Genomic DNA, 56,484 nt, shown 5'->3' on the forward strand with positions numbered 1-56,484 from the left:
TTGACCGGCTTTGCGGTGATGCGGATTGATCACAGAGAGTCACCGCGCTACCGGTTGTCGATCAAACCGCTTTCCTGGAGTTGTTCAGACCTTCCTTAACGCGGGAGAGCTGGGTGGATCTTAGGTCGCTGGACGACCTCGACCGGGATCATTTTGAAAGCCGACTCAAGCGGGGAAGCGCGAGGCGCGTCCTGTCTATGCCACCCGCACTGCTGCGCGAGCCATGGGCTGCGTGGCGGGAGCTGACGATACGCCGGGCCGCCAGGAAAAACACATTCGGGATGCGGCTGCACGGATGGATTGATGCCTGCAGCGGAAAGGCGCCTTCTCTGCTGGATGCAGACGCCTCAAGCCTCGGGAGCTCTCGACCGCACCATGGCAACCACCGCCATTCGCCCTCGTCGCGCACCTGGGAGTCGTGCAGCAGCGCGAACACGCGTACGACCTGCACCGCCGGCGGCGGCCGGCGATTTGGATGCCGTGGCCCGGCTCACGCCGGCTCGGCGCTCCAGTGGATCTCCTGCAGCAGCGGCCCCGGCGGCACGTCGGGCGCGACGATCACCTCGATGCGGTGCACGACCGCGATGCCGACGCGGTGCGCCGGATCGATCAGCGTCGGCGCCGGCGCCAGCGGAACGCCGTCGATGGCCACGCGCACGCCGGGCGGGGCCTCGGGCAGCCAGGCGCTGACCCGCGCGGCCGCCGGCGCGTCGACGTCGCCCTGCAGGCGCAGCAGCAGCCGGTGCCGGGCGCGCTCGGATTCCGCGCCGCCGGAATCGGCCGGCGATCCGACGAAATCGAAATGGAAGCGCAGGCAGCCGCGGGCCGCGGTCGGGCCGGCGCCCAGGCAACCGGCGAAGGCCAGCAGCAGGCCGCTGCGCGAGACGAAGCACGCGGCGCGCGAGCGCGCCCGGGTGGTGGATGCGGACATGGTCTCCTCCAGTCGTTCGGGTGGAAGCACGGAGGCGCGGCAACGTGCCCACCGTCCATCGCTGGAGGCGGATGCTTCGGCAACCCCGCTACCCTGGGCGACTCGCGCCTGTAGGCCGGAAGCTTTGCGTCCCCACCTTTCGATGGGTTTGCCGTTGTCGTGCGATTCGGATGTTAGTGGCGATCGCCGGATCGGGAAGGGAAGCGCGTCACGGCTTCGCGAATCCGTCGCGGTCGCCGCGGCTTCAGGCCGCGAGTTCGCTCCGGCGGCTCCGCCAGTCGGCCTCCCAGGCCACCAGCTCGGCGCCGGGCATCGGCCGGGCGACGAAGTAGCCCTGGGCGTAGGTGCAGCCCGCGGCGCGCAGGAAACGCCAGTCGTCGAGGTCCTCGACGCCTTCCGCGACGACGCGCAGGCCGAGCTCGCTGGCCAGGCGGATGTTCGACTGCACGATGGCGGCGAGCTGCGTGTCTCGGGCGGCCCCGTGCACGAAGCTGCGGTCGATCTTCAGCTCGTCGACGGGGAACTCGCGCAGCTGCGACAGGAACGAATAGCCGGTGCCGAAATCGTCGATCGACAGGCGCACGCGCTTGAGTCGCAGGCGGGTCAGGATGTCGAGCTGCAGCGTGCGGTCGGCGGCCATCTGGCTTTCGGTGATCTCCAGGATCAGGTGCTGCAGCGGCGCCCCGGCGCGCGCCGCTTCCTCGGCCAGGTGGTCGGGGAAACGCAGGTCCGAGAAATCCTTCGTCGACACGTTCACCGCGACGTCCCACTGCCGGCCTTCCGCGCGCCAGCGCCCGAGGTCGCGCAGCGCATTGGCGAGCACGGCGCGGCTGAGCTCGCTGATCACGCCGGCCTCCTCGGCCATCGGGATGAACTGGCCTGGCATCACCAGGCCGTCCTGCGGGTGCCGCCAGCGCACCAGCGATTCCATGCCGATCATCCGGATCATTCGAGAGGTTCCGGTAGGTGACCGCGCGCACCGCCGCTTCCCAGAAGGCCGTGTCGGTGGTTCCGCTGGGGGAGCTCAGCGTCAGCACCCGGCTGGACGGGTCGATGCTGGCGACGATGTCGCCGGTCCATGCGCCGGGAGCAAACAAAAGACGTCGTCGCCGGTGCCGTCCGGCAGGTGGATGCTGACCGCCATGATCGGCGCACCGCCGACTGCATACGTGGCGGTGGCGTCGAGCGGAACCGCCGCGCTGTCCTCGACGTAGATCAGCGGATCCAGGGAAACCGTCAGCACCGGCGGGGACTGCGCCTGCGCCGCGGCGCTCGCGACGAGCAGGACGAGGAAAAAAAGCCGGCCAACGACGTGGCCAGCGCGACGCAAGGCGCTCTGCGACATTCGGATTTCCCCCGATGCCGCGGCGCGCGGCGACGGACCGTGATCGCATTCCCCTGCGGTCGAGCGCAGGCTACGCGGGGGATTTTTCCGAAGTCATCCCCGAAACCGGGGGTTCGTCGACCTCGAGCAACGGGAAGTCGAGCTGCAGCAGGGTGCCGGCGGGGCCGGAGGCGACCTGCAGTTCGCCGCCGAGCCGGGCCGCGCGCAGGCGCATGCTCGCCATGCCGGTGCCGGTGACCGCCCTGCCGCTGTCGGCCAGGCCATGGCCATCGTCGCGCACCAGCACGTGCAGGCCGGCGTCGCCGCGCACGACACTCACCTGCAGGCTGCGGGCGCCGCTGTGGCGGCCGGCATTGGTCAGCGCCTCCTGCAGCAGGCGCAGCAGGTCGAGGCTGCGAGCGCCGCCGAGGTGCACGCCGTCGACGCCCTCGATGCGCCAGTCGACCGCGATGCCGATGCCCTCGAGCAGCATGTCGGCGCGGTGGCGCAGGTTCGCGAGCATCGCCGCGAGGTCGCCGTCGCCGGCGGTGGAATCGATGACCAGGCGCAGGTCCTCGCGCATCCGCCGCAGCACGTCGACGATCTCGGCGGTCGAGGTCGCCGCCGGCGCCTGGCGCAGGCGGTGGATGGCCGCGACCAGGGTGCCGCCGAAACCGTCGTGCAGGTCGCGCACCAGGCGCAGGCGTTCGTCGGCGCGTTCGTGCGCGAGTGCCGCGGCGTGCTCGCGGCGCAGCGTCTCGCCGAGGCGCGCGGTGGCGCTTTCCACTTCCTGCTGCAGTTCCGCATTGAATGCCTCGATGCGCCGGCGCGCGCGCGCGAAGCGGTGCGACAGCACGAAGGCGATGCCGATCAGGGTCATCACCGAGGTCCAGCTCAGCAGCCAGGGGCCACCCTGGTTCCAGCCCATGAACAGCGCATAGTCGTGTCCCGAGGCCAGCACCGGCAGCAACAGGCAGCCGGCCATCACCTTCTGCTCGGTCGCCGGCGAACGCAGCGCCTGCCACAGGAACCAGAAGATGCCGCCGAAGTAGATCGAGGTGCCGAGCAGCACCCAACCGTCGCGCTGCAGGCCCATCCACTGCGGCGCGACGGTCGCCGCGGTCAGCGCGAGCAGGCAGGCGTAACCGAGGATCCGCTCCAGCGCCGGCCGGCGCTGTTCGGCGAAGCGCAGCAGGAACATCGCCTGGGCGGCGGCCGACAGGATCCAGAAGACCGCGACCCACGCGAACCACACGCGGGTGTCGGCGAACGGCCACGGCGACACCGCGAGGAAGTAGTAGGGATAGATGCCGCCGGCGAGCTGGGACAGCGCGAACCAGCCGTAGACGGCGTCCTGCCGCCGGCTGAGCCAGATCGCCGCGAACAGCGCCGCCAGCACCAGGCGCATGCCGATGTCGGCGACGTGCAGGTGCACGCGGTCGACCAGCCGGAAGCGGTACAGCGGCTCGAGCGCCGCCGGATCGCCGACCCGCACCTCGGCCAGGCCCGGCCGGAACGCCGCATGCCCGGCGACCCGCACCAGCACCTCGTTCTCGCCCGCGCGCAGCACCGGCGCATCGAGCAGCAGGAAGCCCGGCTGCAGCCAGCCGCGTGAGAGCGGCTCGACCAGCGAGGCGTCGCTGGCGAGCCGCACGCCGTTGACGCTGACGGCGCCGGCGAAGGTGCCGTGATCGACCAGCAGCGCGGTCGGCCGGGTATCCGGCTGGGTCCAGCGCAGGCGGTACCAGACGCTGCCGTCGTGTCCGGGCCAGCGCTCGCCCCAGGCATCGGGCAGTTCGACCGCGGTCCAGCCTGCGCTCGGGACGGCATCACCGGCGCCGGCCGCCGGCGCCGCCTCGGCGTGCGTCAGCCGGCGCGTCTCGTCGGTGGGTGCCGGTGCCGGCGCGCAGGCCGGCAGCAGCACCAGCGCGAGCAGCAGGAGGGGCAGCCGGTACAGCGCCCGCAGCCGCAGCCGCGCCGGGGTCACTGCAACAGGCCCAGCTGCCTCGCTTCGTGCACCGCGGCGGTGCGGGAACCGACCGCGAGCTTGCGGTAGATCGACTTGCAATAGCCCTCGACGGTCAGCGGCGACAGCCCGACGAGGCCGGCGATCTCGCGGTTGCTGTAACCGCGGGCGACCAGGGTCAGCACTTCCATCTCGCGGGCCGACAGCGAGGGCGCGCCGGGCCGGTCCTCGCCGGACGGGCGGCTGCCCGAGGCCGGTGCGGTGACCAGCGCGAGGATGCCGCGGGCCAGGGCCGGGTCGATCGGGGCGCCGCCGCGGGCGACGCTGCGCAGCGACACCGCCAGCTCCACGTCGTCGCGCTCCTTCAGCAGGTAACCGGTGGCGCCGGCGCGCAGGGCGGCGAGCACGGTCTGGTCCTGGCCCCAGGCCGAGATCACGACCGAGGTGGTATGCGGACGCTCGGCATGCAGCCAGGCGATCAGCTCGCGGCCGTCGCCGTCGGGCAGGCCGATGTCGACCAGGGCCAGGGCGAAGTCGAGGTCGTCGAGCCGCGCCCGCGCTTCGGCGAGGCTGCCGGCGAACACGATGTCGATCGATGCGCCGGCGACCTCGGTCAGGAGCTCGGCCAGCCGGCGCTGGGTGGCCGGTTCGTCCTCGACGATGAGGGCCGGTGTGAGCGCCACGGGTAGTCCGTCCATGCCGTGCGAATGCCTTCGGAGAGTGAGGTCATTCTAGCTAACGCACATGGGTTGGCTGCGGATGACACGCTCCTGCGTTTTCGCCGGCTCCGGCCCGGGACCTCAACGGCAGCTGGCGCGGCGGCCCCGGGCGGCCTCGTAAACCGGGCCCAGTTCGCCGGCCCGGCGCTGCATCTGGGCGATGCGCGCGGTCGGGTCCGGATGGGTCGACAGGAACTGCGGCGGCCGCGATGGGCTGGCCGCCAGCATGTTCTGCCACAGGTTCACGGCGGCCCGCGGGTCGTAACCGGCATCGGCCATCAGGCGCTGGCCGACGATGTCGGCCTCGTCCTCCTGCACCCGCGAACCCGGCAGCAGGAAGCCGGTCTGGGCGAGGATCGAGCCGCCCTGGGTCGCGGCGCCGACGACGTTGTCGCCGTAGCGGGTGCCGAGCAGGGCACCGACCAGCTGCACCGCGCCCTGGGCGCCGGCCTGGCGGGTCAGGCGCTCGTCGTGGTGGCGGGCGACGACGTGCGCGATCTCGTGCGCGAGCACCGCCGCGAGCTGGTCGTCGTCGCGAGCCACCTGGAAGATGCCTTCGTAGACGCCGACCTTGCCGCCGGGCAGCGCGAACGCATTCGCCTCGGCATCGACGAACAGCGCGGTTTCCCAGCCCACCCGGCGCTGCTCCGCCGGCAGCCGCGCCACCAGTGCATCGACGATGCAGCGCACCCGCCGCGTCTGGACCGCATCGACGTTGTGCCGCTTCTGCTGCTTGAGCTGTTCGAAGGCCTGCGCCCCGAGCTGGTCGAGCTGCTGCTGCGACACCGCCCCGACGTACTGCGTGCGGCCGGTCGGTGAGGTGGTGGTCGCGCAGGCGGTGGCCAGCGTGGCGGCGAGGAGGACGGGAAGGAGGCGGGCTTTCATGGGCGGATCTTCGCGGCGGCTGGATCAAGGGCGCGTGTTGGGCGGCACAACGCAAGCAGGGGACAAGAACTAAAAACCAAGAAGTAAAAAGTAAGAATTAGAAAGTAGTCGTCGTGCTTCCCGCTCCCTACCCCTACCCCTACCCCTACTTCTTGTTTCTTATTTTTCATTTTTCATTTTTCATTTTTCATCTTTCATTTTTCATTTTTCATTTCCTGTTTCCGTCCCCCGCCCTCCCGCCCATCCACCCACCACGTCCACACCTGCCGCTCCATGCCGGTGGCGCCGAGGCGGGCGTAGAAGGCCTGGGCGCGGGTGTTGCCGGGCTGGACGGTCCAGCGGATGCTGCCGGCGCCCTCGCTGCGGGCGAGTTCGCGCACCGCCTGCATCAGTCGCTCGCCGACGCCCCGGCCGCGCGCGGCGTCGCTGACGTAGACGTCGTCGATCAGCAGGCGCGCATGCGCGGCCCAGATCGCGTAGGTGCGGGTGTAGCTGACGAAGCCGAGCGCCTCGCCGTCGGATTCGGCGATGAAGGCGCCGAACCGCTCCGCACCGCCCGGCCCGTCACGGCGCAGGGCCTCGCGGTCGATCAGCAGGTGGCGCACGTCGCCCTCGTATTCGGCCAGCGCGCGCATCAGGGCGTACAGCAGGTCGGCGTCGGCGGCGGTGGCGGCGCGGATGCTGATCTCTGGTTTCACGTCGAGGCCTGCTTCATGGGTGTGGCTTCCTGCAGTCGCGCGACCAGCCCACCCACCCGCCGCACCGGCCGCGCCAGCGCCGTCGCCAGCACCGCGTCGCCCGCCCACAGCGCGACCGACTCGCGGGCGCGGGAAACCCCGGTGTAGAGCAGTTGCCGCGACAGGATGCGGTGTTCGGGATCGGGCGGCAGCAGCAGGGCGACGTGGCGGTACTCGCTGCCCTGGCTCTTGTGGATCGTGATCGCGAAGGCCGCGTCGTGCGCCGGCAGCGCGCCTGGGGCGAGGGCGCGCAGGCCGCCGTCGGCCTCGAACCAGACCCGCAGGCTGCCGTCGGCATCGGCGAGGCAGAGGCCGATGTCGCCGTTGAACAGGCGCAGGCCGTAGTCGTTGCGGGTGACCATCACGACCCGGCCGGGATACCAGCCGGCGTCCACCGGCAAGGCCCAGTGCCGGCGCAGGCCCGCTTCGATCGCCGCGTTCGTGGCGACGGTGCCGAAGGGGCCGTCGCGCAGCGCGCACAGCAGCTGGCGGGCGGCGAGTGCGCGCAATCGCGTGCCCGCCGCGTGTGCCGCGGCCTCCGCTCCGGCCGGCAGCGGCGGTGGCGGGCCGTCGGCGGCGAGGCTCGCGATCCAGGCGCGCAGTTCGCGCTGCAGCGCCGGCGGATCGGCGACCGGGCGGCGCTGCGCCTGCCCGCCGGCGGCGGCGATCGCGGCCGCGAGCGCGGCGGGATCACCGTCGCGCACCGCTTCGTTGACGCCGACCAGGCGGGCGTCGGCGCGGAAGCTGTGGCGCAGGCGTACCAGATCCGGCGCGCCCGCGGCGGCGAGCACCGCCACCAGGTCGCCGAAGACCGCGCCGGCGCCGACCGAATCGAGCTGGTCGGCGTCGCCGACCAGCACCAGGGTCGCGGTCGGCTTCAGCGCCCGCAGCAGCGCGCGCAGCTGGCCGAGGTCGAGCATCGAGGCCTCGTCGATCACCACCACGCCGGCCTCGACCGGCGAGTCCGGCCCGCGCCCGTACAGCCCGCGGCGCGGCGACCACCCGAGCAGGCGATGCACGGTCGACGCCTCGGCGACCGGCAGCGCGTCGAGCAGGCGCGCCCAGTCCGCCGGCAGCTGGTCGCGCAGGCGCGCCGATTCCTGGCGCAGCGACTGCACGAGGCGCTGCGCCGCCTTGCCGGTCGGCGCCGCGACCGCGATGCCGTCGGCGGCGGCGATGTCGTCGCGCAACAGGCGCAGCAGCATGCGCAGCACCGTCGTCGTCTTGCCGGTGCCGGGGCCGCCGGTCAGCACGAACAGCCGGCGGCCGCCGACCGCGTCGACGGCGGCGCGCTGGGCGCCCTCGCGCGCGGGGTCGCCGCCGGGGAACAGCGACGCGAGCACCTCGGCGGCCAGCGGCAGCGGCGCCGCCGCGGCGCGGCGGGCGGCGACGAGACCGGCGATCTCGCGCTCGTGCGCGAAGTTGCGCCACAGCGCGAAACGGCCGCCGGCGTCGAGCACGAACGGCGTCGTCGTGGCGCCGTCGCCGACCAGCGGCTCGCCGGCGACCGCTGCGCGGGCCTCGTCGTCCAGCTGCAGCGCGGTATCGCCGTCCTGTTCGGCGAGCGCGGCGCGCGCGGCCAGTGTCGCCAGCCGCGGCGAGCCGCCGTGCGCCTCGACCCAGCGCGCCAGCGTGCGCGCCAGCGCCCACTGCTCGGGCCGCAGGCCGTCTTCGGGCAGCCGTCGCGGGGGGCGGGCGTCGTAGCGCAGGTGGCTCATGCCGGCTCCTCCACGCGAGCGGCGAACGCGGCGTCGACCGCGGCGACGAGGGCGTCCTCGAAACGTTCGGCGAAGACGCCGGCCCCCGGCGCCAGGCCGGCGGCGCGCACGAACAGGTAGACGTAGCCGCCGAGGTGGCGGGCCGGATCGAAACCCGGCAGCCGCTGCCGCAGCAGCCGGCGCAGCGCGACCGTGTAGACCAGCGCCTGCAGGCGGTAGTGCGCGTGGTCCATCGTCGCGCGCAGCGCCGCGCCCTGGTAATCCGACAGGCGTTCGCCGAGCCAGTTGCCCTTGTAGTCGAGCACGTACCAGCGGTCGGCGTGCTCGAACACGAGGTCGATCGCGCCGGTCATCAGCCCGCGCAGGCGCGACAGCGACAACGGCGGCAGCAGGTCCGGCTCGCCGTGCCGGGCGCAGGCCGCGCGCAGGGCGTCGACGCGGACGTCGTCGAGCGGGAAATGGAAGCTCATCTCGGCGCGCTGCGCCGTCGCCGGCACCTCGCCGAGGCGCAGCCCCGGCGCCAGTTCGGCGGCGAGCGCGCCGTCGAGACGCTCGCCCAGGCGCGCCGCCAGTTCCGGCAGCGGCATCGTCGCGGCGACGCCGGCCTTCGCCAGCGCGCCGGCGATCATGCCGGCCTGCTCGCGCAGCGGGCGATCGAAGGCGCGGTCCTCGAATACCGCGTGCAGCGCGTTGCCGAACGCGGTGCCGCGGCTGCCGGCGAGCGCGAGCAGGGCCGGATGCGGTTCTTCCGCGGCCGGCGCCAGCGGATCCGGCGCGATCGCATCCGGCGCCGGCATCGCCGTCGCGACGATCACCTCAGCGGCCAGCGCCTCGTCGTCGGCCGGCGCTTCCTCGACGCCGGCGCGGGCGGCACCGACCAGGGCCGAGAAGCTCAGGCGCATCCGCGGCGGCGGCGGTGGCGGCAGCACGCGGGCGCGGCGGGGCGCGGTCAGGCTCGGGTCGGCGGCCAGGCGGGCTTCGTCGCGCGGCCAGCCGTCGCGCCATTCGATGCAGGGCAGGCGCGCGCGCTCGACGGTCAGCAGCGTCTGCACCATCGCGTCGAGCGGCGAGCGGTCGGGATCGACCTTCGGGCTCTTCGCCCGCGCGTTCGCCGGGCGGTCCGGCGGCAGCGTGTAGACATGGCAGGCGTGCACCGCGCGGGTCAGCGCGACGTACAGCGTGCGGAAGCGCTCGTCCTGGCCGTCGCGGCAGGCGCGCGCATGGTCGTCCGGGGCATACGACAGCCGCCGGCCGGGTTCGTCGTCGTGAGCGACCAGCCACGGCGGCGAGGCCCGCTGCGCCTCGTGCGCCCACGACAGCGGCAGGAACACGATCGGGAACTCCAGGCCCTTGCTCTTGTGCAGGGTCAGCAGCTGCACCCGGCGGGCATCGGATTCGATGCGCAGCTGGCGTTCGTCGGCGGCATCGTCGTCGCCGCCGTCGCCGTCGCGCTGGGCGGCGAACCAGGCCAGCAGTTCGCGCGGCCCGGCGACTTCGGCGGCGTGCTGCTGCAGCAGTTCGCCGAGATGGCGCAGGTCGGTCAGGTCGCGTTCGCCGCTCGGGCCGGCGAGCAGGCGGCCCGCTGCCGCTTCGGCCAGCTGCATGACCACCGCGAGCACGCCGCGCCGCTGCCAGGTCGCGCGCAGTTCGCGCCGGCGTTCGGCGGCGGCCTGCCAGGCGGCGGCATCCTGGTCCAGCGCGGCGACCTCCGCGATGCCGGCGCCCCACAGCCCGGTCAGCATCGCCGCGCGCAGGGCGCCGTCGTCGTCGTCGGCCAGCAGGGCCTGCAGCACGACGTGCAGCTCGAAGGCCCAGTCGCCGGCGAACACGCTGTCGCGGGCGCCGCCGACGCAGGGCACGCCGCGGGCCTGCAGCAGGGCCCGCAGCGCGACGATGTCGCTGTTGCGCGGCAGCAGCACCGCGATGTCGCCCGGCGCCAGCGGGACGCCGCCGAGCGCGTGCCGGCCGTCGGCGAGCATCGTCGCGATCTGCCGCGCGCAGGCGGTCAGCGCCGCGCGCCGGCGGGCGGGCGCGCTGCCGGGGTCGTCGGTTTGATGGTGCAGCACCAGCGGACGGGTGACCGCGACGCCGTCGATCGTCAGCGGCGTCGCGTCGGCGCGGCCGCTGGCCAGCACCGGCTCGACGACGATGTCGCAGCCCGGACTGCGCCCGAGCGCCGGACCGGCGTGTTCGAAGAAGGCGTTCACCGCGTCGACGCAGGCGCGGCTGGAGCGGTGGTTGGTGGCGAGCGTCAGCGCGTGGTCGGCGTGGCTGCGGGCGCGCCGGTAGGCGAGCGGATCGCCGCCGCGGAAGCCGTAGATCGCCTGCTTCGGGTCGCCGATCATCACCAGCCGCCCGCGCTTGCTGCCGTCCGCCTCGCGATAGACGCGGTCGAGGATGCCGTACTGCAGCGCGTCGGTGTCCTGGAACTCGTCGACCAGCGCCACCGGCCAGTCCGCGAACAGCGCGTCGGCCAGCAGCGGCCGCGCGACGATCGCCGCATGCGCCTGCCGCACCATCTCGTCGAAGGTCGTCTGCCCGCGCGCCGCCAGGCGCTCGCCGCGCCAGCGTTCGGCCTGTTCCTGCTGCGCCTTCCAGAAGCGCAGGCGCGGGCGGCACAGCGCCGCCTCGTAGCGGGCGAAGCGGGCGCGGAGTTCGACGATCAACGGTTCGGCGATGAAGGCCTGCTGCCGCGCCGGCGCGATCTGGTCGGCGACGTCGAAGCGGCGCAGATGCTCGGGCGCACTGTCCTTCAGCGCCGCATCGTCGCCGCACAGGAAGTCGGCGAAACCGCGCAGCGCGTTGGCGAGCGCGGTCTTGCGCGACTGGAACAACGCCCGGTCGGCGAGCAGCGCGTGCACGCGCCCGGCGAAGTCCGCCGGCGTGTCCGCGCGCAGGTCGTCGAGCAACTCGCCGTCGGCGTCGATGCGCACGCCGGGACGCAGCACCTCGCGAAGCGTGCGGGTGAACTGATGCAGGCTCGGCCTGGCGATGCCGGCGGCCTCGAACGGATCGCCGTCGTCGCCGTCGCCCTGGTGCAGCACGCGCCACGCGTCACGCGCGAGCTCATCGAGCAACGCCTCGCCGGAGGTCGGTGCGCCCGGCTCGAAATCGCCGCCGCCCTCGAGCGGATGCTCGGCGAGGATCCGCCGGCAGACGCCGTGCAGGGTGCCGATCGGCGCGCGGTCGAAGTCGGCGAGGGCCAGGCGCAGCCGGCGCAGGTCCTCGCGGCGGGTGGGCTCGTCGGCCCAGCGCGCGTGCAGCCAGGCCACGTCGTCCGCCTTCTGCTCCCCCGTAGGAGCGGCTTCAGCCGCGATGCCTTTCGACATCGCGCCTGAAGGCGCTCCTACAGCGGGGGGCGCGGCGGCGGCGGCCGCCGCCGTCGTCGTCAACCGTGTCCGCAGCCGCTCGCGCAGCTCCTGCGCGGCGGCATCGGTGAAGGTGGTGACGACGATCTGCTCGACCCGCAGCGCCGGCGACGATTCCAGCAGCAGGCGCAGGTAGAGCACGCCGATCGTCCAGGTCTTGCCGGTGCCGGCACTGGCCTCGACCAGCGAACGACCGCCGGCATCCAGCGGCAGCTCCCGCCAGTGCCGCACGCGGATCGGCGGCGCGGGCGCGCTCATGCGCCCTCCTCTTCCGCCGTCAGCGGCCACAGGATCGCCTCGGCGAGCCGGCGCGCGCGCAGCCGCAGCGCAGCCTCCTCGCCGCTGCCTTCCGCGAATCCCAGCCCACGTCCGAGCAGGCGTGCGTAGCCCGGCGTGTACGCGCGCTCCTGCTGCCACGCCTCCTCCGCGTCGCGACCGGTGACGACGGCGGAGGCGGTGCGCGGGAACCACGTCGGCGGCGGCGCGACCGCGTGCTCGAGCAGCGTGGACACGTGCTGCTCGAGCGCGCCGGACAGGAGCTTGCGCAGGTCCGCGTCGGCGTGGACCCACGCCTCGTCCCATTCGGCGATCGCCCGCTGCCACGGGTAGCGCTCGCCACGCGCGCGCGCCGAATGCTTCAGCAGCAGGCACAGGCGCACCCGCCGCTCGGCGTTCTCCGGCGCCAGCCGCAGCAGCGCCCAGACCAGGAACAGCGGCAGGCGTTCGCCGAAGCCGAGATCGTGTTCGCGATCCACATGCGGGAAGGCCGCGAAGACCCACGCGATGCCGTCGCGTTCGTGCACGCCCGACGGCCGGCCGTCGATGCGGTAGCGACCGAAGTCGCGGCGCAGCGGCGCGTCCGCGAACTCGTCCGCGAGCACGGGGCTGAACAGGCTGGTGGTTTCCGGTCGCTCTTCGATCGCGGCGAGAAGGATCTGCGCCCTCTCGACCTCGCCGGCCCAAGCGCGTTCGCCGAGTCGGCCGGCCGGCAGCACGCCGCCGCGCACGAGATGCCGCGGCGGCGACGGGTCGATGCGGCGGGCCGGATCGCGCAGCGCCGCGAGCAGCAGGCCGCGGGCGGCGCGGTCGAGCGGCGCCAGCGTTTCCTCCAGCGGTTCGTCCTCGGCCAGCGCCTCCTCCTCGAGGCCGTCGAGGCGGGCGCGCAGGTCACGCGCCAGCCGCGCCTTCGCCGGGTCGCGGAAGCGCTGGCGCAGCTCGTCGAGCTGCAGGTGCACCGGCGCATCGCCGTCGTGCGCCGGCGGCGCCGCAACGTCGGCACCGGCACCGGCACCGGCACCCGCAGCTTCCGGCGCGGCACCGCCCTTGCCCACCCCGCTCCAGCCGGCCGCGAAGGTGTAGAGGCGCGGGTCGCCGCCCTCCGCGTAATAGCGCGCGTCGAAGGGCTGCAGCGGATGATCGACGCGCCAGTCCGGCGGCGGCGTGACGCCGCCCGCGGCAGGCTTCGGCGGCGGAGGCAGCGCCGCCATCAGTTCGACCAGTGGCGCCGCCGGATTGCGCAGGCTGTCGTCCTTCGCGTCGCGGCCGCGCCAGCTCAGATGCAGGCGGTCGCGCGCCGACATCACGGTTTCGAGGAAGAGGTAGCGGTCGTCGCTGCGGGTGTCGCGGTCGCCGAGGCGGCGCAGGCCAGGGCGACGGATCGGGTCGAGACCGGCGTCGACGTCGTTGCGCGGGAACTCGCCTTCGTCGAGGCCGAGCACGGCGACGATGCGGAAGGGAATCGCGCGCTGCGGCACCATGCCGCAGACCGTCATGCCGCCGGCGAGGAAACGCTGGCGCGCCGACAGCGCATCGAGCTTCTCCTCGATCCAGCGCCGCACCACCGCGTAGGACAGCGGCGGATTCTCGCCGGCGTCTTCCGGTTCGGCGGCGAGCGCGTGCAGGATGCCGCGCAGGGTTTCCATCGCCGTGCGCGAGCCGTCGTCGGCAGGATCCGGCGCGATCAGCGCATCGAGGCGCTCCTGCAGCCGCGCCGCCCAGTCCTTCGCGCGCAGCGCGGCGGCGGCATCGGCGCGCATCGCCGCGAGCTGCTGCAGCAGATGGTCGAGCGCGGCCAGGCCCGGCGCGCCACCGGCAGCGACCGCCGGCACGGATGCGATTTCGCTGCCGTCGGCGAGCGCGTGCACGGTGACCGCGTCCTCGTCGCCGTGCACGAAGGCCGACACCAGCCGGTCCATCGCCCAGGCCAGGGTGTGTTCCTCGCGCGCCGGCACGCCGAAGGCGGCGCGGAATCCGGGATCGAGCGCCCACGCGGCGCGGGCGTCGCCGAGCCGGCGCGCCAGCGTCGCGATCGCGTCCTCGTCCAGGCCGAGGCGGCGGGCGACATCGGGCTGCGCCAGCAGGTCGACGAGTTCCGGCGCCGTCGCCCGCGACACCGGCAGCGCCAGCACGCGGCGGAACGCGGCGAGCAGCGGCGAGGTGTCGGCGACGGCGACGTCGGCGAGATGCCAGGGCAGCGGCTGCGCCGGATCGCCGGCCGGGCCGAACACCACCGGCAGCAGCGGCACGTAGGCGCGGATGTCGGGCGCCATCACGACGATGTCGGCGGGTTCGATCGTCGGGTCGTCGACACGCGCCTGCAGCAGGGCGTCGCGCAGCACCTCGAGTTCGCGCAGGCGGGTATGGCAGCGGTGCACGCGCAGCGAGGGATCGGCGCGGCGCTCGGCCGGCGCGCGCGGATCGTCCGCGGCGAGCGCCGGCTCGAGGCGGCGGATGCTTTCCTGCAGCCGGTCCAGCAGATGCTTCGGCGCGTCGTCGCGCTGGTCGTGGTGGTTGCGCAGGTCGAGGTCGATCGGCAGCTCCTGCAGCTGCAGCAGGAAGTGCTGGCCGAGCCGGCCCCAGGCGGCGAGCAGCGGGTGGTCCTGTTCGAGCAGGAGCGCCTCGCTCTCCTCGCTGTAGGGCGCTTCGGCGAGCTGGCGCAGGCGTTCGCGTTCGCCACGCAGGCCCATCCAGTATTCGCGGCAGGGATCGGGCACGTGGAAGACCACCGGCCGCCAGCGCGCCAGCGCCGCGAACACCTCCAGCTCCGCCGGCGCCAGGTGGCTCAGGCCGAAGACGTGCAGCGGGTCGTCGGGCAGCGCCGGCGGTGCGCCCTGCTCCAGTTTCCTGCGCAGCGCCTCGAGCTGCTCGCCGCGGTGCGGGTGCGGGCGCAGGCGACGGTACAGGCGGCGCCACAGGCCCGGATGGAAACCTTCCTCGGCGAAGGCGCTGCGGCCCGCCGCCCAGGCGCGCAGCCAGTCCGGGCGGTAGGCCATGTACTGGCCGTGGATGCGCGCGAGGCGGTCGGCGAGCTGGAAGCGGCGCAGGCCGTCGTGGTCGTCGGCGAGCGCGGCTTCGAGCACCGGGTCCCCGGGCTCGGCGAGCAGGGCGTGCAGGTGCCAGCGCAGGGTCTCGCGACGCCAGGCCTGGTGCGAGGTCGCCTCGGTACCGAGCACCTCACGGGCCAGGCCGTCGAGGAAGGTCGACGGCAGCACGATATCCAGGTTGGCGACGATGTCTTCGCGACCGCGGTGCCTGGCCAGCGCCCCGGCCAGCCACTGGCGCATGCCCGGGTGCGCGGCCACCACCGTCTGCGGCTGCAGCGGCGAGGCCGGCGCCTGGCTGCGCAACAGCTCGTCGAGCGGCGCCAGCAAGGCCTCGAGGCGGCTGGCGCGCAGCACGATCAGGCGGCCAGGGACCGGGGGAGTCGTCATCGTGGCGGTAAGGGTGTCGGGCACGGTCGGATCCACTCAACGGTACCCGACACCGTCAAGCGGTGTCGTCGCCGGCCTGGCGGTCCTGGTCGTCGAAGACGACCGCGGCGGCACCACCGCGGCGCCGGCCGATCTTGTCCGAGGCCGCCGCCCAGGCGCGCTCGCTGCCGCGGGCCGACTTGCTGAAGGCCAGCCGCGATTCGTAGACGACGCCGAGGTCGCCGGCGTCGGCGAAAGCGCCGAGGTCGGCGCTCAGGAACACGAAGTCCCAGCCGAGCTTCTTCTTGGCCTCGATCAGCGCCATGACGCGGTCGCGGCGGAACTCCCGGCTGGCGTTCTCCATGCCGTCGGTGACGACGACGAAGATGACCTGCCGCGGGCGTTCCGCCTCCGGCAGCCGCGCCAGCCGCAGTTCGAGGTCGAGGATGCCGCGGCCCATCGCGTCGTAGAGCGGCGTCGAGGCGCGCGGTACGTACTGCTCGAGCGTCAGCGGCGCGACGGTGGCCAGCGGCGCGGCGGCGTGGATCACCTCGTAGGGATCCTGGGAGTCGAACTGGACCAGGGTGAGCGTCGCCTGGCCGGGCAAGGCCTGCTGGGCGGCGAGGAAGGCGTTGAAGCCGCCGACGACGTCGGCGCGGATGTCCTGCATCGAACCCGTGCGGTCGAGCAGGATCGTGATGTGGCTGCGGTCGGTCATGGCGGTTCCCCTCGGATGGCGGATCGACAGCCTCCCCCACCGCCGTCGCACCGCCTGAGACCGGGGACGTACCCCGTCAGCTTTTTCCTACGGGGTACGTCCCCGTTAGCATGGGGCTTCAGCGTTCGGGGGGACGCATGCCGAAAATCGCCGAGCTCAGGCTCCGCCACCGCCATCGCCGCGCCACGCAGCCCGAGTCGCTGCGGGTCCGGGTGCACCGCGCGATCAGCTGGCTCACCGCCGCCGAGCGCATCTCGGGCGACCCGGATGCCGAATTCCTGTTCCTGTGGATCGCCTTCAACGCCGCCTACGCCAGCGAGTTCGGTTTCGAGCACGGCGAACGCGAGCAGACCCGGGCCTTCGTCGAGCGCATCGTCGACCTCGACCGCGAGGGTCGGCTGCAGGACGCGCTCTTCCGCCAGTTCACCGGGCCGGTGCGCACACTCATCGAGAACCGCTTCGTCTTCGCACCCTACTGGCGCGCGCTGCGCGACCACGACGGCAGCGGCGCCTGGGAGGAGAAGTTCGCGAAGGCGCGCAAGTTGGCGCTGCAGGCGCTGCTGGAGAAGCGCACGGCGGTGCTGCTGTCGATCGTGCTCGACCGCCTGCACGTGCTGCGCAACCAGCTCGTGCACGGCGGCGCGACCTGCGGCAGCAGCGCCAACCGCGCCCAGCTCAACGACGGCGTGCAGATCCTGCGGGTGATCGTGCCGGTGGTCGTCGCGCTGCTGGTCGAGCTCGAGGACGACCCCTTCGGTGCCGTGGCCTATCCCTATGTGCATGACTGACGGCCGCGCGCGCGGCCGGCGCCGGCTCGACCGCTAGCCGCGCGCGTCCGCCACCGCGAACAGCGGGTTCCACAGCAGTTCCGGGACCGCATCCGGCCCGCAGTACACCACCGCGTTCTGCGCGAATGCCGCGCACAGGTTCGCCGCCGCGGCGCGGTCCGGGCCGGGCACGAGCAGGCTCTGCTCCGGCACGCGGCCGCTGCCGTCGGGAACGCCCGCGCCCTCTTCGAACCCGAGGCCCGACCCGCGCAGGTGGCGGCGCAGATGGTCCAGCGCCCGCGCGTTCCATTCCAGCGGCCGGTCGTCGCCGAACGGGTTCCAGGCGGTGATGAATACCGACGAATCGACGCCGCGCCGTGCATGCAGGTCCCGCAGCGCCTGGCTGTGCACGCCGATCCGCAGGTCGATCGTCGGCGTCGTGTTCACGCGATAGGTCGTGGCGCGATAACACGACTCGCATCCGCGCGCCTTCGCGCCCGCGTCCTTCGCCGGCCAGACCGGCGCCACCTCGCCGACCCACGCCGCCTGTGCCGGCGTCTCGACCGCGAAGCGGCTGCGCGCCGCCCGCACGCGCGCGATCGCCGCGCCGGCGGCGAGTGCGGGTTCGAGATGCCGCGCCAGCCACGCCGCCACCGTGCCGGCGCGGCCCAGCCCGCCCTTGCAATGCACGAACACGCGGCCGCCGTCGCGCAGGCCGGGCACGACCTCGCGCGCGACCGCCGGCCAGCGGGAGAGGAAGCGGTGGTCCGGGGTGGACTGGTCGGTGATCGGCAGCGGGAACCAGCGCATTCCGGCCGCGTCCACCTCCTCGCCCAGCCGCTGTACCCGCAGCGCGACGAACTCGTGGTCCTCGATCAGCGTCAGCACCTGCGCCGCGCCCCAGTCGCGGATCGCCGCGAAATCGGTCGCCAGGTCGCGCGCCCACGGCCCGCTGGCGCCGTCGGGCTGCACCTTGCCCGGGCAGAAGGACACGCCGACGAGGCCGGCACCGGCCTTCACTTCGGCGATGCGCAGCGGGTGCGAGTCGCTGGTTCGGCTCATGGCGCCAGCGGCCGACAGACCGGCAGGGTCGCGGCATCGAGCACGGCAGCCGGCAGGCGGCCCTGCAGGGCGGCGACGCGCTCGTTCATCTGCTGCGCGATCGCGGTCAGCAGCAGATTGGCGTTGCGGGCGCCCGCCACCGCCTCGCGCAGGCGCCAGAGGCGTTCGGCGGCGTCCGGCTCCGGCGCCCAGGCGAGCGTACGCAGCAGCGTCCACAGTTCCTGCTCGCGCTGCGACAGCGCGTTGTATTCGGCGATGCCCTGGTAGACCTCGCCATAGGTGCGCGCGAGTTCGGGGCCGTGGTGGCGCGACAGCAGTTCCGGCGCGGCGCCGCTCCAGGCGCCGCGGCTGGAGAACAGGTAGGGCGGGCGGCCGACGTCGCCGAGCCGCGGCGGCGACGCGGCGGCGAGCGCGGACTCGATCTCGTCGAGCCGCTTCTCGATGCAGGGCGACACCTGCGCGCGGACCAGGAACAGCGAGGCCGCGTCGGCGATCTCGCTGTCGAGCGTGGCACGCGTCGCCGCGAGCCGTGAGCGTTCCTGCCAGTCGAGCACGCCCTGTTCGAGGATCAGCGCGGCCAGCACGCCGAGCATCACGACGAGGAATTCGCCGAGGACGTGCCGGCGGCGCCGGCGTGGTTGTCTGGCTTCGTGCATGTCCCCTCCGGGCCGGCGAGCCCTATGCCGGTTCGGGGAATTTACGCCGGGTGTGGGTTGTTCGCGGCTGAAGCCGCTCCTACAGGGGGGAGGGCGGTGGGATGCGGATGTGGCCTTCCATGAGGACGCGGGCGCTGCGGCTCATCACCGCCTTGCGCACCTGCCACTGGCCGTCGATCTGGGCGACGTCGGCGCCGACGCGCAGGGTCCCGCTCGGATGGCCGAAACGCACGACCTCGCGGGCGCCGCCGCCGGCCGCGCGGTTGACGACGGTGCCGGGCACCGCCGCCGCGGTCGCGATCGCCACCGCGCAGGTGCCCATCATCGCGTGGTGCAGCTTGCCCATCGACAGCGCGCGCACGTTGAGGTCGATGTCGCCGGCGGCGATCGCCTTGCCGCTGCTGCTGAGGTAGTCGCGCGGTGGCGACACGAAGGCGAGCTTCGGCGTGTGCTGGCGCTTCGCGGCCTCGGCGACGTCGGCGATCAGGCCCATGCGCACGGCGGCGTGGGCGCGGATCGTCTCGAGCTTCTGCAGCGCCGCGCGATCCTCGTTGATCGCCGGCTGCAGCTCGTCGCCGCGGTAGCCGAGCGCCTCGGCATCGAGGAATACGGTCGGGATGCCGGCGCTGATCATCGTCACTTCGAACGCGCCGATACCGGGCACCTCGAGGGTGTCGACGAGGCTTCCGGTCGGGAACATCGCCCCACCCTCGCCTTCCCCGTCGTCGGACGGATCGATGAACTCGAGCACGATCTCCGCCGCCGGGAAGGTGACGCCGTCGAGCTCGAAATCGCCGGTTTCCTGTACCTGGCCGTCGCGGATCGGCACGTGGCAGACGATGGTCTTGCCGATGTTCGCCTGCCAGATGCGCACCGGAAACACGCCGTCACGCGGCAGCCGCGACGGATCGATGAAGCCGTTGGCGATCGCGAACGGCCCGACCGCGGTGCTGAGGTTGCCGCAGTTGCCCGACCAGTCGACGAAGGCGCTGTCGATCGCGACCTGGCCGTAGAGGTAGTCGACGTCGTGATCGGGCACCGACGGCGGCGAGATGATCACGCACTTGCTCGTGCTCGAGGTCGCCCCGCCCATGCCGTCGGTGTGCTTGCCGTAGGGGTCCGGCGAGCCGATCACCCGCATCAGCAGCGCGTCACGCGCCGGGCCCGGCACGCGCGCCCCTTCCGGCAGGTCCTGCAGGCGGAAGAACACGCCCTTCGAGGTGCCGCCGCGCAGGTAGGTGGCGGGGATGCGGAGCTGGGGTCGGTGCGTGGTCGTCATGGGTTCACGGTCGGGGTGGGAAGGGCGGGCGTGCCGCGCTCAGTGGTAGTCGTCTTCGCGCTGGTGGCGCACGGCGAGCACGGTCACGGTGCCGGCGTCGGTGATCTCGAACAGCAGCACATAGCCCGCGCCGCCGAAGGGAATCACCAGTTCGCGCAGCAGGGGATCGGCCGGGTCCGCCTTGCGGCAGGCGAAGGGCATGTCGGCGAGCAGGCCGTAGCCCCGCTCGATCGCTGCGCGAGCGCGACATGCCGCGCGTTGATCGACGCGGGCGAGGAAGTCCAGCAGGCGTTCCAGGTCCTCCTGCGCGGCCCTGGCGATGCGGACCTGGAAACTCACCGCCCGGCGGGAGCGTGCGCGGTGAGGATCGCGTCGAGACGCGCCAGCGATTCGTCCACGGTGAAGTACGCGCCGGTCTGCCGGGAGTCCTCACGCGCTGCCAGCCCGCGGGCGATGAACTCGGCCTGGTTGCGGCGCCGGTTCACTTCGTCGCGCAGGGATTTCTCCATCAGGCCGGACAGGCTCTCGCCCTGCTGGAGCACGGATTCCGCCGCCTGGCGAAGTTCGGGCTCCACGCGAAGGGACGGCAGGGTGGCGGTTTTCATCGGAGCCTCCGGTTGCGTCGCAATTGCGACGCAACTCTAGCACGGGTCCCGGTCGGCCGGCTCGCGACGCGCCCACCGCACCAACCCCAGCGCGATCAGCGTCTGCCCGCTGAAGTACAGCGTGACGATGACCAGCACCGCGTGCGGGAACGGCGCCGCGAACTTGTTTACGCCGATCAGCGAGTCGGCGAGCAGGAACAGCATCGCGCCGAGCCACAGCAGGCGCGGCGCGGGTTCGACGCGGCAGGCCATCACGACCATCGCCAGCAGACACGCGAGATAGATCGCGACAGGCGGCATCAGCGGGCCGGCCTTCGGCACCAGCCAGACGGCGAGCAGCAGGCTGTACGCGACCGCCGGCAGCGCGCGCGCGAGCCGCCACGGCCGTCCCGATCCGAGCGTCGCGAAGGCGACGAGGAACGCGATCTGGTTGACGAGGAAGGCCGCCAGCGCCTGCCGGAACAGGCCGTCGCGGGCGCCGTAGTCGAGGAAGACATCGCCGGCCGCGGCGGCGCCGTAGCCGAGCGCCAGCCAGCGTCCGGTCGCGCCTTCGAACGTCCGCCACATCAGCGCGGCGTAGAGCAGCATCGGCAGCGGCTTCAGCAGCCAGCTGCCGGGCCACGGCTGCAGCGGGATCGCGGCGATGTAGGCGACGCCGAGGATCACGGCGGCCGCGAACAACGCGCGCGACGCGCCGGACAGTACCGGCGCGGACCGCGCCGGCAGCGCGCCCTCGCCGATGCTCATGCGCCCCGCGCCGCCTCGAGGAAATCCTGCGCGAAGCGCTGCAGCACGCCGCCGGCCTCGTAGATCGACACTTCCTCGTCGCTGTCGAGGCGGCAGCGCACCGGCACGTGCACCGTGCTGCCGTCGCGGCGGTTCACGACCAGGGTGAGCTGGGCGCCGGGCGCGCGCTCGCCGATGACGTCGTAGGTCTCGCTGCCGTCGAGGCCGAGCGTCAGCCGGGTGGTGCCGGGCAGGAACTCCAGCGGCAGCACGCCCATGCCGATCAGGTTGGTGCGGTGGATGCGCTCGAAGCCTTCGGCGACGATGACCTCGACGCCGGCCAGGCGCACGCCCTTCGCCGCCCAGTCGCGCGAACTGCCCTGGCCGTAGTCGCCGCCGGCGACGATGATCAGCGGCTGGCCGCGCTCCATATAGGTCTCGATCGCTTCCCACATGCGCGTCACCCGGCCTTCCGGCTCGATGCGCGCCAGCGAGCCCTGGCGCACGCTGCCGTCGTCGTTGCGCACCATCTCGTTGAACAGCTTCGGGTTGGCGAAGGTCGCGCGCTGCGCGGTCAGGTGGTCGCCGCGATGGGTGGCGTAGGAATTGAAGTCCTCTTCCGGCAGGCCCATGCGCGCGAGGTATTCACCGGCCGCGCTGCTGGCGAGGATCGCGTTCGACGGCGAGAGGTGGTCGGTGGTGATGTTGTCGCCGAGGATCGCCAGCGGGCGCATGCCGCGCAGCCTGCGCTCGCCGGCGAGCGCTCCCTCCCAGTACGGCGGGCGGCGGATGTAGGTGCTCTGCGGGCGCCAGTCGTACAGCGGCTGCACCGCCTCGCCGCTGCCGGCGCGCTTCGCGAACATCGGCTTGTAGACGGCCGTGAAATGCTCGGGCTTCACCGCGGCGGCGACGATCGCATCGATCTCGGCATCGCTGGGCCACACGTCCTTCAGCAGGATCGGGCTGCCGTCGGCGCGGTGGCCGAGGGCATCGCGCTCGATGTCGAAGCGGATGGTGCCGGCGATCGCGTAGGCGACGACCAGCGGCGGCGAGGCCAGGAAGGCCTGCTTCGCATACGGATGGATGCGGCCGTCGAAGTTGCGGTTGCCGCTGAGCACGGCTGTCGCGTACAGGTCGCGATCGACGATTTCCTGCTGGATCTTCGGGTCGAGCGCGCCGCTCATGCCGTTGCAGGTGGTGCAGGCGAAGGCGACGATGCCGAAGCCGAGCTGCTCGAGCTCCGACTTCAGCCCCGCTTCCTCGAGGTACAGCGCCACCGCCTTCGAACCCGGCGCCAGCGAGGACTTCACCCAGGGCTTGCGCAGCAGGCCTTCGCGGTTGGCATTGCGCGCCAGCAGACCGGCGGCGATCACGTTGCGCGGGTTGCTGGTATTCGTGCAGCTGGTGATCGCGGCGATGATCACCGCGCCGTCGGGCATCAGCCCTTCCGCTTCCGGCGCGCGCGCGGCGGCGAGGTCGCCGGCGATGCCCTTCGCGGCGAGTTCGCTGGTGGCGACGCGCGCGTGCGGATTCGACGGCCCGGCCATCGTGCGCACGACGCTCGAGAGGTCGAAGTGCAGCGTGCGCTCGTACTGCGCGTTCGCCAGCTGGTCGGCCCAGAGGCCGGCGGTCTTCGCATAGGTCTCGACCAGCGCGACCTGGGTGTCGTCGCGGCCGGTCAGGCGCAGGTAGTCGAGCGTGCGGTCGTCGATCGCGAACATCGCCGCGGTGGCGCCGTATTCGGGCGCCATGTTGCTGATCGTCGCGCGGTCGCCCAGCGTCAGCGCCGCCGCGCCTTCGCCGCGGAACTCGAGCCAGGCGCCGACGACCTTCTGCGCGCGCAGGAACTGGGTCAGCGTCAGCACGATGTCGGTGGCGGTGATGCCCGGCTGCGGGCGGCCGGTGAGCTCCACCGCGACGATGTCGGGCAGGCGCATCCACGAAGCGCGGCCGAGCATCACGTTCTCGGCCTCGAGGCCGCCGACGCCGATCGCGATCACGCCCAGCGCGTCGACATGCGGCGTGTGGCTGTCGGTGCCGACGCAGGTGTCCGGATACGCGACGCCGTCCGCATCCACGCCGATCACCGGCGACATCCGCTCCAGGTTGATCTGGTGCATGATCCCGTTGCCCGGCGGGATCACGTCGACGTTCTCGAACGCGTGCCGGGTCCACTCGATGAAGTGGAAGCGGTCGTCGTTGCGGCGATCCTCGATCGCGCGGTTCTTCGCGAGCGCGTCCTGCTCGAAACCGGCATGCTCGACCGCCAGCGAGTGGTCGACGATCAGCTGCACCGGCACCACCGGATTGACCTGCGCCGGGTCGCCGCCCTGGTCGGCGATCGCGTCGCGCAGGCCGGCGAGGTCGACCAGCGCGGTCTGGCCGAGGATGTCGTGGCAGACCACGCGCGCCGGGAACCAGGGGAAATCGAGGTCGCGGCGGCGCTCCACGAGCTGCAGCAGCGACGCGTCGAGCGTCGCCGGATCGCAGCGCCGCACCAGGTTCTCCGCGAGCACGCGCGAGACATAGGGCAGCGTCTCCCACGCCCCCGGCCGCAGCGCCTCGACCGCCGCGCGGGCGTCGAAGAAGTCGAGGTCGGTACCGGGCAGCGGCTTGCGGTGCAGCGTGTTCATGGCGGGCGTCGGCTCGTCGTTCGAAGCCGGCGATTATCGCGGAAAAGGCGAGTAACGAGCGAAGAGTAACGAGTCAAGAGTAACGAGCGGGAGCGACCGGCTCGTCGCGCGAAGCGCGGGCCTTCACTCGTTGCTCGTTACTCTTCGCTCGTTACTCGCTCCCAACCAGCAGCGCATCGAGCAGCGGCGCGAGGATCGACGCGCCGCGCAGGTGCTCGCGCCAGCGCTCCGGGATGCCGGTGGCGCCGTAGCGGATACCGGCGATGCCGCCGGCGACCGCGGCGGTGGTGTCGGTGTCGTGGCCGAAGGCGATCGCGCGGCGGACGCAGGCTTCGTAGTCCTTGCTGTCGTCGACGGCGCGGCGGGCGGACCACAGGCAGTCGACGACGTAGCCGCTGCCGGCGGCGCGGGCGGCGTTGTCGGGGTCGAGGACGCGCTCGAGTTCGTCGCCGCGCAGGTCGAGGTCCGGAGCGAAGGCGCGCAGGCGGACTTCGGCGGCTTCCCAGGCGTCGGTCTCGCCGGCGAGCTCGGCGCGCGCCCACAGGCAGTACATCGCGCAGGCCAGCTGCGCGCGGGGATGCCCATGGGTCGGCAGCGACTGCCGCGCCGCCGACCGCGCCAGGTCGGCATCGTCGCCGCGGTGCCACAACGCCAGCGGCAGCACCCGCATCAGCGAACCGTTGCCGTTGTCGCGCTCACCGGCGGGGCCGGACTGCGCCGCCGGCACCCCGCGCGCGACCGCATCGAGCGCCGCCGCGGTCTGGATACCGATGTCGAACACGTGGCCGCCGACCGCGCAGAAGCCGCCGTGTCGCCAGCGGCACAGGCCGGAGGCGAGGTCGTCGATGTCGAGGCCGTCGTTCTCGAGCAGGCTGTCGAGCAGGACCAGGGCCTGGGCACCGTCGTCGCTCCAGGTGCCCGGCGGCACGCTGGGGTGGGCACGGCGGAACCCCGCCGGCGGCCGCATCTCGAGCTGCTCCGGCGGCGGCAATCCGCCCGGCGGGTGGAATTCGTAGGGGACGCCGAGGGCGTCGCCGACCAGCAGGCCGAGCAGGCCGCCGGCGATCCGGTCCTGGTGTGACAGCGGAATCATCTGAAGTCCCCCGTACGCTCCGCGAAGCCTGCCCGACCCCGGCGGCGACAGCGATGCTGTCACCGTTCGTCAGGGCATCGGCGCCATTGCACCCGAAACCGGCGAGAAATGTGAAGCGCGTCACGGTTTCCGGCGTCCCCAGGGCCGCTAATGCCCATCCGAAGGCCGCCATCGGGCGGTCGTCGCGAGTACCGGAGAAATGATCGCCATCTACACCGCCGACAGCCTGCTCGACGCCCAGCTCGTGCAGGACCTGCTGACCAGCGCCGGCATCGCCGCGCACGTGCTCGGCCGCGAGGCCGCCCTGCCCGGCGAGACCGCGGATGGCCGCATCCGTGTCGCCGTCGAGGACGGCGAGGCGGACCTGGCGCACGTGATGCTGCAGGAGTGGCAGACGGCGCCGGAGGACGAGTCCTTCGACCTCGACGAAAGCCTGAAGCTCTGACCCCCCCACCCCGCAGGAGCGCCTTCAGGCGCGATCGGGGTGAGAACGCTGCCGGGAATCGCGGCAGAAGCCGCTCCTACAGGGCGATCCTACAGAAGGGGGCTCAGGCGGCCTGCGGGACCTGCGCCCGCACCCGGCTCGGCCAGGCGTGGCGGACGATGCGCCAGATCACCTGCCCGAACTGCCGCGGCAGCGAGCCGGTGTCGTAGTGCTGGCCGTACTTCTCGCAGATCCTGCGCACTTCCACCGCCATCTCGGCGTAGCGGTTGGCCGGCACGTCCGGGTAGAAGTGGTGCTCGATCTGGTGGCTGAGGTTGCCGGTCATGAAGTTCATGACCCTGCCGCCGCCGATGTTCGCCGAGCCGCGCAGCTGGCGCAGGTACCAGTGGCCGCGGGTCTCGTTGCGCACCGATTCCTTCGGGAAGGTCTCGGCGTCGGCGGTGAAGTGGCCGCAGAAGATCACCACGTAGGTCCAGATGTTGCGGATGACGTTGGCGGCGACGTTGCCGAGCAGCACGGTCAGGAAGAACGGTCCGGCCAACGCCGGGAACAGCACGTAGTCCTTGAGCATCTGCCGCGCCGCCTTGCGCGCGACCGGCGCGGCCTTCGCGACGAACTGCTTCTTGCGCATGCGGCCGGCGAAGACGCGGCCCAGGCGCACGTCCTGCAGCGCCACGCCCCACTCGAACAGGATCGCGAACACGATCGCGACCAGCGGCTGCGCCAGATGGAACGGCTTCCACTTCTGCTCCGGGAAGATGCGCAGCAGGCCGTAGCCGATGTCGTCGTCCATGCCGCGCACGTTGGTCCAGGTGTGGTGCTGGAAGTTGTGCGTGCGGCGCCAGTGCTGGCTGGTGGCGACGATGTCCCACTCGTAGGTCTTGCCGTCGAGGTGCGGGTCGCGCATCCAGTCGTACTGGCCGTGGATGACGTTGTGGCCGACTTCCATGTTCTCGACGATCTTCGACCACGCCAGCGCGATGACGCCGAGGATCGCCGCCGGCCACAGCAGCCACGGCACGAAAGCGCCGCCGATCGCCGCGACCATCAGCAGCGCGCGGCCGGCGAATCCGGTGTAGCGCACGGCACGCACCACCTTGCGGATGTAGTCGGCGTCGCGCTGGCCGAGGCTGGCGACCGTGCGCGTGCGCAGGTCGTCGAGTTCGCGGCCGAAGGCCTCGAGTTCGGTGGCGCCGAGAACGCGGTTGGGTTTCTTCGCAGCCATCACAGGTCCAGTTCGATGTCGGTGAGCGCGGCGCTGACGCAGATGCGCAGCGCGCTGGCGGCTTCGCTGTCGACGAGGCCGTCGATCAGGTGGCGGGTGGTGCCGGCGCGCTTGCCGCAGGCGCAGGTATTGCACAGGCCCATGCGGCAGGCGTTCGGATGCTTGATGCCCTGCGCTTCCAGCGCGGCCAGCAGCGGTACGCCGCGTTCGACCTGGACGCTGCGGCCGGAACGCGCGAGGCGGACCTCGACCTTGCCGCCGGTGGCCGGCGCCACGTCGGGCAGGGTGAAGGCCTCGGCCTGGAACGCGGCCGCGTCGGCGGCGGCGACGGCGCGAGCGCGGTCGACGAAACCACCGGGGCCGCAGGCGTACACGTGCCGCAGGGCGAGGTCGGGCACATGCGTGGCGAGCAGCTCGGTGTCGAGCCGGCCTTCGCCCTCGTCGGCGGCGGTCGCGGCCTCGCCGGTCAGCAGGAAGCGCACGCGCAGGCCGGGAACGCTGGCGGCGAGCGCGCGCAGTTCGTCGACGTAGCAGAGCTGGTCGCGGCGCCGGCTCCAGTACAGCAGCGTCGCCAGCGTCGGCACCTCGCGGCGGGCCAGGGTGCGCAGCATCGCCATCAGCGGGGTGATGCCGGAGCCGGCGGCGAGCAGCAGCACCGGCAGGCTCGGATCCTCCGGCAGCGTCATCGCGCCGTAGGCCTGGCCGATCTCGAGGACGTCGCCGCGCTTCGCCCGGGTCGCCAGGTGGCCGCTGAGCAGGCCGCCGTCGATCGTCTTCACGGTGATCGCCAGCAGGCGGCGGCGCGGGTCGATGACGCTCGGGGAATAGCTGCGGTGCACGCGGCGACCGTCGACTTCGGCGCCGATGCTCACGTGCTGGCCCGGGGCGCAGCCCTGCCAGTGGCGGTTCGCGCGCAGCACCAGGGTCACGGCGTCGGCGGACGCGCGCTCGACCGCGACGATGCGCGCGAGCGGGCGTTCGAAACTGAGGGTCTTGCTGACGTGGCCGGCCCAGAAGTCGAAGAAGCCCGGCGGCACCAGCGCGCCGAGCAGGCGTCGACGGCGCGACGGGGCGGGACGGTTCGGCGCCGGCGGGCGCGACTGCGGGACGGGGGGCATGGCTGGCGACTATACAGATGGAAATACAGATGTGTATACAGGTGTATATCGACAGGGGGTATGATGCCGGCCTCCCGTTCAGGAAACCGACGTGCCCATCGTCGTTCCCCCGTCCGCCCATGTACCCGATGGCCCGCCGGACGCGCCGCCCACCCGCGTGCGCGGCATCTCCCGCGACGACCTGCTGGCGGCGGCGCTGCGCCTGCTCGGCCCGCATCGCAGCGTCTCCAGCCTGAGCCTGCGCGAGGTCGCACGCGAGGCCGGTATCGCCCCGAACAGCTTCTACCGCCACTTCCGCGACATCGACGAGCTGGCGGTGGCGCTGATCGACCTCGCCGGGCAGTCGCTGCGGCGGATCGTCGGTGCGGCGCGGCGGCGGGCGACGTCGGGCGAGGGCATCGTCCGCGGCTCGGTCGAGGCCTTCTTCGAGCAGGTGCGCGCCGACGACAAGCTGCTGCACGTGCTGCTGCGCGAGGGCACGGTCGGTTCGGACGCCTTCAAGCAGGCGGTCGACCGCGAGCTGAGCTTTTTCGAGGACGAACTGCGCGCCGACCTGATCCGGCTCGCCGCCCGCAAGCGCGGGGTCGTCCACGAGCCGGCCCTGGCCTCGAAGGCGATCACCCGCCTGGCCTTCGCGATGGGCGCTTCGGCGATGGACAGCCCGGCCGACCGCGACCCCGAGCTGATCGAGCAGCTGATCGAGATGGTGCGGATGATCCTGATCGGCGCCCGCGTGCCCGTGTGACTTACAACCGGGCTTAACAACTGGGGTCAGATTCCTTCGTTAAGACCGAAGCCGCAGGTCTTAACGAAGGAATCTGACCCCAGTTGTTAACCCGGGGTGTCAAAGACTTACGGCAGGGTTGCCCGGGCGGCGGCGGAACGTAATCTGGGGCCCGATTTCGCCACCGGGGAACCCATGATGCGTCGTCTCGTCCTGGCGGCCGCGCTCGCCGCGCTGCTGCCCAATGCCGTTTCCACCGCCACCGCCGCGAATTCGCCGCGCTCCGGTTCCGCCGTCGCCGCGGTCGCGCCGATCGACATCGAATCGCTGCGCATCGCGCACGAGACCTTCGTGCTGCCGAACGGCCTGACCGTGATCGTGCACAGCGACCACAGCGTGCCGCTGGTCGGCGTCAACGTCTGGTACCACGTCGGCTCGCGCAACGAGCAGCGCGGCCGCACCGGCTTCGCGCACCTGTTCGAGCACTTCTTCTTCAACGGCAGCGAGAACTACCCGCACGGTTTCCGCGAGGCGATGGACGACCTCGGCGCCAACAACCGCAACGGCACCACCAACGGCGACCGCACCAACTTCTTCGAGGACGTGCCGGTGTCGGCACTGGAGCGCACGCTGTACCTGGAAGCCGACCGCATGGGCTTCCTCGCCGGCAACCTCAGCGACGACATGCTCGAACGCGAGCGCGGCGTCGTGCAGAACGAGAAGCGCCAGGGCGAGAACGCGCCCTACGGCCGCGTCTTCGGCCGCCTGGTCGAAACCATGTATCCGTACTCGCATCCCTACAGCTGGTCGACGATCGGCAGCATGGAAGACCTGCAGGCGGCGACGATGGACGACATCCGCCGCTGGTACGCCGACTGGTACGGCCCGAACAATGCGGTGCTGGTGCTCGCCGGCGACATCACCGTCGAGCGCGCGAAGGAACTGGTGACGAGGTATTTCGGCGGCATCGCCCCCGGCGTGCCGGTGGCGCGCCAGGAACGCTGGGTGCCCGAGCTCGACGCCGACATCCGCGACCGCATGCAGGACCGCGTCCCGCAGACGCGCATCTACCGCACCTGGCACGTGCCGCCGTTCGGCGACCGCGAGGCCCACGATCTCGAACTGTTCGCGGAAGTGCTGTCGGGCAGCGAAAGCTCGCCGCTCGACCGCGCCCTCGTCTACGGCAGCGGCAATGCGACCCGGGTGTCCGCGTCGATCATGGCCAGTGAGCTTTCCGGTCTGTTCATGGTCACGGCCGACGTGAAGCCGGGCGTCGACCCGGCGGTCGTCGAGGCGGAACTCGACGCGGTGCTCGAGGCGGCACTGACCCGGGCGCCGACGCGCGCCGAACTCGACCGCGCCCGTGCCCGCGAGGTGTCGGGTTTCGTCCGCGGCACCGAACGCCTCGGCGGCTTCGGCGGCCGCTCCGACGTGCTCGCCCAGAGCATGACCTACCTCGGCAGCGCCGACGGCTACCTGCAGCGCTTCCGCAACTTCAGTGCGGCGACGCCGGAAAGCGTGCGCGCGACCGCCGCCGCGTGGCTGCGCAAGCCGAGCTACACGCTGCAGGTCGATCCGTTCCCGCCGCTGCGCGCGGTCGCCGGTGACGTCGACCGCAGCGTGCTGCCGGCGCTCGCCGACGCGCCCGCCGTCGACTTCCCCGACGTGCAGCGCGCGACCCTCGGCAACGGCATCGACGTGGTGCTGCTCGAGCGGCATTCGACGCCGCTGCTGAACATCGCCCTCGTCACCGACGCCGGCACCGCCGCCGACCCGGCGGCCGCCCCGGGCACCGCGACGATGGCGCTGAACCTGCTGCTGAAGGGCACCACCCGCCGCGACGCGTTCCGCATCGCCGACGACCGCGACGCCCTCGGCGCCACCCTCGGCGTCGGCAACAGCCTCGACCAGTCCTTCGTGCGCATGACCGCACTGCCGGCCAACCTGCGCGCCTCGCTGGACCTGCTCGCCGATGTCGCCCGCAATCCCGCCTTCCCCGACGACATGGTCGACCTGCAGCGCGAACAGCAGCTGGCGATGATCGGCCAGAGCCGGGCCAACCCGGGCGCCGCCGCGAACCGCCTGCTGCCGACCCTGCTCTACGCCGAAGGCAGCCCGTATGCGCAGCCGGGTGGCGGCCTCGGCACCGAGACCGCGGTCGCCGGGCTGGACCGCGCCGCGCTCGCGGCCTGGCACCAGCAGTGGTTCGTGCCGGCGAACACGACGCTGATCATCGCCGGCGACATCACGATGGACGCGCTGCTGCCGGCGCTCGAGGCGAGCTTCGGCGACTGGCGCGGCGGCGCCGCACCGTCCAAGCCGGCCGCGGCCGGCAATCCCGCCGCCGGCGGCCGGATCTACCTGGTCGACAAGCCGGGCGCGCCGCAGTCGGTGATCGCCGCCGCGCACGTGACCTCGGCCCCGGGCGCGCCGGAGGACCTCGCGCTGGAGACGGTGATCCGCAATTTCGGCGGCATGGCCACCTCGCGCCTCAACCGCAACCTGCGTCTCGAGAAGCACTGGTCCTACGGCGCTTCCGGCTTCGTCAGCGGCAGCCGCGGGCAGCGCACGTTCGCGGTGTTCGCCCCGGTGCAGACCGACCGCACTGTCGACTCGATGCGCGAGGTGCTGCGCGAGATCGAGGGCGTGGCCGGTGCGCGGCCGATCGCCGGCGAAGAGTTCGAGAGCATCCTGCGCAGCCAGGTCGCGCGCCTGCCCGGCCGCTTCGAAACGCTGGATTCCCTCGTCGCCGCGGCGACCGACATCGTCAACACCGGCCGCGACCCGGCCTATTACGACGACTACGCCGCCAACATCGCCACGCTGACACCGGAAGCCTTGAACGCCGCCGCCGCGGCGACGGTGAAGCCGGACGGGCTGACCTGGGTCGTCATCGGCGACCTGAAGCAGATCGAAGCCGGTATCCGCGCGCTGGGCTGGGGCGAGGTGGTCGTGCTGCCCGCGGTGCCCTGACGCCCCTATCTGCGGCATCGGAAGACGGCACTGATCCGCGGCCCCGCCGCGGATCGTGTCTTCGGGATCCCGTGTTCGTGCGTGCGCTGCGAGAAGTGGCTCATCACCAGCAGGCTTCCGGGCTGCAGGTCGATCGCGATGGCGCGGCTGCCCGGCCGTTTCGACTTCACCAGCATCCTGCGCGCGGCGCCGAGCGACAGCAGCGCGATCGGCTGGCCGTCGACGATCGTGTGCAGCTTGTCGCCGTGCATCGCCACGCTGTCGCGGCCGTCGCGGTACAGGTTGAGCCCGAGCGACGTGTAGGGCGCCGGCGCGCGCGATCGCACCACCGCCGCCATTTCCGCGACCACCGTCGCCAGCGGCGCCGGCAGCCGGTCGAGGTCGTGGCGCGCGAGCAGGCGCGGCACGTCGACGATCCGCTCGTACATCGGCCGCTGCACCGATTCCCAGGCGACGCCGTCGTGCAGCACCGCGAACCACCGGGCGGCGACATCGGCCGCGACCACATCCGGGAAATAGCGGATACCGCCTTCGTCGTCGGCGACGATGGTTTGCGGCTGGCCGGCGAACAGATCCATGCGCCCATCCTGCAGGCCGGCCCGTCCCGATCCCGAGAATGGCATTGCCGCGCCCGCTTCTCGCCTTCTTGACACCCGCCGCGCGACCTTCACGCCATGCATGCGGGCCTGCACAAGCCGGAAACCGCACGCCGTTCGGCCCGGGTCGACGGGCGGTTCCGCGCGCTGCTCGCCGAGGCCGGCATCACCGTGAACGGCCGGCGCCCCCACGACCTTCGCCTGCACGATCCGGCCGTGCCGGCGCGCGTGCTCGCCCAGGGCTCGCTCGGCCTCGGCGAGAGCTACATGGACGGCGGCTGGGATTGCGACGACCTCGACGGCATGCTCGCCCGCCTGCTCGAGGCGCGCCTGCATGAACGCGTGCGCGGCTGGGCCGACCTCGTGGCCGGCGTGCAGGCGGCGCTGCTGAACCTGCAGTCGCGGCGGCGGGCGTGGGAGGTCGGCCGCCGCCACTACGACCTCGGCAACGACCTGTACGCGGCGATGCTCGGCCGGCGCATGGTCTACAGCTGCGGCTACTGGCGCGACGCCCACGGGCTCGACGCGGCCCAGGAAGCCAAGCTCGACCTGGTCTGCCGCAAGCTGCAGCTGCGCCCGGGCCTGCGTCTGCTCGACGTCGGATGCGGCTGGGGCGAGATGCTCCGTTACGCCGCCGAGCGCCACGGCGTCGCCGGGGTCGGGATCACCATCTCGGAGGAACAGGCGGCCTACGCCCGCGAACTCTGCCGCGGCCTGCCGGTGGAGATCCGCCTGCAGGACTACCGCGACCTGCGCGAGCGTTTCGACCGCATCTGCTCGATCGGCATGTTCGAGCACGTCGGCGTGCGCAACTACGGCGCCTATTTCGCGATGCTCGACCGCTGCCTCGCCGCCGACGGCCTGAGCCTGCTGCACACGATCGGCCGCAACGCCGCCGCGAACCGCACCGACCCGTGGATCGCCCGCTACATCTTCCCCAACTCGATGCTGCCTTCGGCGAGCCAGATCGCGGCCGCCGCGGAAAGCCCGGGCGAAGGCCGGCTCGTGCTCGAGGACTGGCACGGCTTCGGCCCCGACTACGAGCGCACGCTGCTGGCCTGGCGCGCCAACATCGAGGCCGCCTGGCCGCGGCTGCCGGCGCGCTACGACGAGCGCTTCCGGCGCATGTGGCGGTTCTATCTCGCCGCGAGCATCGCCGGGTTCCGCGTGCGCCACCTGCAGCTCTGGCAGCTGGTGTTCTCGCGCGGGCTGCGCGGCGGCTACGTCGCGCCGCGCTGAGGCCGGCTCGATGCAGGGCCGGAGTACAATTCCGCCCCGTTCACTCCGACGCCGCCCCCATGGACATCTTCAAGGTCTTCCGCATCGAGGCGGCGCACCGCCTGCCGAACGTGCCGCCGGGGCACAAGTGCGCGCGCCTGCACGGGCATTCGTTCGCGGTCGAGCTGCACGTGGCCGGCGAACCGGATCCGCACAGCGGCTGGATCATGGATTTCGGCGACATCAAGGCGGTGTTCGCGCCGCTGTACGAGCAGCTCGACCACCACTACCTCAACGAGGTCGAAGGCCTCGACAACCCGACCAGCGAAAACCTCGCGCGCTGGATCTGGGATCGGCTGAAACCGGACTTGCCGGCGCTGTCGGAGGTCGTCGTGCACGAGACCTGCACCTCCGGCTGCCGCTACCGCGGCCCGCGCTAGAGGCCCAGCGCGACGAGCCCGTCCTGCAGTGCCGCGCGCAGTTCGGCGCGGTCGGCGGCGGGATCGCGGATCGCATAGACCACCACGCCGTCGATCAGGCAGCGCAGCAGCATCGTCCGCTGCTGCAGCGCGCGCGGGTCGAGGGTCCTGCCCTTCGCCGCCGCGGTCCGCGCGACGAGCGCCGCGAAGTCCGCCTGCATGTCCTGTTCCTGGCTCGACACCATCGCCGCGATGTCGGGGTCGCGGGTGGCCTCGGCGCTGACCTCGAGGAACAGCGCCGGGTCGAACTCCACCGGCGCGCCGCTGCCGCGGCGGCGGGCGTCGATCGCTTCGAGCAGCAGGTCCACCAGTTCCCCGCAGTCGGCTAGCCGGCCGAGGACCTCGTTGCGGCCCTCGCGCTGCGAGTCGGTGATCTCGCGGATGATCTCCGCCTTGCTGGCGAAGTAGCGGTAGATCAGCCCCTGGCTGACGCCGGCGGTCTCGGCGATCGCCGCCATGCCGGCGCCGTGGAAGCCGCGCTCCGAGAAGCAGCGGCGCGCCGCCTCGAGGATGCGCGCGCGCTGCGCCTCGGCGCGCGAGCCGCTGCGCGCCGGCACCGGCGCCGACAACCGCTGCGGCCCGCGTGGCCCGCTCACGCCGCGTGCTCCCGACGGGCCACCAGCCGGCGCACCGTCACGAAGAACAGCGGGATGAAGAAGATGCCGAGGAAGGTGCCGAACAGCATGCCGCCGATCACGCCGGTGCCGATCGCCTTCTGCGCACCCGAACCGGCGCCGGTGGCGATCGCCAGCGGCAGCACGCCGAAGCCGAACGCGATCGAGGTCATCAGGATCGGCCGCAGGCGGTCGCCGATCGCGGCGAGCGTCGCCTCGACCAGGCCCATGCCCTTCTCGACGTTCGCCTTCGCGAACTCGATGATCAGCACCGCGTTCTTGCTCGACAGGCCGACGGTGGTGAGCAGGCCGACCTGGAAGTAGACGTCGCGCTCGAGCCCGCGCAGCCAGGTGAACAGCACCGCGCCGAGGATGCCCAGCGGCACCACCAGCAGCACCGACGTCGGGATCGACCAGCTTTCGTACAGCGCCGCCAGGCACAGGAACACGATCAGCAGCGACAGCGCGTACAGGATCGGCGTCTGCGCGTCGGCCACGCGTTCCTGGTACGACGCGCCGCTCCACTGCAGCGAGAAGCCCTGCGGCAGCTCGGCGGCCAGCCGCTCCATCTCCGCCATCGCCGCACCGGAACTCACGCCGGGCGCCGGCTCGCCGGTGAGGTTGACCGCCGGCACGCCGTTGTAGCGCTCCAGGCGCGGCGAACCGTATTCCCAGTGCGTGGTCGCGAACGCGGTGAACGGCACCATCTCGCCGGCGCGGCTGCGCACGTACCACTGCGAGAAGTCCTCCGGCACCATGCGGAACGGCGCGTCGGCCTGCACGTACACGCGCTTGACGCGGCCGCGGTCGATGAAGTCGTCGACGTAGCGTCCGCCCCAGGCGACCGACAGCGTCGCGTTGATCTCGGCGATCGACACGCCCAGCGCTTCCGCGCGCTCGGTGTCGACGTCGATGCGGAACTGCGGCGTGTCCTCCTGGCCGTTAGGGCGCACGCCCTGCAGTACCAGCGGGCGCTGCGCGGCGGCGCCGAGCAGCTGGTTGCGCGCCGCCATCAGCGCCTCGTGGCCCTGGCCGGTGACGTCCTGCAGGTAGAGGTTGAAGCCGCCGGAGGTGCCGAGCTCCATCACCGGCGGCGGCGCCACCGGGAACACCATCGCGTCGCGGATCGGCGCGAACGCGCCCCAGGCGCGGCCGAGGATCGCCTCGACGCTGGACTCCGGCGTCGTGCGCTCGTCCCACTCCTTCAGCTTCACGAACACCATCGCGTTGTTCTGGCCGCTGCCGGCGAAGCTGAAGCCCTGCACCGCGAACACCGACTCGATGTGCTCGGCCTCGTTCTTCATGTAGTGGTCCTCGACCAGCTGCATGACGTTGGCGGTGCGCTCCTGGGTGGCGCCGACCGGGGTCTGGATGATCGTGAACAGCACGCCCTGGTCCTCGTCCGGCAGGAACGACGACGGCACCGACTTGTAGATCCAGCCCATCGCGATCGCCAGCGCGACGAACAGCACGAGGAAGCGGCCGCTGCGCTTGAGGATGCCGCCGACCGCGCCCTGGTAACGGCGCTTGCCGGTGTCGAACGTGCGGTTGAACCAGCCGAAGAAGCCGGTCTCGCCGTGGTGTTCGCCCTTCTTCAGCGGCTTGAGCATCGTCGCGCACAGCGCCGGCGTCAGCACGATCGCGACCAGCACCGACAGCGCCATCGCCGAGACGATGGTCGCGGTGAACTGGCGGTAGATGACGCCGGTGGAGCCTTCGAGGAAGCCCATCGGCACGAACACCGCCGCCAGCACCAGGCCGATGCCGACGAGGGCGCCGGTGATCTGGTCCATCGACTTGCGCGTGGCCTCGACGGGGCTCAGGCCCTCCTCGCTCATCACGCGCTCGACGTTCTCGACGACGACGATCGCGTCGTCGACCAGCAGGCCGATCGCGAGCACCATCGCGAACATCGTCAGCATGTTGATCGAGAACCCGAACGCCAGCAGCACGCCGAGCGTGCCCAGCAGCACCACCGGCACCGCGATCGTCGGGATCAGCGTCGCGCGGAAGTTCTGCAGGAACAGGAAGATCACGCAGAACACCAGCACCACCGCCTCGAGCAGGGTCTTCACGACCTCGTGGATCGAGACGCGCACGAACGGGGTGGTGTCGAACGGGGTGACGACCTTCAGGCCCGCCGGGAAGGTCGGGCGCAGCTGCTCCATCAGCGCCTGCACGCCGTCGGCGGTCTGCAGCGCATTGGCGCCGGTGGCCATCATCACGGCGACGCCGGACGCCGGCTTGCCGTTGTAACGGCTGACCACGCCGTAGGCTTCCGAGCCGAGTTCGACGCGGGCGATGTCGCCGAGCCGCAGCACGGAGCCGTCGCTGTTGCTGCGGATCACGATGTCGCGGAACTGCTCCGGCGTCTGCAGGCGGTCGTTGCCGGTGATCGTGGCGTTGATCTGCTGGCCGTCGATCGCCGGGGTGCCGCCGAGCTGGCCGATCGCGACCTGGGCGTTCTGCGCCTGGATCGCCGCGATCACCTCGCTCGGGGTCAGCCGGTAGGTGTTGAGCTTGCCCGGGTCGAGCCAGATGCGCATCGCGTACTTGCCGCCGAACACCTGCACGCCGCCGACCCCAGGTACACGGCTCAGCGGATCGACGATCGTCGACGACACGTAGTCGCTGATGTCGTTGCGGTCCATCGAGCCGTCTTCGCTGACGAAGCCGAGCACGAGCAGGAAGCCGGCGCTGGCCTTGTTCACGCCGATGCCCTGCTGCTGCACGATCTGTGGCAGCAGTGCGGTCGCCAGCTGCAGCTTGTTCTGCACCTGCACCTGGGCGATGTCCGGATCGGTGCCGGACTTGAAGGTCAGCGTCACCGAAACGGAACCGTTCGAATCGCTGGTCGACGACATGTAGTCGAGGCCGTCGAGGCCGGTCATCGCCTGCTCGATGATCTGCGTCACCGAGTTCTCGACCGCCTGCGCGGACGCGCCGGGGTAGGAGGCGTTGATCGTCACCGACGGCGGCGCGATCGTCGGGTAGCGCGAGATCGGCAGCCGGGTCAGCGCCAGCGCGCCGGCCAGCATCACGATGATCGCGATCACCCACGCGAAGATCGGGCGATCGATGAAGAAGCGGGCGAGCATCGGTCAGCCCTCCGTCGGCGCGGGCGTGCCGGCCTCGACCGCCGGCGCCGCCTCGCTGCCGCGCTCGACTGCGGTGGCCGGGGCGCCCGGCTGCACCTTCTGCAGGCCCTCGACGATCACCCGGTCGCCGGCCTGCAGGCCGGATTCGATCAGCCACTGGTCGCCGACCGTGCGGCTGGCGACGACGGTGCGCGCCTCGACGATGCCTTCGGCGTTCACGACCAGCGCGGTGGCATTGCCCTTCGGATCGCGGCTGATGCCCTGCTGCGGCGCGAGGATGCCGTCCTGGCGCTGGCCCATCGCCACCGCCGCGCGCACGTACATGCCGGGCAGCAGCAGGTTGTCCGGGTTCGGCACGCGCACGCGCAGCGCGTAGCTGCCGGTGCCCGGGTCGACGGTGACGTCGGCGAACTCGAGCTGGCCGGCGTGCGCGTATTCGCTGCCGTCCTCGAGCAGGATGCGCACCGGCACGGCGCCGTCCTGCGACAGCCGGCCGGCCTCGATCTCGCGGCGCAGCTGCAGCCATTCGCTGCTGGACTGGGTCAGGTCGACGTAGACGGTGTCGAGCTGCTGGATCGTCGCCAGCGGCGCTTCCTGGTTGGCGGTCACGAGGGCGCCCGGGGTGACGCTGGACTTGCCGATGCGGCCGCCGATCGGGGCGACGATGCGGGTGTAGCCGAGGTTGACCTCGGCGGCGCGCAGCGAGGCGCGCGCGGCGGCGACTTCGGCGGCGGCGGCAGCGGCGGCGGCCTGCACCGTCTCGTTGTCCTGGGCGCTGACGAGGTTGCTGCCGACCAGGCGGGTCGAACGCACGGCGGCCAGGCGGGCCGATTCCGCGGTCGCCTCGGCGCGCGCCAGGTTGGCGCGGGCGGTGTCGGCGGCGGCGCGGTAGCTGGCGTCGTCGAGCTGGTACAGCGGCTGCCCGGCGGCCACGACGCTGCCTTCCTCGAACAGGCGGCGCTCGACGATGCCGGTCGCCTGCGGGCGGACCTCGGCCACCAGCACTGGTACGGTGCGGCCGGCGAGTTCGCGGGTCAGCGACACCGGCTGCGCCTTCAGGGTGACGACGGTGACGGCCGGCGGCGGCGGCGACGGCGGCGCTTCGGGTTCACCACCACAGGCGGAAACGAGCAGGCAGCCGGCCAGCGCCGGAGCAAGGAGTCGGAGACGGGCCATCGGAGATCTCGAATGGGGCGAGCCGGGCAGCGGGCCGGGCACGGCGGTGAATGAACGGTCACTCATTTTCTTCACGACGCTGCGCAAGTCAAGGCCCGGAAGGGCGATGACCGGCCTGGAGGCCACGCCCGGATGCCGCGATGAAGCTGCCGTTCAGGTTCCGGGAAAGCCCGTCGGGAGCCTGTCGAGCTTCGGCGCGGCCTCCGGTGACCACGGCAGCACGCCCAGGCACGGGGCCGGCAGCGCCGCCGTCAGCAGCTGCAGATAGTCGGCATGGAATCGCCCCGGCGGCTCCACCGCATTGCCGATCCAGCCGGCGAGGCGGCAGCCGTCGGCCAGGACCGCGGCCGCGGTGAGGCGGGCATGGCTGAGGCAGCCCAGACGCAGGCCGACGACCAGCACCACCGGCAGCTGCAGCGCGCGCACGAGTTCCGACTGCTCGAAGGGGCGGCCGTCCGGGTGGTCGCCGAGCGGCGCCAGCCAGCCGCCGACGCCCTCGACGACGACGTGGTCGGCGCCGGCGGCGAGCTCGTGGAAGGCGGCGACCAGCGGCAGCAGCTTCGGCACCACGCCGGCGAGGCGGGCGGCGATCTGCGGCGCCGTGGCTTCGGGCAGCGCATAGGGGTTGACCAGCGCGTAGTCCGGGCGTGGATCACTGGCCGCCTGCAGCGCCAGCGCATCTTCGTTGCGCAGGCCGTCGGCGGTCGCGATGCAGCCGCTGGCCACCGGCTTCATGCCGACCGCGCGCGCGCCCTCGCGGCGCAGCGCATGCAGCAGCGCGACACTGGCGACGGACTTGCCGGCGCCGGTGTCGGTGCCGGTGACGTAGACCGCGCTCACCCCGCCTCCCCTTCCGCCTGCCGCCGGCGCAGGCGCCGCTCGGCGCCCACCACGTAGGCCGGAATGGCGACGCCCAGCAGCATGTAGACGAACATCGGCAGGCCCGCCGTCACCGGCGCGGCCTGCGGCGACGGATAGCGCAGCAGCCAGCCGGCGATCAGCACGCTGATCAGGCCGGTACCGGCGAGGATGCCCTGGATCGTCATCTCGACCCGGGTGCCGTGCCGCTCGAGCGCGTCGAGCTGCAGCGCGTCCGCGCGCGCCAGCGCATGCCGGTTCAGCAGCCACAGCAGGCCGGCGAGTGCACTGAAGCCGAGCCCGTAGACGATGAAAGCCGTCTGCAGGTCGACCATCATGTCCTGCGACGAGAAACTCATGTCCGCCGGCACCCAGCCGCCGGTCAGCAGATGCAGGCCGCTCGCGATCACGATGCGCAGCGGATACACGTAGATCATCACCACCAGCACGAAGGCCATGCTGAGCACGGTCGCCCGCGCATCCTCGAGCCCGAAGCGCCGGCTCCAGCGGTTGTGCGCCGCCCAGAACATCGCGATCAGCACGAAGCAGGCGACGAACACCGGCGTACGTTTCAGCGCCTCGCGCAGTTCGGCGAAACTCCCCGGCAGCTCGTCGCCGGCGATCACCAGCAGGGTCAGCGCGAACGCGAACGCGGCGTCGACGAAGGTCTCGAGCCGCGTCACCGACTGCCCGCGCAGCCGGAACCCGTCCTCGCGCGGTAGCTCATCCAGCTTCATCGAACCCCCAGACTCCGTAGGATCGCCTCCAGGCGCGATGCCCTTCCCGCACCACCCCCACCACACCGACGAGTCTACCGACCCCCGCTGCTACACTGCCCCTCCCCCGCAATCCGCCGACGCCGATGTTCCATGCCGAAGCCCTGAGCGGCGACAAGCCCGCCCGATACGCGCAACTGCTCGAACAGGCCCGCGGCCTGATGCACGGCGAGCCGGACCGCATCGCCAACGCCGCGAACCTGTCGTCGCTGGTGTTCCACGCGCTGCCGGACCTGAACTGGGTCGGCTTCTATTTCTTCGACGGCCGCGAACTCGTCGTCGGGCCTTTCCAGGGCCGCCCGGCCTGCGTGCGCATCGCCCTCGGCCGCGGCGTCTGCGGCAAGGCCGCGACGACCCGCGAAACGCAGCGGGTCGCCGACGTGCATGCCTTCCCGGGCCACATCGCCTGCGACGCCGCCTCGCGCTCGGAACTGGTGGTACCGCTGTACCTCGACGAGACCCTGGTCGGCGTGTTCGACCTCGACAGCCCGATCCCGGACCGCTTCGACGCCGATGACCAGCACGGTCTCGAGGCGATCGCCGCGGCCTTCCTCGAATCGATGCAGGCGGCGTCCGCGCCGCAGGGAGAGTGACGATGGATTCCGGCACCAAGCTGCGCAACATCGGACCGAAGTCGGCGGCGTGGCTGCGCCAGACCGGCATCCGCACCCACGAGGACCTGGTCGCCGCCGGTTCGCTGGCCGCGTACGTGCGCGTCAAGCGCGCCGGCTTCAAGCCGAGCCTGAACCTGCTGTACGCGCTCGAGGGCGCGATCATGGGCTGCCACTGGCAGGAGATCCCGGAAGAACGCCGCAATGCCCTGGTCGCCGCGGCCACCGAGGAAGTGGCGAAACTGCCGTTGCCGAAGAACAAGCGCAAGCCGGTGCCGGGCGCGGTGACCACGGTCGAATACGCCCGCGAGGTGCGCGACGACGATGCCGGCGACGACGACGCCGATCGTGGTGGCGACGGCTTCGATGACGGCGACGCCGAAGACGGCCTCGACGCCCCCGGCGAAGGCCGCGGCGAGGCGGACTGAACCCGCCTGAACACACCTCCCGGGCGAGGTTGACCCGGCCGCCGGCAAGCGCGACGATGCGGACAAATCGATATCACCTGCGAGGCGCGGCCCCCCGCGCCTCGCTGCTTTTCCGGAGACCCGAGATGTCCACGCTGCCGCCGATCATCCTGTCCACCCGCGACCTGCCGCGCCTGGAGTCGATGCTGGAAAACGCCACCGGGCCGGTCGCCGAGGCGCTGGAGGCGGAGCTGGTGCGCGCCGACGTGCGCACGCCGGACGCGCTGCCGGCCGACGTGGTCACGATGAACTCGCAGGTCGTCTGCGTCGACGACGCCGGCAATTCGCAGACCGTTCGCCTGGTCTTCCCGAACGAGGCCGATGCCGCGACCGGCAAGGTCTCGGTGCTGGCGCCGGTCGGTGCCGCCCTGCTCGGCCTCACCGCCGGCCAGGCGATCGAATGGCCGCTGCCCGGCGGCCGCACGACGCGGATGCGCGTCGAGAAGGTGCTGTACCAGCCGGAAGCCGCCGGCGAGCCGGGCTGAGTCCTAGCGCACGACCGCGTAGTTGCGGGCGTCCTCGCGCCACTTCGGGGTCGCGCGGATCGTCGGCAGCACGTCCTCGACGCGGTCGACCAGCGCCCACATCGCCGCGTGCTCCGGATTCATGAAGCGCTCGGCGATCACCTGTTCCATGAAGCCCTGCAGCGGCGCGTAGAACCCGCGCACGTTCAGCAGCACGATCGGGTTGAAGTAGATGCCCAGGCGCTTGAGGGTGATCGCCTCGAACAGTTCCTCGAGCGTGCCGCAACCGCCCGGAAGCGCGATCACCGCGTCGGAATCGGTCAGCAGCCTGTGCTTGCGCTCGCGCATGTCCTCGACGAGTTCGAGGTGGGTCAGGCCCGGGTGGCCCCATTCGAGGTCGGCCATGAAGCGCGGCAGGATGCCGATCACCTCGCCGCCGGCCGCCAGGGCGCCGTCGGCAAGTGAGCCCATCAGCCCCTGCGAACCGCCGCCGTAGACGACGCTGCAATGGGCGAGCGCGAGCGCCTCGCCGAGTTCGCGGGCGGCCTGGTGGAATTCCGGCGCGACGCGGGCGCTGGAGGCGGCGTAGACACAGATGCGCATGGGCGGGCCTCGAAGCAGGGGCGCCATTGTGCCACCCGCGGCCGTCGCCGCGGCCGGCGCGGCGCCGCTCACTCGACGGTGACGGACTTCGCCAGATTGCGCGGCTGGTCGACGTCGGTGCCGCGCAGCACGGCGACGTGGTAGGCCAGCAGCTGCAGCGGAATCGTCGACACCACCGGCGCGGCGATCTCGCCGGCCGCCGGCAGCACGACCACGCGCGCGGCGTCGAGCCCGTGCGCGACCGTCTCGTCGACGAAGGCGTAGAGCTTGCCGCCGCGGGCGCGCACTTCCTCGAGGTTGGACTTCAGCTTGTCGATCAGGCGGTCGTTCGGCATCACCGCGATCACCGGCATGCTGTCGTCGACCAGCGCCAGCGGTCCGTGCTTGAGTTCGCCGGCGGCGTAGGCCTCGGCGTGGATGTAGCTGATCTCCTTGAGCTTGAGCGCGCCTTCCATCGCCACCGGCCAGTGCGTGCCGCGGCCGAGGAACAGCGCGTCCTGCTTGCTGGCGAAGGCCTCGGCGAGCTCGCGGATCTCGTCGTCGAGCTTCAGCGTCTCGACGATCAGCGCCGGCAGGTGTTCGAGCTGGCGCACGCCGTCGGCGTAACGCTCGCCATCGAGACCCTTGGCGCGGCCGAGCTCGAGCGCGAACAGCGCCAGCGCGACCAGCTGCGTGGTGAAGGCCTTCGTCGACGCGACGCCGATCTCCGGGCCGGCGCGGGTCATCAGCACCAGCTTCGACTCGCGCACGATCGACGATTCCGGCACGTTGCAGACGGCGAACTGCGCGTGATAGCCCTTTTCCTTCGCGAGCTTCAGCGCCGCCAGCGTGTCGGCGGTCTCGCCGGACTGCGAAATCGTCAGGAACAGGGTGCCGTCCTGGACCACCGGATCGCGGTAGCGGTATTCGCTGGCGATCTCGGTCGTGCACGGCACGCCGGCCAGCTGCTCGATCCAGTAACGCGCGACCAGGCCGGCGTGATAGCTCGTGCCGCAGGCGATGATGTGCACCGCGCGCGTCTGCGCCAGCAGCTGCTCGGCGTCGACGCCGAAGATCTGCGTCAGCACCTTGCCGCCGGCGATGCGGCCCTCGAGGGTGTCGGCGACCGCCTGCGGCTGCTCGTGGATCTCCTTGAGCATGTAATGGGCGAACTCGCCGCGCTCGACGGCATCGGCGTTGAAGTGCGATTCCTTGACCTCGCGCTGCACCTCGGCGCCGCCGACGTCGAACACGCGCAGGCTGTCGCGGCGGACCTCGACGACGTCGCCTTCCTCGAGATAGATGAAGCGGCGGGTCAGCGGCAGCAGCGCGTGCACGTCCGAGGCCAGGTACTGCTCGCCCTCGCCGAGGCCGGCGATCAGCGGGGCGCCGTAGCGCGCGCCGATCACCACGTCGGGTTCGCGCGAGGAGACGACCGCGATCGCGTAGGCGCCGTGCAGGCGCTTCACGGTGTCCTGCACCGCCTGCAGCAGGGACAGGCCGCCGCGCTGGGCGCGTTCGACCAGATGCGCGATCACCTCGGTGTCGGTCTGCGACACGAACTCGTAGCCCTCGGCGCGCAGCTCCTCGCGCAGCGGCGCGTGGTTCTCGATGATGCCGTTGTGGACGACGCTGACGTGCCCGGACACGTGCGGGTGGGCATTGATCTCGCTGGGCACGCCGTGGGTCGCCCAGCGGGTGTGGGCGATGCCGCAGTGGCCGTCGAGGCCGGTCTCGACCTGCAGCGCCTGCAGGTCGCGCACCTTGCCCTTCGCGCGGATGCGGGCGATGCCGTCGGCGGCGACCATCGCCACGCCGGCCGAGTCGTAGCCGCGGTACTCGAGCGAGGCGAGGCCCTGGATCAGGTGGTGGACGATGTTGCGCTGGGCGCTGATTCCGACGATTCCGCACATAGGTCTGGGCTTTCCCCTGTAACGATCGGACGGAGTTTACGGGAATCCGGACCGACGCCCTGCTCCAGTGCGCCGCGGACGTCCGCCGGACGCCGGCGGACGCCCATCCCCAGCCGAGTTGCCCTTTCATTTCAATGCCTTGCGGTTGGCACGGGTCCTGCATCGTAGGCCCCGGACGCCTCCACCCGCAGGGAAGACCATGATTCGCGACACCTCCGCCCAGGACCGCAGCATCCAGCCGGCCGCCGCGCCGCGCAGCCGCCGCCCCGTCGTGTTCGCCTCCGCCGGCATCGTCGGCGTGCTGCTGCTCGGCTGGGCGATGTCGGGCTGGCTGGACAGCGCGCGCTCGGTGTCCGGCGAGCGCCTGCGCTTCGCCGAGGTGACCCGCGGTACCCTCGTGCGCGACGCCGCGGTCAACGGCCGCGTCGTCGCCGCCGTCAGCCCGACCCTGTACGCCCCGGCCGGCGGCACCGTCGCCCTGAAGATCCAGGCCGGCGACACCGTGAAGCGCGGCGACGTGATGGCGGTGATCGATTCGCCGGACCTGCAGAACGAACTCGAGCGCGAGCGCGCCACCCTCGTGCAGATGGAGGCCGAGGTCGCCCGCCAGCGCATCCTCGCGCAGAAGGCCAGCCTGCTCGCCCGCCGCGAGGCCGACGACGCCGAGGTCGTGCGCCTGGCCGCCAGCCGCGACCTGCAGCGCGCCGAGCGTGGCTACGAACTCGGCGCGATCCCCGAGGTCGACCTGCTGCGCGCCCGCGACGCGATGGCCAGCGCCGAGATCCGCGCGAAGCACGCGGCGACCGCTTCCGGCCTGGAATCGCGCGACGTCGAACTGGCGCTGCGCACGCAGGAGCAGCTGCTGGCGCGCCAGCGCCTGGTGTTCGCCGACATCGAGCGCCGCGTCGACGAGCTGAACGTGCGCGCGCCGGTCGACGGCATCATCGGCACGCTGAACATCGTCGACCGCGCGGTGGTCGCGCAGAACGCGCCGCTGATGACGGTGGTCGACCTGTCGCAGCTGGAGGTCGAGCTGGCGATTCCGGAGACCTATGCCGAAGACCTCGGCCTGGGCATGTCCGCGGAAGTGCGCATCGGCGCCGTCAACGCGACCGGCAAGATATCGGCGATTTCGCCCGAGGTCGTGAGCAACCAGGTACTGGCACGCGTGCGCTTCGACGGCGAGCAGCCGCCGGGCCTGCGCCAGAACCAGCGCGTCTCGGCGCGGGTGCTGTTCGAGGAACGTCCCGACGTGGTCATGGTGACCCGCGGTCCGTTCGTCGAGGCGCACGGCGGCCGCTTCGCCTACGTGATGGACGGCGACGTCGCCGTGCGCACGCCGATCACCCTCGGCGCCACCAGCGTTTCCGCGGTCGAGGTCAGCGCCGGCCTGCAGCCGGGCGACCGCGTCGTGATCGCCGGCACCGACAACTTCCGCGACGCCGAGCGCGTCTCGGTCAACGAATGATCCCTCCCCGACCCACGCCCCACGCCCCGAGAAGGACGCCGCCATGCTGCGCATGAACAACCTGAGCAAGGTCTACCGCACCCACATGATCGAGACGCACGCGCTGCGTGGCTTCGACATCCACGTCAAGGAAGGCGAGTTCGTCGCGGTCACCGGCCCGTCCGGCTCCGGCAAGACGACCTTCCTCAACATCGCCGGCCTGCTCGAGGAGTTCAGCGGCGGCGAGTACTGGCTCGACGGCGTCGACGTCCGCGGCCTGGACGACGGCAAGCGCTCGCGGCTGCGCAACGAGAAGCTCGGCTTCATCTTCCAGGGCTTCAACCTGATCCCCGACCTGAACCTGTTCGACAACGTCGACGTGCCGCTGCGCTACCGCGGCTTCGGCGCCGCCGAGCGCCGCAAGCGCATCGAGGAAGCGCTGGCCCAGGTCGGCCTGGCCTCGCGCATGAAGCACTACCCGGCCGAGCTGTCCGGTGGCCAGCAGCAGCGCGTGGCGATCGCGCGCGCGCTCGCCGGTTCGCCGAAGGTCCTGCTCGCCGACGAACCGACCGGCAACCTGGACACGCAGATGGCGCGCGGCGTCATGGAACTGCTCGAGGAGATCAACGCCGGCGGCACCACGATCCTGATGGTCACGCACGACCCGGAGCTCGCCGCGCGCGCGCACCGCAACGTGCACATCATCGACGGCCAGGTGTCCGACCTGACCCACGAAACCGCGCGCAGCCTCGCCGCCGCGGTCGCCGCCACCCGTGCCGAAGCCGGCGCCGAGCCCGGCCCGCGCGCCTGAGGAGGTCGACATGTTCACCTACTACCTCGGCCTGGGCTTCCGCAGCCTGCGCCGCAATCCGGTGCTGACGATCCTGATGGTGCTGACGCTGTCGGTCGGCGTCGCCGCCAGCATGACGACCCTGACCCTGCTGCACGGCATGTCCGGCAACCCGATCCCGGGCAAGTCCGACCGCCTGTTCGTGCCGCTGCTCGACAACGGTCCCGGCGAGGAGCTCGACGGCAGCGGCGAGCCGCCGCGCCAGGTCAGCCACACCGACGCCGTCAACCTGTGGGACCAGGCGAAGGGCGCGCTGCAGACGCCGCTGTACGGCATCGGCCCGGCGATCGACTCCGGACGCGCCGACCTGCCGCCGTTCTTCAGCAGCGGCGTCGCCGTCGGTCGCGACTTCTTCGCGATGTTCGACGTGCCCTTCCTGCACGGCCAGGCCTGGAGCGCCGACGACGACCGCCGCGGCGCCGCCGTCGTGGTCATCGGCCGCGAGCTGTCGGAGCGCGTGTTCGGCGCCGGCGTGAACGCGGTCGGGCAGACGATCCGCATCTCCGACGTCGACTACCAGGTGATCGGCGTCGTCGACACCTGGAACCCCGTGCCGAAGTTCTACCGCCTGATCGGCAACAGCTCGTTCTCGGAGTCCGAGGACGTGTACATGCCGTTCCGCACCGCGGTGAACCGCGAGCTGCAGGTCAACGGCAGCATCGACTGCAGCAGCGAGTCCGGCCCCGGCTTTCAGGGCCTGGTCGCTTCCGAGTGCGTGTGGATCCAGTACTGGGTCGAACTCGAGAGCGCGTCGAAGCGGCAGGAGTACGCCGACTACCTGAACGCTTACATCAACGAGCAGAAGGCACTCGGCCGCTATACGCGCCCGGTCAACTTCCGCCTGTACGACGTCATGGAGTGGCTGGACTTCAACGAGGTGGTCAGCGACGACACCCGCACCTCGACCTGGCTGGCCTTCGCCTTCCTGCTGGTGTGCCTGGTGAACACCGTCGGCCTGCTGCTCGCGAAGTTCAGCGCCCGCCCCGGCGAGATCGGCGTGCGCCGCGCGCTCGGCGCGACCCGCCGCGACGTGTTCACCCAGTACCTGACCGAAGCCGGCGTGATCGGCCTGGTCGGCGCCGGCGTCGGCCTCGGCCTGACCTTCGGCGCGCTCGCCTACATCCGCGCGCTCGACGAAAGCATCGCCCTGGTCACCCGGATCGACGGCGCGATGCTCGGCACCGCCGTCGCGCTGTCGATCGCCGCCAGCCTGCTCGCCGGCCTGCTGCCGACCTGGCGCGCCTGCCAGGTGGTGCCCGCCCTGCAACTCAAGAGCCAGTGAGGAACGCCATGGAAATCCGTCCGATCATCTCCGCGATGATGCGCAACAAGACCGCGCCGCTGCTGATCGCGGCGCAGGTGGCGCTGACGCTGGCCATCGTCTGCAACGCGCTGTACATCATCCGCGACCGCCTCGCGACCGCCGCGCGCCCGACCGGCGCCGACGAGCGGAACCTCAGCGAGATCCGCTTCTATCCGCACCGCCAGATCAGCGACATCAAGGAAATGCAGCGGCGCGACCTCGAGGCCATCCGGGCCGTGCCGGGCGTCGTCTCGGCGACCTGGGTGAACCAGATCCCGCTCGGCCAGTCGAGCTGGAACTGGGGCGGCCTGGTCGCCGAGCGCGGGCAGACCGAAAGCTCGGTCAGCGCCACGTTCTATTTCGACGGCCAGGGCGAGTCGGTCGTCGACGTGTTCGGCCTGAACCTGATCGAGGGCCGCAACTTCACCCCGGAGGAGTACATCGAGTACAACCCGGCGGTCGAACGTCGCAACCCGGACGTCGTGATCGTCACCCGCGCGCTCGGCGAGGCGCTGTTCCCGGGCGAGACCAGCTTCGCCGGCCGCACGTTCTACCTGGGCAACAGCCCGGACGCGTCCGCGGTGCGCATCGTCGGCGTGGTCGAGAAACTGCAGAGCCCGAGCGCGCCGGCGAGCGACCGCGCGGAGAGCAGCATGATCGGTCCGATCCACTACCTGGACCCGTTCACCCGCTACGCGGTCCGCACCGAGCCCGGCCAGCAGGACCGGGCGATGACGGCCGTCGAGGAAGCGCTGCTGGCGCTGCGCAACGACCGTGTGCTGCTCAACCGCCGCACCTTCGCCGAAGCCCGCGAGAGCCGTTACTCCGGCGAGAACCTGATGGCCGGGCTGCTGATCGCGGTCACGGTGTTCCTGCTGATGATCACCGCCAGCGGCATCGTCGGCATGGCCAGCCTGTGGGTGAACCAGCGCCGCAAGCAGATCGGCGTGCGCCGCGCCCTCGGGGCGATGAAGCACGACATCCTGCGCTACTTCCTGGTCGAGAACGTGCTGATCACCACCGGCGGCATCGTCGTCGGCCTCGGCCTGGCGCTGGCGCTGAACAACTTCCTGGTCGGCGAGCTGGAGATCCCGCGCCTGCCGGTCGCCTATCTCGGCGTCACGATGGTGGCGATGTGGGTGCTCGGCCTGCTCGCGGTCGCGGGCCCCGCCTGGCGCGCCGCCGCGGTGCCGCCGGCGACCGCCACGCGCACGGCCTGAGTTAGGCTAACCGCATGCGCGCAGCGAGCAACGCCACGATCCTGGTGATCGACGACAACCCGACGGTCGGCACCGCGCTGGAAATCCTGTTCTCGCTGCACGACCTGCGCACGCTCTGCGCGACCTCGCCGGAGGAGGGCCTGGCCCTCCTCCGCGACGAGGCGGTCGACCTGGTGATCCAGGACATGAACTTCACCGCCGACACCACCTCCGGCGAGGAAGGCCAGGCGCTGTTCCGCGAGATCCGCGCGCTGCGTCCGGACCTGCCGGTGATCCTGATGACGGCGTGGACGCATCTGGAATCGGCGGTCGACCTGGTGCGCGCGGGCGCCGCCGACTACCTCGCCAAACCCTGGGACGATCGCAAGCTGCTCGCCGCGGTCGCCAACCTGCTCGAGCTCGGCCAGGCCACCCGCGCGCTCGGCGAACGTGCCCGCAGCGAACGCCGGCAGCGGCACGCCCTCGAGGCGAAATACGACCTGCGCGGGCTCGTCTGGGCCGACCCGGCGATGGAGCGGGTGCTGAGCCTGGCCTGCCAGGTCGCGCGTTCCGACGTGCCGGTGCTGATCACCGGCCCGAACGGCGCCGGCAAGGAGAAGATCGCCGAGATCGTGCAGGCCAACTCGCTGGTGCGCGAAGGTCCGTTCGTGACGCTCAACTGCGGCGCGCTGCCGAGTGAGCTGATCGAAGCCGAGCTCTTCGGCGCCGAGGCCGGCGCCTATACCGGGGCCGGCAAGGCACGCGAGGGCAAGTTCGAGGCTGCCGACGGCGGCACCCTGTTCCTCGACGAAATCGGCAACCTGCCGCCGGCCGGGCAGATGAAGCTGCTGCGCGTGCTCGAGACCGGCCGCTTCGCGCGCCTCGGCTCGAACCGCGAGAAGCAGGTCAAGGTGCGGGTGATCAGCGCGACCAATGCCGACCTGTCCGGGATGATCCGCGCCGGCAGCTTCCGCGAGGATCTCTACTACCGGCTCAACGTCATCGAGATCGCGCTGCCGCCGCTGGCCGAGCGGCCGCGTGACATCCTGCCGCTGGCGGCGCGCTTCCTGCCGCCCGGCCGCAGCCTCGGCGACGACGCCGCGTCGGCATTGCTGCGGCATCCGTGGCCGGGCAACGTGCGCGAGCTGAAGAACGTGATGCAGCGCGCGGCGCTGCTGGCCGCCGGCGAACGCATCGGCGCCGGCGACCTCGGCCTGCCGCCGCCGGCGAATCCGGCCGGCACGATCGCCGGCAACGGCGACGCCGAACCCGACCGCGAAGTCATCGAGCAGGCGCTGGCGCGCGCCGGTGGCGTCGTCGCGCAGGCGGCGGCGGAGCTCGGCCTGAGCCGGCAGGCGCTGTACCGGCGCATGGAGCGGCTGGGCATCGCCCGGCCCTGACCGCGTGGCACCGCGCCGATCGATCGCCGGCCACATCGCCCTGGTCTGTGCCGGCGTGTCGGTGCTGGCGGTCACGCTGACGCTGCTGTTCGACCACTTCTTCGACAGCGTGCTGCTGGCCGCGTGCATCGCGCTGATCGTCTGCCTGCCGCTGTCGCTGCTGCTGGCGCGGCGGGCGGTGGCGCCGGCGCTGTCGCTGTTCCGGGCGCTGGCCGGCACCGCGCTGAGCTACCGCGACGGCGACTTCGGTTTCGGCCTGCGCTGGAAACACCGCGACGAGCTCGGCGACCTCGTCGACGCCCACAACGAACTCGGCGGCGTGCTGCGCGAACAGCGGTTGTCGCTGGTGCAGCGCGAGCTGCTGCTCGACACGATGGTGCAGAACACGCCGGTGGCGATGCTGCTCGTCGGCGACGGCGGCCACGTGGTCTACGGCAACCTGGCCGCGCGGCGCCTGCTCAACGGCGGCCGCAAGCTCGAGGGACTGGCGCTGGAAACGCTGCTCGCGGCGGCCGCGGTGCCGCTGCGCGAGGCGGTGCAGCGCGGTGGCGACGGCCTGTTCGCGGTCGGCGAAGGCGACGAGGAGGAAGTGTTCCACCTCGCCCGCCGCGCCTTCCGGCTCAACGGCCGGCCGCACGAACTGCTGCTGCTGCGCCACCTGACCAGCGAACTGCGGCGGCAGGAAGTGCAGACCTGGAAGAAGGTGATCCGGGTGATCAGCCACGAGCTCAACAACTCGCTGGCGCCGGTCGCTTCGCTGGCGCATTCCGGCGCCGAACTGACCCGGCGCGGCCAGACCGCGCGGCTGGAGGCGATCTTCGCGACGATCGAGGAACGCGCCCGCCACCTCGAGGGTTTCATCCGCGGCTACGCGCGTTTCGCGAAGTTGCCGACGCCGCGGCTGGAGCCGGTGGCGTGGCCACTGTTCGTCGACCGGCTGCGCAGCCAGGTGGAGTTCGTGGTCGACGGCGAGCTGCCCGACGAGCCCTCCCGCCTCGACCAGGCGCAGATGGAACAGGCGCTGCTGAACCTGCTGAAGAACGCCCACGAATCCGGCTCGGCGCCGGAGGCCGTGACGCTGCGCGTGCGCCGCCAGCCAGGCCTGCTGCGCATCGAGGTGATGGACCGCGGCACCGGCATGAGCGACGCGGTGCTCGAGAACGCGCTCGTGCCCTTCTACTCCACGAAGCGCAGCGGCACCGGCCTCGGCCTGGCGCTGGCGCGTGAGATCGCCGAGGCGCACGGCGGCCGGATCGGCCTCGCCAACCGCGAGGGCGGTGGCCTGGTGGTGGTGATGTCGCTGCCGCTGCCCCTGTAGGAGCGGCTTCAGCCGCGATCGCTCTTCGCCGGGCGCTTCCAGCCTTCGATCGTCACCTGCCGGCCGCGCGCGACGCTGAGCATGCCGTCCGGCGCGGTCTTCGTGATCACCGAACCGGCGCCGATCGTCGCGCCTTCGCCGATCGTCACCGGCGCGACCAGCGACGAGTTGGAGCCGATGAAGGCGCCGTCGCCGATCGTCGTCTTCCACTTGTTCACGCCGTCGTAGTTGCAGGTGATCGTGCCGGCGCCGACGTTCACCGCGGCGCCGATCTCGGCGTCGCCGAGGTAGGTGAGGTGGTTGGCCTTGCTGCCGCGGCCGAGGCGGGTGTTCTTGGTCTCGACGAAGTTGCCGACGTGCACGCCGTCGGCGAGGCCGGTGCCCGGCCGCAGACGCGCGAACGGGCCGATCGTCGCGGCACCGTCGGCGATCACGCCGTCGAGGTCGCAGTGCGCGGCGACGACCGTGCCGGGCCCCAGGTCGACATCCCTGAGGCGGCAGAACGGACCGATGCGCACGCCGTCGGCGAGGCGAACGCGGCCTTCGAGGATCACGTCGACGTCGATCTCGACGTCCCGCCCGACGGTCACGTCGCCGCGGACGTCGAAGCGCGCGGGGTCGGCGAGGCGCACCCCCTCGCGCATCAGGCCCTCGGCGACGCGACGCTGGTACATGCGCTCGAGACGCGCGAGCTGCAGCGGATCGTTGGCGCCTTCGGCCTCGCCGGAATGCCGGCACAGCGCGACCTTCGCCGGACGGCCGTCGGCGCGCGCCATCGCGAAGATGTCGGTGAGGTAGTACTCGCCCTGGGCATTGTCGTTGCCGAGGCGGGCGAGCCAGCGGCGCAGGTCGGCGGCCGGGGCGACGACGATGCCGGTGTTGACCAGCTTCACCGCGCGCTGCTGTTCGCTGGCGTCCTTCTGCTCGACGATCTGCTGCACGTCGCCGTTGCCGTCGACGATCACGCGGCCGTAGCCGGTCGGATCGGCGAGGGTGTCGGCGAGCACGGCCGGGCCCTCGCGGCCGGCCTCCAGCAGTCCCTGCAGCGTGTCGACGCCGATCAGCGGCACGTCGGCGTACATCACCAGCACCACGCCGTTCTCGGGTACCGCCGGCATCGCCTGCAGCACCGCATGGCCGGTGCCGAGCTGTTCGGCCTGGTGCGCCCAGTGCAGCGTGGCGTCGTCGGCGAACGCGGCGCGCACCTGGTCGCCGCCGTGGCCGTAGACGATGTGGATGCCGGCGGCGCCGAGCGCGCGGGCGCTGGCGACGACGTGGGCGAGCATCGGCCGGCCGGCGACCTTCTGCAGCACCTTCGGGACGGACGACTTCATGCGCTTGCCCTCGCCGGCGGCGAGGACGATGACGTGCAGGGAATGACGGGACATGGGATTCCTCCGGCCGCAAGTATCGGCGCTGCAGCGCGGCGCTGCTAGCATCCGCGCGTGACTTCACCCTCGCCCGCACTGCCGCGCCAGTTTCTCCGCTTCCTGGTCGTCGGCTTCGCGCAGCTGGGCCTCGATTCGCTGGTCTACATCGCCGCGAGCGCGTTGGGGACGCCGGTCGTGGTGGCGAACATCGCCGGCCGGCTCGCCGGCGTGTCGCTGGGGTTCTGGGCGCACGGGCGCTGGACCTTCGCCGATGCCCAGGGCCATCACCTGCACGGTCGCGCGCTGCTGCGCTTCGTGATCAGCTGGACGACGCTGACCGCCGCCAGCACGCTGCTGGTGGCGAAGGCAGCGGACGCGTTCGGCCTGCACTGGTCGTGGCTGGCCAAGCCCTTCGTCGAGGGTGTGCTGGCCGGCGTCAGTTTCCTGGTGCTGCGCTACTGGGTGTTCCGGAGCAGGAGGCAGGCGACCGCAGGAGGGGGGTAGCGGATCCGCCAGAGAAAACGCCGACCCGGAGGTCGGCGTTTCTGGTTGCGGAGCCGGTCGACGCCGGCGGCGAAGCCTCAGTGCTTGAGGCTGCGCTTGAGATGGGCGAGCGCCTGCAGCTGCGCCTGGGTCTCGATGAGCCGCTGCTGCGCCTCGGCGAGGTCCTGGGCTTCGCCGCGGCCGGCGAGGATGCGCTCGGCCTCTTCCTTGGCCTTGAGCACGGCCGCCTCGTCGAGGTCGGTGCCGCGGATCGCGGTGTCGGTGAGCACCGTCACGACCTGCGGCTGCACCTCGAGGATGCCGCCGGACACGTAGATCACCAGCTCCTCGCCGTTCGCCAGCGTCAGCCGGACATTGCCCGGCTTCAGGCGGGTGATCAGCGGGGCGTGCCGCGGCGCGATGCCGAGCTCGCCCATCTCGCCGGTGGCGACGACCATCTGCACGTCGCCCTGGAAGATCTCTTCCTCGGCGCTGACGATGTCGCAACGGATCGTGGATGCCATCTCTTACTCCCTACGCCGGGATCAGGCCGCGGCCTGCAGCTTCTTGGCCTTCTCGAAGGCTTCGTCGATGCCGCCGACCATGTAGAAGGCCTGCTCCGGCAGCGAATCGCACTCGCCGTCGCAGATCATCTTGAAGCCGCGGATCGTCTCCTTCAGCGACACGTACTTGCCCTTGGCGCCGGTGAAGACCTCGGCCACGGTGAACGGCTGCGAGAAGAAGCGCTCGATCTTGCGGGCGCGCGACACCGCCAGCTTGTCGTCTTCCGACAGCTCGTCCATGCCCAGGATCGCGATGATGTCCTTGAGCTCCTTGTACTTCTGCAGCGTGGACTGCACGCGGCGGGCGGTGTCGTAGTGCTCGTTGCCGATCACGTTCGGGTCCAGCTGGCGCGAGGTCGAGTCCAGCGGGTCGACGGCCGGGTAGATACCCAGCGAGGCGATGTTTCGCGACAGCACGACGGTGGCGTCGAGGTGGGCGAAGGTGGTCGCCGGCGACGGGTCGGTCAGGTCGTCCGCGGGCACGTACACGGCCTGGATCGAGGTGATCGAGCCGGTCTTGGTCGAGGTGATGCGCTCCTGCAGGACGCCCATTTCCTCGGCCAGGGTCGGCTGGTAACCGACGGCCGACGGCATGCGGCCCAGCAGCGCCGACACTTCGGTACCGGCCAGTGTGTAGCGGTAGATGTTGTCGACGAACAGCAGCACGTCACGGCCCTCGTCGCGGAAGTACTCGGCCATCGTCAGGCCGGTCAGCGCGACGCGCAGGCGGTTGCCCGGCGGCTCGTTCATCTGGCCGTACACCATCGCCACCTTCGACTTCTCCGGCTCGGCGACGTTGACGACGCCCGACTCCTGCATCTCGTGATAGAAGTCGTTGCCCTCACGGGTACGCTCGCCGACGCCCGCGAACACCGACAGGCCCGAGTGCTCGGTCGCGATGTTGTTGATCAGCTCCATCATGTTGACGGTCTTGCCGACGCCGGCGCCGCCGAACAGGCCGACCTTGCCGCCCTTCGCGAACGGGCACATCAGGTCGATGACCTTGATGCCGGTCTCGAGCAGCTCGGTGGTCGAGGCCTGGTCCTCGTAGGACGGGGCGGCGCGGTGGATTTCCCACGTGGTGTCGGCCTTCACCGGGCCGACTTCGTCGATCGGGTTGCCGAGCACGTCCATGATGCGGCCCAGGGTGCCGAGGCCGACCGGCACCGAGATGGCGCGGCCGGTGTTCTCGGCGACCAGGTTGCGCTTCAGGCCGTCGGTCGAGCCGAGGGCGATGGTGCGCACGACGCCGTCGCCCAGCTGCTGCTGGACCTCGAGGGTGATCTCCGTGCCCTGCACCTTCAGTGCGTCGTAAATCTTCGGCACGTCGGCGCGCGCGAACTCGACGTCGACGACGGCGCCGATGATCTGAACGATCTTGCCCTGACTCATGGTGGTTTCCTCTGGAAAGCGATTCTGGTTGAACGGTTCGCGCGAAAGAGCGATCGCGGCTGAAGCCGCTCCTACATTTTCTTAGACGGCGGCGGCGCCGCCGACGATCTCGGAGATTTCCTGGGTGATCGCGGCCTGCCGCGCCTTGTTGTAGATCAGGTTCAGCGTGCCGATCAGTTTCGTCGCGTTGTCGGAGGCGGCCTTCATCGCCACCATGCGCGCCGCGTGTTCGGAGGCGAGGTTCTCGAGCACCGCCTGGTAGACCAGCGATTCGACGTAGCGCGTCAGCACGTGGTCGAGCACGGTCTGCGCGTCCGGCTCGTACAGGTAGTCCCAGTCGTGGCGCGACTCGAGCGACTCGGAGGCCGGCAGCGGCAGCAGCTGGTCCAGCGTCGGCTTCTGGCTCATCGTGTTGACGAAGTCGTTGTACGCCAGGAACACGCGGTCGACGCGGCCCTCGGCGTAACCGTCGAGCATCACCTTGACGACGCCGACCAGCTTGGACAGCTCCGGCTTCTCGCCGAGGTGGGTCACCGAGGCCAGCAGGTTCAGCTGCAGGCGACGGAAGAACACCGTGGCCTTCTGGCCGATGCAGACCACGTCGATCTCGGCGCCCTTCTCCTGCCAGGCGCGCATGTCGGCGATGATCTTGCGGAACATCACCGAGTTCAGGCCGCCGGCGAGGCCGCGGTCGGTCGAGACGATGACGTAGCCGACGCGCTTGACCTGCTCGCGCGCGGCCAGGAACGGATGCACGTACTCGGAGTTCGCCTTCGCGACGTGGCCGATCACCTGACGCATGAGGCGCGCGTACGGGCGCGACTGCTTCATGCGGTCCTGCGCCTTGCGGATCTTCGAAGCGGAGACCATCTCGAGCGCGCGCGTCACCTTGCGGGTGTTCTGCACGCTCTTGATCTTGGACTTGATTTCCCTGCCGCCTGCCATG

The 56,484-nt window shown here is 71.7% G+C and carries 49 protein-coding genes and 1 riboswitch; of the genes, 16 read left to right on the forward strand and 33 right to left on the reverse strand.

The genetic code is table 11. The features are described 5' to 3' along the window. Positions 1-490: 490 nt before the first annotated feature. From K311_RS0111990 to K311_RS0112040, 11 genes are all read right to left on the reverse strand, one after another. Entirely contained in the window at positions 491-931 is a 441-nt protein-coding gene (locus K311_RS0111990; protein WP_026817513.1) for a hypothetical protein, read from the reverse strand. 75 nt (positions 932-1,006) lie between these two features. Then, positions 1,007-1,094: riboswitch (cyclic di-GMP riboswitch) on the reverse strand. Between the two features lie 81 nt (positions 1,095-1,175). Then, positions 1,176-1,880: an EAL domain-containing protein gene (locus K311_RS16775; RefSeq protein ID WP_081683439.1), complete on the reverse strand. Its 705-nt coding sequence runs from the start codon at positions 1,878-1,880 to the stop codon at positions 1,176-1,178. An 81-nt stretch (positions 1,881-1,961) separates the two neighbouring features. Next, complete coding sequence (locus tag K311_RS0112000) at positions 1,962-2,276, reverse strand: hypothetical protein (protein WP_026817514.1); 315 nt, start codon at positions 2,274-2,276, stop codon at positions 1,962-1,964. A 70-nt stretch (positions 2,277-2,346) separates the two neighbouring features. After that, the gene (locus K311_RS16780; protein ID WP_051240081.1) at positions 2,347-4,242 is read right to left on the reverse strand and encodes a sensor histidine kinase; all 1,896 of its coding nucleotides are present in this window, start codon (positions 4,240-4,242) and stop codon (positions 2,347-2,349) included. After that, positions 4,239-4,919: a response regulator transcription factor gene (locus K311_RS0112010; protein WP_026817515.1), complete on the reverse strand. Its 681-nt coding sequence runs from the start codon at positions 4,917-4,919 to the stop codon at positions 4,239-4,241. The genes K311_RS16780 and K311_RS0112010 overlap by 4 nt, the downstream gene beginning before the upstream one ends. 102 nt (positions 4,920-5,021) lie before the next feature. Continuing rightward, complete coding sequence (locus K311_RS0112015) at positions 5,022-5,825, reverse strand: M48 family metallopeptidase (protein ID WP_026817516.1); 804 nt, start codon at positions 5,823-5,825, stop codon at positions 5,022-5,024. A 194-nt stretch (positions 5,826-6,019) separates the two neighbouring features. Then, complete coding sequence (locus K311_RS0112020) at positions 6,020-6,523, reverse strand: GNAT family N-acetyltransferase (RefSeq protein ID WP_026817517.1); 504 nt, start codon at positions 6,521-6,523, stop codon at positions 6,020-6,022. Beyond that, positions 6,520-8,280, reverse strand: a complete 1,761-nt coding sequence (gene recD, locus K311_RS16785) for an exodeoxyribonuclease V subunit alpha (RefSeq protein WP_051240082.1) — start codon at positions 8,278-8,280, stop codon at positions 6,520-6,522. Before recD ends, K311_RS0112020 begins: the two co-directional genes overlap by 4 nt. Beyond that, positions 8,277-11,906, reverse strand: a complete 3,630-nt coding sequence (locus tag K311_RS0112030; RefSeq protein WP_026817518.1) for a UvrD-helicase domain-containing protein — start codon at positions 11,904-11,906, stop codon at positions 8,277-8,279. The genes recD and K311_RS0112030 overlap by 4 nt, the downstream gene beginning before the upstream one ends. Beyond that, positions 11,903-15,358, reverse strand: a complete 3,456-nt coding sequence (gene recC / locus K311_RS16790) for an exodeoxyribonuclease V subunit gamma (protein ID WP_081683441.1) — start codon at positions 15,356-15,358, stop codon at positions 11,903-11,905. The genes K311_RS0112030 and recC overlap by 4 nt, the downstream gene beginning before the upstream one ends. 55 nt (positions 15,359-15,413) lie before the next feature. Continuing rightward, a complete protein-coding gene (locus tag K311_RS0112040; protein ID WP_026817519.1) occupies positions 15,414-16,055 on the reverse strand; it encodes a vWA domain-containing protein in 642 nt (213 codons plus the stop codon). Between the two features lie 137 nt (positions 16,056-16,192). Between K311_RS0112040 and K311_RS0112045 the strand changes: the two genes are divergently transcribed. After that, positions 16,193-16,843, forward strand: a complete 651-nt coding sequence (locus K311_RS0112045; RefSeq protein WP_026817520.1) for a HEPN domain-containing protein — start codon at positions 16,193-16,195, stop codon at positions 16,841-16,843. Between the two features lie 33 nt (positions 16,844-16,876). Here K311_RS0112045 and K311_RS18190 read toward each other — a convergent pair whose 3' ends face one another. The 8 genes from K311_RS18190 to K311_RS0112085 form a co-directional block, all read right to left on the reverse strand. Then, positions 16,877-17,884, reverse strand: coding sequence for a DUF3293 domain-containing protein (locus tag K311_RS18190; RefSeq protein ID WP_081683442.1), 1,008 nt, complete (start codon positions 17,882-17,884; stop codon positions 16,877-16,879). Next, on the reverse strand, positions 17,881-18,540 hold the full coding sequence (locus tag K311_RS0112055) for a hypothetical protein (protein WP_026817521.1): 660 nt from the start codon (positions 18,538-18,540) through the stop codon (positions 17,881-17,883). Before K311_RS0112055 ends, K311_RS18190 begins: the two co-directional genes overlap by 4 nt. 79 nt (positions 18,541-18,619) lie before the next feature. After that, entirely contained in the window at positions 18,620-19,819 is a 1,200-nt protein-coding gene (gene prpF / locus K311_RS0112060) for a 2-methylaconitate cis-trans isomerase PrpF (RefSeq protein ID WP_026817522.1), read from the reverse strand. Between the two features lie 39 nt (positions 19,820-19,858). Next, positions 19,859-20,158, reverse strand: a complete 300-nt coding sequence (locus tag K311_RS0112065; RefSeq protein WP_026817523.1) for a type II toxin-antitoxin system RelE/ParE family toxin — start codon at positions 20,156-20,158, stop codon at positions 19,859-19,861. Beyond that, a complete protein-coding gene (locus K311_RS0112070) occupies positions 20,155-20,424 on the reverse strand; it encodes a YlcI/YnfO family protein (RefSeq protein WP_026817524.1) in 270 nt (89 codons plus the stop codon). Before K311_RS0112070 ends, K311_RS0112065 begins: the two co-directional genes overlap by 4 nt. Before the next feature lie 36 nt (positions 20,425-20,460). Then, positions 20,461-21,171 carry a lysoplasmalogenase gene (locus tag K311_RS0112075; protein ID WP_026817525.1) on the reverse strand — a complete coding sequence of 237 codons (711 nt, stop codon included), beginning with the start codon at positions 21,169-21,171 and terminating at the stop codon, positions 20,461-20,463. Next, a complete protein-coding gene (acnD, locus tag K311_RS0112080) occupies positions 21,168-23,783 on the reverse strand; it encodes a Fe/S-dependent 2-methylisocitrate dehydratase AcnD (protein WP_026817526.1) in 2,616 nt (871 codons plus the stop codon). The genes K311_RS0112075 and acnD overlap by 4 nt, the downstream gene beginning before the upstream one ends. 151 nt (positions 23,784-23,934) lie before the next feature. Beyond that, complete coding sequence (locus K311_RS0112085) at positions 23,935-24,876, reverse strand: ADP-ribosylglycohydrolase family protein (RefSeq protein ID WP_211223663.1); 942 nt, start codon at positions 24,874-24,876, stop codon at positions 23,935-23,937. A gap of 199 nt (positions 24,877-25,075) precedes the next feature. Here K311_RS0112085 and K311_RS0112090 point away from each other — a divergent pair, with 199 nt between their 5' ends. Then, the gene (locus K311_RS0112090; RefSeq protein WP_026817528.1) at positions 25,076-25,321 is read left to right on the forward strand and encodes a putative signal transducing protein; all 246 of its coding nucleotides are present in this window, start codon (positions 25,076-25,078) and stop codon (positions 25,319-25,321) included. Between the two features lie 103 nt (positions 25,322-25,424). On the opposite strand, the gene K311_RS0112095 is transcribed toward K311_RS0112090, so the two are convergent. Next, a complete protein-coding gene (locus K311_RS0112095) occupies positions 25,425-26,546 on the reverse strand; it encodes a fatty acid desaturase family protein (RefSeq protein ID WP_026817529.1) in 1,122 nt (373 codons plus the stop codon). Beyond that, positions 26,546-27,664: a ferredoxin reductase gene (locus K311_RS0112100; protein ID WP_026817530.1), complete on the reverse strand. Its 1,119-nt coding sequence runs from the start codon at positions 27,662-27,664 to the stop codon at positions 26,546-26,548. Before K311_RS0112100 ends, K311_RS0112095 begins: the two co-directional genes overlap by 1 nt. Positions 27,665-27,761: 97 nt before the next feature. Here K311_RS0112100 and fabR point away from each other — a divergent pair, with 97 nt between their 5' ends. Next, on the forward strand, positions 27,762-28,409 hold the full coding sequence (gene fabR, locus K311_RS0112105; protein WP_043798142.1) for an HTH-type transcriptional repressor FabR: 648 nt from the start codon (positions 27,762-27,764) through the stop codon (positions 28,407-28,409). A gap of 177 nt (positions 28,410-28,586) precedes the next feature. Then, positions 28,587-31,361, forward strand: a complete 2,775-nt coding sequence (locus K311_RS0112110; RefSeq protein WP_161627317.1) for a M16 family metallopeptidase — start codon at positions 28,587-28,589, stop codon at positions 31,359-31,361. 5 nt (positions 31,362-31,366) lie between these two features. Here the strand turns inward: K311_RS0112110 and K311_RS0112115 are convergent, their stop codons facing one another. Further along, positions 31,367-31,939, reverse strand: coding sequence for an alpha-ketoglutarate-dependent dioxygenase AlkB (locus K311_RS0112115; protein WP_026817533.1), 573 nt, complete (start codon positions 31,937-31,939; stop codon positions 31,367-31,369). Positions 31,940-32,035: 96 nt separating this feature from the next. Between K311_RS0112115 and cfa the strand changes: the two genes are divergently transcribed. Both cfa and queD read left to right on the forward strand, forming a co-directional pair. After that, entirely contained in the window at positions 32,036-33,196 is a 1,161-nt protein-coding gene (gene cfa / locus K311_RS0112120) for a cyclopropane fatty acyl phospholipid synthase (RefSeq protein WP_051240086.1), read from the forward strand. 59 nt (positions 33,197-33,255) lie between these two features. Further along, positions 33,256-33,615, forward strand: coding sequence for a 6-carboxytetrahydropterin synthase QueD (queD, locus tag K311_RS0112125; protein ID WP_026817535.1), 360 nt, complete (start codon positions 33,256-33,258; stop codon positions 33,613-33,615). Here the strand turns inward: queD and K311_RS17840 are convergent. The 5 genes from K311_RS17840 to K311_RS16805 all read right to left on the reverse strand — a co-directional run bounded on the left by K311_RS17840 (position 33,612) and on the right by K311_RS16805 (position 40,137). Next, complete coding sequence (locus K311_RS17840) at positions 33,612-34,250, reverse strand: TetR/AcrR family transcriptional regulator (RefSeq protein WP_081683443.1); 639 nt, start codon at positions 34,248-34,250, stop codon at positions 33,612-33,614. The genes queD and K311_RS17840 overlap by 4 nt on opposite strands. After that, on the reverse strand, positions 34,247-37,366 hold the full coding sequence (locus K311_RS0112135; RefSeq protein ID WP_026817536.1) for an efflux RND transporter permease subunit: 3,120 nt from the start codon (positions 37,364-37,366) through the stop codon (positions 34,247-34,249). Before K311_RS0112135 ends, K311_RS17840 begins: the two co-directional genes overlap by 4 nt. A gap of 3 nt (positions 37,367-37,369) precedes the next feature. Continuing rightward, on the reverse strand, positions 37,370-38,542 hold the full coding sequence (locus K311_RS0112140) for an efflux RND transporter periplasmic adaptor subunit (RefSeq protein ID WP_026817537.1): 1,173 nt from the start codon (positions 38,540-38,542) through the stop codon (positions 37,370-37,372). A 153-nt stretch (positions 38,543-38,695) separates the two neighbouring features. Beyond that, positions 38,696-39,382, reverse strand: coding sequence for a dethiobiotin synthase (gene bioD / locus K311_RS0112145; RefSeq protein ID WP_026817538.1), 687 nt, complete (start codon positions 39,380-39,382; stop codon positions 38,696-38,698). Further along, the gene (locus K311_RS16805) at positions 39,379-40,137 is read right to left on the reverse strand and encodes a TMEM175 family protein (protein ID WP_051240089.1); all 759 of its coding nucleotides are present in this window, start codon (positions 40,135-40,137) and stop codon (positions 39,379-39,381) included. Before K311_RS16805 ends, bioD begins: the two co-directional genes overlap by 4 nt. A gap of 125 nt (positions 40,138-40,262) precedes the next feature. On the opposite strand from K311_RS16805, the gene K311_RS0112155 reads away from it, so the two are divergent. From K311_RS0112155 to rnk, 3 genes are all read left to right on the forward strand, one after another. Then, entirely contained in the window at positions 40,263-40,769 is a 507-nt protein-coding gene (locus tag K311_RS0112155) for a GAF domain-containing protein (protein WP_026817539.1), read from the forward strand. 2 nt (positions 40,770-40,771) lie between these two features. Beyond that, positions 40,772-41,215 carry a TfoX/Sxy family protein gene (locus K311_RS0112160; RefSeq protein ID WP_043798126.1) on the forward strand — a complete coding sequence of 148 codons (444 nt, stop codon included), beginning with the start codon at positions 40,772-40,774 and terminating at the stop codon, positions 41,213-41,215. 125 nt (positions 41,216-41,340) lie between these two features. Beyond that, positions 41,341-41,739 (forward strand): nucleoside diphosphate kinase regulator, encoded by a 399-nt coding sequence (gene rnk / locus K311_RS0112165; protein ID WP_026817541.1) that lies wholly within the window; start codon positions 41,341-41,343, stop codon positions 41,737-41,739. A 3-nt stretch (positions 41,740-41,742) separates the two neighbouring features. Here rnk and K311_RS0112170 read toward each other — a convergent pair whose 3' ends face one another. Together K311_RS0112170 and glmS are read right to left on the reverse strand one after the other, a co-directional pair. Next, positions 41,743-42,321, reverse strand: a complete 579-nt coding sequence (locus tag K311_RS0112170) for an LOG family protein (protein WP_026817542.1) — start codon at positions 42,319-42,321, stop codon at positions 41,743-41,745. A gap of 68 nt (positions 42,322-42,389) precedes the next feature. After that, a complete protein-coding gene (glmS, locus tag K311_RS0112175) occupies positions 42,390-44,213 on the reverse strand; it encodes a glutamine--fructose-6-phosphate transaminase (isomerizing) (RefSeq protein WP_026817543.1) in 1,824 nt (607 codons plus the stop codon). Between the two features lie 199 nt (positions 44,214-44,412). Here glmS and K311_RS0112180 point away from each other — a divergent pair, with 199 nt between their 5' ends. Genes K311_RS0112180 through K311_RS0112205 form a run of 6 tightly spaced genes read left to right on the forward strand, consistent with a single transcriptional unit; the run spans position 44,413 to position 51,730 of the window. Continuing rightward, positions 44,413-45,681 (forward strand): efflux RND transporter periplasmic adaptor subunit, encoded by a 1,269-nt coding sequence (locus tag K311_RS0112180; protein ID WP_026817544.1) that lies wholly within the window; start codon positions 44,413-44,415, stop codon positions 45,679-45,681. Positions 45,682-45,724: 43 nt separating this feature from the next. Further along, positions 45,725-46,471 carry an ABC transporter ATP-binding protein gene (locus K311_RS0112185; protein ID WP_026817545.1) on the forward strand — a complete coding sequence of 249 codons (747 nt, stop codon included), beginning with the start codon at positions 45,725-45,727 and terminating at the stop codon, positions 46,469-46,471. Between the two features lie 10 nt (positions 46,472-46,481). Next, positions 46,482-47,792, forward strand: coding sequence for an ABC transporter permease (locus tag K311_RS0112190; protein ID WP_026817546.1), 1,311 nt, complete (start codon positions 46,482-46,484; stop codon positions 47,790-47,792). Between the two features lie 8 nt (positions 47,793-47,800). Then, positions 47,801-49,033, forward strand: coding sequence for an ABC transporter permease (locus K311_RS0112195; protein ID WP_026817547.1), 1,233 nt, complete (start codon positions 47,801-47,803; stop codon positions 49,031-49,033). Positions 49,034-49,047: 14 nt separating this feature from the next. Next, positions 49,048-50,412 carry a sigma-54-dependent transcriptional regulator gene (locus K311_RS0112200; protein WP_043798124.1) on the forward strand — a complete coding sequence of 455 codons (1,365 nt, stop codon included), beginning with the start codon at positions 49,048-49,050 and terminating at the stop codon, positions 50,410-50,412. A gap of 4 nt (positions 50,413-50,416) precedes the next feature. Beyond that, positions 50,417-51,730: a sensor histidine kinase gene (locus K311_RS0112205; RefSeq protein WP_051240091.1), complete on the forward strand. Its 1,314-nt coding sequence runs from the start codon at positions 50,417-50,419 to the stop codon at positions 51,728-51,730. 8 nt (positions 51,731-51,738) lie between these two features. Here K311_RS0112205 and glmU read toward each other — a convergent pair whose 3' ends face one another. Continuing rightward, positions 51,739-53,118, reverse strand: a complete 1,380-nt coding sequence (gene glmU, locus K311_RS0112210) for a bifunctional UDP-N-acetylglucosamine diphosphorylase/glucosamine-1-phosphate N-acetyltransferase GlmU (RefSeq protein ID WP_026817550.1) — start codon at positions 53,116-53,118, stop codon at positions 51,739-51,741. Positions 53,119-53,175: 57 nt separating this feature from the next. Between glmU and K311_RS0112215 the strand changes: the two genes are divergently transcribed. Continuing rightward, positions 53,176-53,604 (forward strand): GtrA family protein, encoded by a 429-nt coding sequence (locus K311_RS0112215; RefSeq protein ID WP_043798122.1) that lies wholly within the window; start codon positions 53,176-53,178, stop codon positions 53,602-53,604. A 77-nt stretch (positions 53,605-53,681) separates the two neighbouring features. On the opposite strand, the gene K311_RS0112220 is transcribed toward K311_RS0112215, so the two are convergent. The 3 genes from K311_RS0112220 to atpG form a co-directional block, all read right to left on the reverse strand. Continuing rightward, positions 53,682-54,107 carry a F0F1 ATP synthase subunit epsilon gene (locus K311_RS0112220; protein WP_026817552.1) on the reverse strand — a complete coding sequence of 142 codons (426 nt, stop codon included), beginning with the start codon at positions 54,105-54,107 and terminating at the stop codon, positions 53,682-53,684. Positions 54,108-54,128: 21 nt separating this feature from the next. Further along, on the reverse strand, positions 54,129-55,538 hold the full coding sequence (gene atpD, locus K311_RS0112225) for a F0F1 ATP synthase subunit beta (RefSeq protein ID WP_026817553.1): 1,410 nt from the start codon (positions 55,536-55,538) through the stop codon (positions 54,129-54,131). Between the two features lie 81 nt (positions 55,539-55,619). After that, positions 55,620-56,483, reverse strand: coding sequence for a F0F1 ATP synthase subunit gamma (gene atpG, locus K311_RS0112230; RefSeq protein ID WP_026817554.1), 864 nt, complete (start codon positions 56,481-56,483; stop codon positions 55,620-55,622). Position 56,484 lies beyond the last annotated feature (1 nt).

The organism is Arenimonas composti TR7-09 = DSM 18010 (assembly GCF_000426365.1).
Lineage (GTDB): Bacteria > Pseudomonadota > Gammaproteobacteria > Xanthomonadales > Xanthomonadaceae > Arenimonas > Arenimonas composti.

Coding starts and splice junctions, on each gene's coding strand:
- K311_RS0111990 (WP_026817513.1), bottom strand. CDS start 931: ATGTCCGCATCCACCACCCGGGCGCGCTCGCGCGCCGCGTGCTTCGTC.
- K311_RS16775 (WP_081683439.1), bottom strand. CDS start 1,880: ATGATCCGGATGATCGGCATGGAATCGCTGGTGCGCTGGCGGCACCCG.
- K311_RS0112000 (WP_026817514.1), bottom strand. CDS start 2,276: ATGTCGCAGAGCGCCTTGCGTCGCGCTGGCCACGTCGTTGGCCGGCTT.
- K311_RS0112010 (WP_026817515.1), bottom strand. CDS start 4,919: ATGGACGGACTACCCGTGGCGCTCACACCGGCCCTCATCGTCGAGGAC.
- K311_RS0112015 (WP_026817516.1), bottom strand. CDS start 5,825: ATGAAAGCCCGCCTCCTTCCCGTCCTCCTCGCCGCCACGCTGGCCACC.
- recD (WP_051240082.1), bottom strand. CDS start 8,280: ATGAGCCACCTGCGCTACGACGCCCGCCCCCCGCGACGGCTGCCCGAA.
- K311_RS0112030 (WP_026817518.1), bottom strand. CDS start 11,906: ATGAGCGCGCCCGCGCCGCCGATCCGCGTGCGGCACTGGCGGGAGCTG.
- recC (WP_081683441.1), bottom strand. CDS start 15,358: ATGACGACTCCCCCGGTCCCTGGCCGCCTGATCGTGCTGCGCGCCAGC.
- K311_RS0112040 (WP_026817519.1), bottom strand. CDS start 16,055: ATGACCGACCGCAGCCACATCACGATCCTGCTCGACCGCACGGGTTCG.
- K311_RS0112045 (WP_026817520.1), top strand. CDS start 16,193: ATGCCGAAAATCGCCGAGCTCAGGCTCCGCCACCGCCATCGCCGCGCC.
- K311_RS18190 (WP_081683442.1), bottom strand. CDS start 17,884: ATGAGCCGAACCAGCGACTCGCACCCGCTGCGCATCGCCGAAGTGAAG.
- K311_RS0112055 (WP_026817521.1), bottom strand. CDS start 18,540: ATGCACGAAGCCAGACAACCACGCCGGCGCCGCCGGCACGTCCTCGGC.
- prpF (WP_026817522.1), bottom strand. CDS start 19,819: ATGACGACCACGCACCGACCCCAGCTCCGCATCCCCGCCACCTACCTG.
- K311_RS0112070 (WP_026817524.1), bottom strand. CDS start 20,424: ATGAAAACCGCCACCCTGCCGTCCCTTCGCGTGGAGCCCGAACTTCGC.
- K311_RS0112075 (WP_026817525.1), bottom strand. CDS start 21,171: ATGAGCATCGGCGAGGGCGCGCTGCCGGCGCGGTCCGCGCCGGTACTG.
- acnD (WP_026817526.1), bottom strand. CDS start 23,783: ATGAACACGCTGCACCGCAAGCCGCTGCCCGGTACCGACCTCGACTTC.
- K311_RS0112085 (WP_211223663.1), bottom strand. CDS start 24,876: ATGATTCCGCTGTCACACCAGGACCGGATCGCCGGCGGCCTGCTCGGC.
- K311_RS0112090 (WP_026817528.1), top strand. CDS start 25,076: ATGATCGCCATCTACACCGCCGACAGCCTGCTCGACGCCCAGCTCGTG.
- K311_RS0112095 (WP_026817529.1), bottom strand. CDS start 26,546: ATGGCTGCGAAGAAACCCAACCGCGTTCTCGGCGCCACCGAACTCGAG.
- K311_RS0112100 (WP_026817530.1), bottom strand. CDS start 27,664: ATGCCCCCCGTCCCGCAGTCGCGCCCGCCGGCGCCGAACCGTCCCGCC.
- K311_RS0112110 (WP_161627317.1), top strand. CDS start 28,587: ATGCGTCGTCTCGTCCTGGCGGCCGCGCTCGCCGCGCTGCTGCCCAAT.
- K311_RS0112115 (WP_026817533.1), bottom strand. CDS start 31,939: ATGGATCTGTTCGCCGGCCAGCCGCAAACCATCGTCGCCGACGACGAA.
- cfa (WP_051240086.1), top strand. CDS start 32,036: ATGCATGCGGGCCTGCACAAGCCGGAAACCGCACGCCGTTCGGCCCGG.
- queD (WP_026817535.1), top strand. CDS start 33,256: ATGGACATCTTCAAGGTCTTCCGCATCGAGGCGGCGCACCGCCTGCCG.
- K311_RS0112135 (WP_026817536.1), bottom strand. CDS start 37,366: ATGCTCGCCCGCTTCTTCATCGATCGCCCGATCTTCGCGTGGGTGATC.
- K311_RS0112140 (WP_026817537.1), bottom strand. CDS start 38,542: ATGGCCCGTCTCCGACTCCTTGCTCCGGCGCTGGCCGGCTGCCTGCTC.
- K311_RS16805 (WP_051240089.1), bottom strand. CDS start 40,137: ATGAAGCTGGATGAGCTACCGCGCGAGGACGGGTTCCGGCTGCGCGGG.
- K311_RS0112155 (WP_026817539.1), top strand. CDS start 40,263: ATGTTCCATGCCGAAGCCCTGAGCGGCGACAAGCCCGCCCGATACGCG.
- K311_RS0112160 (WP_043798126.1), top strand. CDS start 40,772: ATGGATTCCGGCACCAAGCTGCGCAACATCGGACCGAAGTCGGCGGCG.
- rnk (WP_026817541.1), top strand. CDS start 41,341: ATGTCCACGCTGCCGCCGATCATCCTGTCCACCCGCGACCTGCCGCGC.
- K311_RS0112170 (WP_026817542.1), bottom strand. CDS start 42,321: ATGCGCATCTGTGTCTACGCCGCCTCCAGCGCCCGCGTCGCGCCGGAA.
- glmS (WP_026817543.1), bottom strand. CDS start 44,213: ATGTGCGGAATCGTCGGAATCAGCGCCCAGCGCAACATCGTCCACCAC.
- K311_RS0112180 (WP_026817544.1), top strand. CDS start 44,413: ATGATTCGCGACACCTCCGCCCAGGACCGCAGCATCCAGCCGGCCGCC.
- K311_RS0112185 (WP_026817545.1), top strand. CDS start 45,725: ATGCTGCGCATGAACAACCTGAGCAAGGTCTACCGCACCCACATGATC.
- K311_RS0112190 (WP_026817546.1), top strand. CDS start 46,482: ATGTTCACCTACTACCTCGGCCTGGGCTTCCGCAGCCTGCGCCGCAAT.
- K311_RS0112195 (WP_026817547.1), top strand. CDS start 47,801: ATGGAAATCCGTCCGATCATCTCCGCGATGATGCGCAACAAGACCGCG.
- K311_RS0112200 (WP_043798124.1), top strand. CDS start 49,048: ATGCGCGCAGCGAGCAACGCCACGATCCTGGTGATCGACGACAACCCG.
- glmU (WP_026817550.1), bottom strand. CDS start 53,118: ATGTCCCGTCATTCCCTGCACGTCATCGTCCTCGCCGCCGGCGAGGGC.
- K311_RS0112220 (WP_026817552.1), bottom strand. CDS start 54,107: ATGGCATCCACGATCCGTTGCGACATCGTCAGCGCCGAGGAAGAGATC.
- atpD (WP_026817553.1), bottom strand. CDS start 55,538: ATGAGTCAGGGCAAGATCGTTCAGATCATCGGCGCCGTCGTCGACGTC.
- atpG (WP_026817554.1), bottom strand. CDS start 56,483: ATGGCAGGCGGCAGGGAAATCAAGTCCAAGATCAAGAGCGTGCAGAAC.